Raw genomic sequence first — 54,664 nt, forward strand, 5'->3', positions numbered from 1 at the left:
CCGTCATCGACTTGGTGGACGACACGGCCAGATCCTTGGCGTGATCGCCGACCAGACGTTCGACCGCCTTCAGCTCGATCCAGTCGGCCATGGTCGAGGTGCCGTGGGTGTTGACATAGTCGAGGTCCGACGGCTGCATACCGGCGCGCTTCAGCGCCGCCTTCATGGCCCGCAGACCGCCGTCGCCATCTTCGGATGGTGCGGTGATGTGATAGGCGTCGCCGCTCATGCCGTAGCCGACGACCTCGGCGTAGATCTTGGCCCCACGCGCCTTGGCGTGTTCGTACTCTTCCAGCACCATGATCCCGGCGCCCTCGCCCATGACGAAGCCCGCATGGCCGCGGTCATAGGGGCGCGAGGCCTTCTCCGGCGTGTCGTTATAGGCGGTGCACAGCGCCTTGCAGGCCAGGAAGCCCGCGATGCCGATCGGCACGACCGAGCTTTCGGCACCGCCCGCCACCATGACGTCGGCGTCGCCCAGGGCGATCATCCGGGCCGCATCGCCGATGGCGTGGGCGCCGGTGGCGCAGGCGGTGACGACCGAGTGGTTCGGGCCCTTCAGGCCGTGGCGGATCGAGATCTGGCCAGACGCCAGGTTGATCAGGGCCGAGGGGATGAAGAAGGGGCTGACCCGGCGGACGCCCTGTTCCTTCAGCACGATGGCCGTGTCGGCGATGGGGCCCAGACCGCCGATGCCGGAGCCGACCATGACGCCGGTCGCTTCCTTGTCGTCTTCCGATTCCGGCTTCCAGTCCGCGTCCGCCAGCGCCTCGTCCGCCGCTGCGATGGCGTACAGGATGAAGTCGTCGACGCGTTTGCGGTCCTTGGCCGACATGACCTGATCGGGATCGAAGACGCCCGGTTGCCCGGCCTCGCCGCCGCCGCGCCCGTCGACGCTGGGGACTTCGCCCGCGATAGTGCAGCCGTAGCCTTCGGTGTCGAAAGCGGTGATCGGACGGATGCCCGAACGACCATCCAGGATGCCCTGCCAGACGTGCTCGACGCCCGAACCGAGCGGAGTGACCAGGCCAAGGCCCGTGATGACGACGCGGCGCATGGTTCGCGCTCCTTCTTGGTCAGAATCGTAGCCAGAAACACTAATGGCCGCCGGACGGTCCCGCTAGGGGTCCGTCACGGCGGCCATCAGCTGGTAAGTGCGACGAATCGCAGGCGGATCAGGCGGCCAGCTTCTCGTCGATGAACTTCACCGCGTCGCCGACGGTCTGGATGTGCTCAGCGGCGTCATCCGGGATTTCGACGTCGAATTCTTCTTCGAAGGCCATGACCAGTTCGACGTTGTCGAGCGAGTCGGCGCCCAGGTCGTCGATGAAGGAAGCCTTCTCGGTGACCTTGTCCGGATCGGCGTCCAGGTGGTCGATCACGATCTTGCGGACGCGTTCGAGGGTGTCGGACATGAGTGTCTCTCTGCCTGTTTGAAATCGCCGTGAAGGCGGGTCTTGGGTTGTTTCGCCGTGTCACGGCTGCCTGTCGGGATCAAGCCTCAATGAGACTCACCCCCGAAAGACGTCCGAGCCCTTTAGCACAGGGTGACGGCGTGGAAATAGTCTGTTGCGCGTCGTGATGGCGCCGCGCAACGGGTTCAGATCATCGCCATGCCGCCATTGACGTGCAGCGTCTGGCCGGTGACGTAGGCCGCTTCATCCGACGACAGATAGACGGCGGCCGAGGCGATTTCGTCGCCGGCGCCCAGACGTCCGGCCGGAATCTTCGACAGGATGGCCTCGCGCTGCTGATCGTTCAGCACGTCGGTCATCGGCGAGGCGATGAAGCCCGGCGCGATGCAGTTGACCGTGATCCCGCGCGAACCGACTTCCTGGGCCAGCGACTTGGAGAAGCCGATCATCCCGGCCTTTGAGGCGGAATAGTTGGTCTGGCCGGGGTTGCCGGTGACGCCGACCACCGAGGTGATGCCGATGATGCGGCCCGAACGGCGCTTCATCATCCCCTTCACCGCCGCGCGAGTCAGACGGAAATAGCTTTCCAGGTTGATCTGGATGACCGACTGGAAGTCCTCATCCTTCATCCGCATCAGCAGGCCGTCCTTGGTGATGCCCGCATTGGCGACCAGGATGTCCAGCGGCGCGCCCGCCGCCGTCTCGGCCGCGTTCACCAGATTATCGACCGACTCCGGATCCGAAAGGTTCGCCGTGGCGAAGTGGGCCCGCTCGCCCAGTTCCTTGGCCAGATCGGCCAGCACGGCTTCGCGCGTGCCGGACAGGACGACAGTGGCCCCTTGCGCGTGCAGGGCGCGGGCGATGGCCCCGCCGATGCCGCCGGTAGCGCCGGTCACGAGGGCGGTCTTGCCGGTAAGGTTGAACATCTCTGTCTCTCCTCTTCCTTCTCCCCTTGCGGGAGAAGGTGGCCCGTCAGGGCCGGATGAGGGGTCTTGCCGACCCCTGCCGTGTCTTCAATCTTGAGAGGCCGTAGCGACCCCTCATCCGTCTGATTGCGCCAGCCACCTTCTCCCGCAAGGGGAGAAGGATCAAAGGCTTTTCGCGAACGCTTCCAGCTCCTCGGCCGTGTTCAGCGCCAGGGCCTCGGCGTCGGGGGCGATGCGCTTGGCCATGCCGGTCAGCACCTTGCCCGAGCCGACCTCGACGAAGCGGGTCACGCCGCCTTCGCTCGCCATCCACTCCATGCTCTCGCGCCAGCGCACGCGGCCCGTGACCTGCTCGACCAGCAGGCGACGAATGACCTCGGCGTCGGTTTCCGGGCGGGCGGTGACGTTGGCGACCACCGGCACGACGGGCGCGATGATCTTGGCGTCCGCCAGAGCGGCGGCCATTTCATCGGCGGCGGATTGCATCAGCGGGCAGTGGAAGGGCGCCGAGACGTTCAGCGGAATGGCGCGCGCGCCCAGTTCCTTGGCCTTTTCGATGGCCAGATCCACGGCGGCCTTGTCGCCGGAGATGACGACGTTGCCCTTGTTGTTGTCGTTGGCGACGACGCAGACGCCCGCCGCCGAACCGGCCTTGGCCGCCTCTTCAGCCAGTGCCAGATCGGTCTTGGGGCCGATCAGCGAGGCCATCGCGCCCTTGCCCACCGGCACGGCGCGCTGCATGGCCTGACCGCGCAGCTTCAGCAGGCGGGCGGTGTCCGACAGGCTGATCGCGCCCGCCACAGCCAGGGCCGAATATTCGCCCAGGGAGTGACCGGCGACGAAGGCGGCGCGCGCCACGTCGACGCCGAACTCGACCTTCAGCACCCGCGCCGTGGCGACCGACACGGCCATCAGGGCCGGCTGGGCGTTCTCGGTCAGGGTCAGTTGATCTTCCGGCCCTTCGCGCATCAGCTCGAACAGCTTCTGGTTCAGGGCGTCGTCCACCTCGGCGAAGACCTCGCGCGCGCTGGCGAAGGCGTCCGACAGGGCGACGCCCATGCCGACCGACTGGCTGCCCTGACCGGGAAAGAGAAGCGCGAGGCTCATCCGGGATCGTCCGTCATCCGTTGAATCAAGCCGCGAGGGGTAGGCGAATCCCTCCCCTACGGCAAGAAGAACGCGACAGCGGACAGGCCTCGCGCCCGTCCTCAGTCCTTGATTTCCGCCGTGCAGGGACGGTCGTCCGGCCCCGCCGCGCCGTCGCAACGACGCAGAGCCAGCAGGGTGTCCTGGGTCTCGACCAGCCGTTTCGTGCCGTCCGCCTGCCGCTCCAGCGTGAAGGCGTCGTACAGCCCGCCCGTCGCCGTAAAGGCGCGGAACGACAGGCGGTCCGCCTCGACGTCGATCAACTGATACAGCTCCGTGTTCTCGGCCGCGCGCACCGGCTGCGTGTCCGCCCGGTCGTTCAGCCCGTACATCTTGGAGCCGGTGACGGAGACGACATAGACCGGCCCCTGCGGACGGCCCGCCGCGCTGTCGGCGCGCGACGCCTCGGCCCCGGCCGGGTTGGAGACGCGGCCGTAGCAATGGTCGTGCCCCTGCAGCACCAGATCGATGTTGCGGGCGTCGAAGATCGGCTTCCAGGCGGCCTTCAGCTCTTCGGTGTCTTCGGGCCGGGCGCAGGTGTAGATCGGCTGGTGGAACAGGGCGACGTTCCAGCGCGCCGGGCTTTCGGCCAGCACCTTGTCCAGCCAGCGCGTCTGGCTTTCCCCGGCGCCCAGATCGATGGCCGCCGTGCCGTCCAGCACGATGAAACGCACGCCCTGATAATCGACATAATAGCTGGTCGCCTTCGCCCCGTCTGCCCCGTTGTCCGGCAGGGCGAACTGCAGCGGCCAGTGCGGCCCTAGGACGCGCGATTCCTCGCCGTTCGGCAGGATGTGGTCGACGTATTCGTGGTTGCCGCTGGCGGGCAGCTGCGGCGTCATGGCGAAGGCGCGGCCGCCGGCCTCGGTCCATTCGCCCCACTCGTCGTCGTGAACCTTGACCTCGCGCTGGGCCACCAGATCGCCCGCATGGACGACCAGGGCCGCCGGTCCCGCCTCCTTGAAGGCCGAGCGGATCACGCGCGAGCCGATCTCCAGAATGTCGTTCTGCGTGTCGCCCAGATAGATGAAGCGGAAGGGCGCGAACTCGGCCTTCGCCGTGCGGAACGGCAGCCACTCGCTCCAGCCGTCGGCGGCGCGCACGCGATAGACATAGCGCGTGTCCGGCTTCAGCCCGTCAAAGCGCGCCTGATGATAGAAGGCGCGGCCGTTCTCGTTCTCGATCGGCGCCGTGGTCCCGGCCACGGTGCGGGCGGCGAAGCCCAGCAGGGGGCCGTCGATCTCCTCGGCGATCTGGGCCTCGGCGGCGGTCTGGCGCGCATCGGTGCGCCAGGCGACGGCGGCGCCGCGCGCGGCGTCTGCGGCGGGGCTCAGCACGATGCGGTCGGCCCAGCCCTTGGCGGCCCAGCGGCCGTTGGGCGCGTGCAGCGGCGGCGGCAGCGGATCGGGGTCCGGCGGCGCGACGACCTGGGCCATGGAGGGCGCGGCGGCTAGCAGAACAGACGCGGCCAAACAGGCGACGGACAGCTTCATGACGATGTTTCCCCGAACCTCACGTGGTCGAGGGCGACGCCTAGCGGCCCAATGCGACGGTTCGCCGGGGCTTTTGTGAAACTCCTGCGAGGAATAGGCCGACTACGACGGGATCAGGCCCAGCAGCTCCTTGCCCGCCAGCACCGCGAACAGCAGGGCCGCCGCCCCCAGCAACAGGTTGGAAATCCAGCCGCTGCGCCATTCCTGCGGCGTCCGGGCGCTGTTCAGCAGCCACAGAAGCGTCCCCGCCAGGAAGGGCATGAACAGGCTGCCCAGCACCCCATATGCGACAATCAGCCCGAACGGCCGGTCCATGAACAGCAGCAGCATCGGCGGGCACGTCAGCCACAGGGCGTAGGCGCGGAACGCCCGGCTCTTGTCGCCGCGCGCCTTCGGATTGTCGGAGCGGCCGCGCACATGGGCGGTGAAGTCGGCAAACATCAGGCTGACGCCCTGCCACACGCCCAGCAGGCTGGAGAAGCTGGTGGCCCAGAATCCGACCAGGAACAGAATAGAGATCGGCCGCCCGAACCGCTCGCGCAGCACCTGGTCCAGGTCCAGCAGCCCCCGGTCACCGCCCTGCAAGGCGATCCCGGCGCTATAGAGCAGCTCGGCCCCGACGATCAGCATGGCGACCACAAAGACGCCGGTGACGACATAGGCCACCCGGTTGTCCAGCCGCATGACCGCCATCCAGCCCGGCCCCTTCCAGCCCTTGGCGTTCAGCCAATAGCCATAGGCCGCCATGGTGATGGTGCCCCCCACCCCGCCGATCAAGCCCAGGGTATAGAAGGCCGACCCTTCCGGCAGACTCGGCCACAGACCGGTCAGCAGCTCCGGCAGATTGGGCGTGACGATCACGGCCAGGCCGACGACGGTGACGAACATCACCCCGACGCAGGCCGTCATCACCTTCTCGAACAGGCCGTAGCCGCCGAACCAGACGAAGATCAGCCCGGCGACCCCGCTCAGCATCCCCCAGGCCTTCAGGTCCAGCACGGGGAACAGCGCCGCCAGCGGCAGAGCCGTCGAGGTCATGGCCGCCGCCCCATAGACGAAGCCCCACACCACCACATAGACGCCGAAATAGAGCCCGGCCCAGTTCAGCCGCCCGTCCAGCCAGCCGCCGCCCAGACTGGACCAGCCCTCGAACATCGTCCGCTCGCTGGACAGGGTCCACCGCCCCACGGCCTCGGCCAGGGCGATCTTCAGCACGGTCCCGACGACGGCGGCCCACAGCAGGGCGTAGCCGAAGCGCGATCCGGCGATCAGGGTGGCGACCAGATCGCCGGCCCCCACCCCGGTCGCCGCCACCACGATTCCCGGCCCGATCAGCGACCAGCGGTTCCTTGGCGTCGGCGTTTGCGTCATGCTGAAGGCTCCGGTTGCGTGATGCCCAACCGTGCCGCGCTTCGCCGCCCCTGCCAATTGCCGGCGCAAAGGCCGCCGCGCCTTGCCCTGCCGGGGTTTTTCCCGTATAGGCGCGCCCTTTCCAGGGCTTCGGTCCTGCTGCGGAATGTCAAAGGGTCGGGAAACTCCCGTCCGCCGTGTCAGGAGCCATCGTGGACGAACTACCCGGTTCGCCCGCGCCGATGTCCGCCAAGGGAGAATGCCGCATGGCTCTTTACGAGCACACGGTCATGACGCGCCAGGATATCTCGGCGCAACAGGCCGAAGCGCTGAACGACACCATCAAGGCTCTGATCGAAGAAAACGGCGGCTCCGTCGCCAAGATCGAGTACTGGGGTCTGCGCAACCTGACCTACCGGGTCAAGAAGAACCGCAAGGCTCACTATTCGCTGATGGCCGTCGACTGCCCGCCGGCCGCCATGGCCGAAGTCGAGCGCCAGCTGTCGATCAACGAAGACGTGCTGCGCTGGCTGACCATCCGCGTCGAGGAACTCGACCTGGAGCTGTCGCCCCTGCTGGCCCGCCGTGAACGCGAGCGTGACCGCAGCGCCCCGCGCGGCGACGACGCCGCGGCTTCGGAATAAGGAACCGGATCATGACCGATACGACTGCCCCCATCCCGGGCGCTCCGGCCGGCTCCGGCCCGGCCCGTCGCCCCTTCTATCGTCGTCGCAAGGTGTGCCCGTTCTCGGGCGCCAACGCGCCGAAGATCGACTACAAGGACGTGAAGCTGCTGCAGCGTTACGTCTCCGAACGCGGCAAGATCGTGCCCTCGCGCATCACCGCCGTTTCCGCCAAGAAGCAACGCGAGCTGGCCAAGGCCATCAAGCGCGCCCGCTACCTGGCCCTGCTGCCGTACGTGGTGAAGTAAGATGAAGGTCGTTCTGCTGGAACGCGTCGAGAACCTCGGCGCCATCGGCGACGTCGTCACTGTCAAGGACGGCTTCGCCCGCAACTTCCTCCTGCCGCGCGACAAGGCGCGTCGGGCCACGGAAGCCAACCTGAAGGCCTTCGAAATCGAGCGCGCCGCCATTGAGGCCCGCAACGACAAGAACAAGGCCGAAGCTCAGAAGATCGCCGACAAGATCGACGGTCAGAGCTACGTCATGATCCGTCAGGCCGGCGAAACCGGCCAGCTGTACGGCTCGGTCGCCGGCCGCGACGTCGCTGAGGTCGTTCGCGCCGAAGGCGGCAAGGTCGAGCGCTCGCAGGTCGTCCTGAACACGGCGATCAAGACGCTGGGCGTCCACGAAGTGCTGGTTCGCCTGCACCCCGAGGTCTCGGCCACCGTCAAGATCAACATCGCCCGTTCGGCCGACGAAGCCGAGCGTCAAGCGAAGGGCGAGGACGTGATCCGCGCTCAGTTCGACGACGAGCGTAACGCCGCCGACCAGGCCGCTCAGGAGCTGCTGGAAGGCGGCGCCGGCCAACAGGAAGGCTTCGGCGACGAAGCCTGATCCTGTCGCTTCGGCGAGATGATCGAGGGGCGTTTCCGCAAGGAAGCGCCCCTTTTTCTTGGGCTGAACGCCCCCTGTTCCGCTCGCTCGGCGGACGCCGGGGCGAGCGGGTATTGAGCATATCGCTCACACTTTAGTTTCCCTAAACATCCCCGCACATAATCTCGATAGGCGTCGCCGTTTTCGCACCGCAATATCGCCATGGCTCGTCGCCGTTGACGGGCAGGAGATGACGATGCGCCCCGGCCTTTACGCCCGACTGCATCGCCCGGCAGTCCGACCGGCGCGATGTCTGTGCCCGCGACACTGAAACCGTCCCCCACGACCGGCCCGCCGCCGGTCTGCGGTTTCCGTCCGCTTTAAGAATTTCGCTTCCCGACGCGCCTGACGTCCGCCCTTCCGCGGCGGCGATCCCGGACGTGCGTCCAATCAGAAAAGACGACCTCTCGAGATGACCTCCCGCTTTCCCCGCCGCCCCGCCCTTCTGGCCGCCGTATCCGGCGCCGCCCTGCTGATCGCAGGCGCCGCCACCGCCCAAACTGTTCCTGACGACGCCACCTCGGTCGACGACATCGTGGTGACGGGCACCCGCGCCCCCGCCCGCTCGCGCCTGGACACCCTGGCCCCCGTCGACGTGGTGACGGCCGAGACCCTGCAGAACCGCGGCACGACCGAGTTCGCCGCCGCCCTGGCCCAGACGGTGCCGTCCCTGACCTTCCAGCGGCCCTCGGCCAACGACGGCACGGACTCGATCCGTCCCGCCACCCTGCGCGGCCTGTCGCCGGATCAGACCCTGGTGCTGGTCAACGGCACGCGCCGTCACGCCTCGGCCCTGGTCAACGTCAACGGCACGGTCGGCCGCGGCTCGGCCGCCGTCGACCTGAACGCCATCCCCAGCGGCGCCCTGGACCGGGTCGAGGTGCTGCGCGACGGCGCCTCGGCGCAATACGGCTCGGACGCCATCGCCGGCGTGGTCAACCTGCGCCTCAAGGAAGCCCGCGAGGGCGGCGGCGCCAGCGTCACCTACGGCCAGTACTTCACCAATGTGGAGACCGCGCGCGGCAAGCGCGACGAGCAGGACGGCCGCGCCGTCACCGTCTCGGCCTGGCAGGGCTTCGGCCTGGGCTCGGACGGCTTCCTGACCCTGTCGGCGGAGTATTCCGACCGCGACCCGACCAACCGTTCGGACTACGATCCGCGCCCCGCCGCCAACGGCGCGATCACCGCCCGCTTCGGCGACCCCAAGGTCGAGCAGTGGAGCGTCTTCGCCAATGCAGGCAAGCCGCTGAACGCCGACTGGGAAGCCTATGGCTGGGCCGGCTATCAGGAACGCGACAGCTCATCCGCCGCCTTCCCGCGCCTGTCGAACAACCCCAACAACGTGCCGTCCATCTATCCGAACGGCTTCCTGCCCAAGATCGCCATCAATTCCCAGGACGTTTCCGCCGCCGGCGGCGTGCGCGGGACGCTGGCCGGATGGGACGCGGACTTCAGCCTGGTCTACGGCCGCAACGCCCTGGACTTCCGCACCGAGGATTCGCTGAACGCCACCTATGGCGCCGCCTCCCCGACCAGCTTCGATTCCGGCGGCCTGACCTATGACCAGTTGGTCTTCGGCGCGGATTTCACGCGTCAGTTCGAGATCGGCCTGAACGGCGGTCCGCTGAACTTCGCCTGGGGCCTGGAGGCCCGCAAGGAGAACTACAAGATCGACGCCGGTCAGCCGGAATCGTGGAACCGCGGCCCGCTGGGGTCGAACACCGCCCTGGCCGGCGGCGCCCAGGGCTTCCCCGGCTTCCAGCCCTCGAACGCGGTCGATGAAGACCGCGACGCCGTGGCCCTGTACGCCGACGTCGAAATCCCGCTGACCGAAAAACTGACGGTCGAGGGCGCGCTGCGCGTCGAGGACTATTCCGACTTCGGCGACGCCCAGACGGGCAAGTTCGCCGCCCGCTACGACTTCACCCCGAACTTCGCCCTGCGCGGCTCGGCGTCGACCGGCTTCCGCGCCCCGTCGCTGCAGCAGAGCTTCTTCACCTCGACCTCCTCGGTCGTGCAGAACGGCGGCTTCGTCGAAACCGGCACCTTCCCCGCCACCAGCGAAGTCGCCTCGGTTCTGGGCGCCCGTCCGCTGAAGGCCGAGACCTCGACCAACTACACCCTGGGCGCCGTGATCCGGCTGGGTGATTTCGACCTGACCGTCGACGCCTATCGCATCGAGATCGAGAACCAGATCGTCCTGTCGGAGCTGATCAACCGCAGCTTCTCGTCCCAGGTCGCCAGCCTGCTGGACCCGTTGGGCGTCCAGGCCGCGCGCTTCTTCCTCAACGGGGTGTCGACCGAAACCGAAGGCGTCGACATCGTCGGCCGCTATCGCCTGCGCACCGAGACGGCGGGCGACTGGGACTTCACCGTCGCCGCCAACGTCAACGACGTCAGCGTGACCAAGACCCCGACCTCTTCCTCGGTGCTGAACCCGGTCCCGACCCTGTTCGCGCGCCAGCGCATCCTGACCATCGAGGAGGGCACGCCGGACACCAAGGTCTCCGCCTCGGCCGACTGGAGCCAGGGCCGCTGGGGCGCCACGGCGCGAGCGACCTATTACGCCAGCGTGCTGCAACCCGGCTCGACGTCCGCCAACGACTATTCGACCGGCGACAAGACCACCATCGACCTGGAAGGCCGCTTCCAGATCACCGACCGGGTCGGCCTGGCGATCGGCGTGGACAACGTCTTCGACGAATACCCGGACTTCGTGCCCGCCAACCTGAACAACAACGGCGTGCTGGGCTTCCCCTACTACTCGCCGTTCGGGTTCAACGGCCGCTACGGCTACGCCCGGTTGAACGTGAAGTGGTGATGGACTTGGAGCGCGCGCATCGGGGCTTCCTCCCTGTCCTTTGAGCGCACCTCCCTCGTCAGACGCGGCGGCCCGCGGGGAGCCGCCGCGTCTGACGAAAACTTAATGTGGGCCAACGTTCGTCGGTCATGGTTCGGTCGCGAACCGCGCGCTAGGCTTCACCGCCTCGCGGGAAGGAAGCCCATGAAAGCCGCCACATTCGCCGTCGCCGCCGCCCTGGCGCTGTCCGCCCTGCCCAGCGCGGCCGCCGCCATGACCGTGCAGGAGTTCCTCACCTCCGCCAACCGCATCCCTCGCAATCCCACGGCGCTGCTGCGGTCGGACACGCGGCGGCTGATGAATGAGATGAACGGAGCCTTCAAGGCAGTGCGCGACGATCAGGTCGCCGCCAAGGCTGCAGGACGGCGCTCCGCCACCTGCATTCCCGAAGGCGCCAAGATCAGCCTGTCGCCCGACATGATCCTGAACCGTTTCAACGCCATCCCGGCCCAGCGGCGCAGCATCAGCGTCAATCAGGCCGTGCGCGAGTGGATGGCCGAGGAATACCCCTGCCCCGCCTGACCGGCTCCTGAACCCTTGCACAGCGGCGCAGGCGAGCGCATCTAGCCCTCCATGCCGCGTTCCGTTCCCGTCCTCTTCGCCGCGTCCCTAGGCGCCCTGACTCTGCTCGCCTCCGCGCCCCTGGCCCAGGCCCAGTCGTCTGACATGACCGTCCAGCAGTTCCTGACGATCGGTCATGACATCCCGCGCAACCGCGCCGTGGCCATAATGCGCCCGGACACCCGCCGCCTGATCCGCGTCGTCACCGGCGCCGTCAGCACGGTCAAGGCCGAGCAGGCCTCGGCCGTTTCGGCGGGCCGCACGCCGGCGCACTGCATCCCCGCCTCCGGCACCGGCATCACGCCCGAGGCTCTGGTCGCACGCTTCGAGACCATGCCGGAATCGCGCCGTCGCATCACCGTGACCCAGGCCGTGCGCGATTGGATGGCCGAGCGCTACCCCTGCCGCGCCTGACGACCTCCTACTGATCCGACAGCGGTTTTCCGCGCCCGTCCACAGGCGTCGGCGACTGTCCACGACCACGACCCCGCCCGCGTCTGACGCAGGGCGCGCCTATGCGTATTGATGATGCCGATGAACGCCGCCTTCGCTCCGATGCCCTATGACGCCCCCGACGCCGTGCAGGTGTCGTCCATGCCCCACAACCTGGAGGCGGAGCAGGCCCTTCTGGGCTCGCTGATGTTCGACAACGCCGTGTTCGAGCGCCTGTCGGACCGTCTGCGCGGCAGCCATTTCTACGAGCCCTTCCACCAGCGCCTGTTCGATGCGGTCGAGGACCACATCCGTCAGGGCCTGCTGGCCGAGCCGACCATTCTGATGGAGCGGTTCAAACAGGATCCGGCGTTCCAGGAGTTCGGCGGCCTGCGCTACCTCGCCGATCTGGTGGACCGGGCGCCGCCCGCCGCCAACGCCCCCGACTACGCCCGCGTCGTCTATGACCTGGCCCTGCGCCGCGACCTGATCCGCATCGGCGGCGAGATCATCAAGGAGGCGCCCAACCCCGAGACGCCCGCCGACGAACAGATCGAACAGGCCGAACAGACCCTGTATTCACTGGCCGAGACGGGCAAGCCTTCGTCGGGCTTCGTCAGCTTCTCCCACGCCCTGTCCGGCGCCGTGGAGATGGCGGGCGAGGCCTATCAGCGCGAGGGCAAGCTGGCCGGTCTGGCCACCCGCCTGGACGACCTGGACCAGAAGCTGGGCGGCCTGCACCCGTCCGACCTTCTGATCCTCGCGGGCCGTCCCTCGATGGGCAAGACGGCGCTGGCGACCAACATCGCCTTCAACGTCGCGCGGAACTATCGCTGGGAGCCGACGCCGGACGGCGGACGCAAGACCGTCGACGGCGGCGTCGTCGCCTTCTACTCGCTGGAAATGAGCGCCGAACAGCTGGCCATGCGTATCCTGGCCGACGCCTCGGGCGTGTCCTCGGACAAGCTGCGCAAGGGCGAGATCGACGCCTCGGACTTCGGCAAGATCCGCGACGCCGCCATCGAGATCGGCGAAAGCCCCCTCTACATCGACGCCACCGGCGGCCTGTCCATCTCCAAGCTGGCGGCGCGCGCGCGACGGCTGAAGCGGATGGAGCACGGCCTTGATCTGATCGTGGTCGACTACCTGCAGCTCGTCACGACCGGCGAGAACAGCCAGAAGAACCGGGTGCAGGAAGTGTCGGAAATCACCGGCGGCCTGAAGGCGCTGGCCAAGGAGCTGAACGTCCCCATCATCGCCCTGTCGCAGCTGTCGCGTCAGGTCGAGCAGCGCGAGGACAAGCGGCCGCAACTGTCCGACCTGCGGGAATCCGGCTCGATCGAACAGGACGCCGACTGCGTCATGTTCGTCTATCGCGAAAGCTACTACCTGGGCCGGGCCGAGCCGCGCGAAGGCACTGAAGAACACCTGAAGTGGCAGGAAGACATGGACCGCCTGCAGCACCAGGCCGAGGTGGTCATCGGCAAGCAGCGTCACGGCCCCATCGGCATCGTCAAGCTGGCGTTCGATTCCAACACCACCCGCTTCGGCAACCTGGCCCACGACGGCCGCTACGGCGGCGCCTATGCGGATATTCCGGAGTAGGCCGCGCAAAGGCTGGCGCCGCCCGAACAGCGGCCTATAACCGTCGCCATGACCTCCCCCGTCTTCGCTCCCGCCGTCCTCAACGTCGATCTGGACGCGCTCGCCCGCAACTATCGCACCCTGGGCGCCGTCAGCGGCGCGCCGGTCAATCCAGTCGTGAAGGCCGACGGCTACGGCCTGGGCGCCGCCGCCGTGACCCAGCGCCTGATGGCCGAGGGCGCGCGCACCTTCTTCGTCGCCCGCGCGGCCGAGGGCGTGCGCCTGCGCGAGGCGATCGGGCCTGAGCCGGTCATCTATATTCTGGACGGCTGCCACGGCGACGGGGCCGCCATGCTCAAGGCCTCCAACCTGCGGCCCGTCATCAACCACCCGACCCAGCTTCAGACCTGGCAGACGTCGGGCGGCGGGGCCTGCGGGCTTCAGATCGACACCGGCATGAACCGGCTGGGCTTCCGCGTCGAGGACGCGCCCGAACCGTTCGAGGGTCTCGAACTGGTGATGACCCACCTGGCCTGCGCCGACGAACCGTCCAACCCGCTGAACCGCGCCCAGCGCGACGCCTATGCGGCGGCGGTCCAACGCTATCCGGGCGTGACGCGCTCCTTCGCCAACTCGGGCGGCTGCTTCCTGGGGCCGGATTTCGCCTTCGACGTGGTGCGTCCAGGCATCTGCCACTACGGCGGCGGGCCGGAAGGCCGCCCGCACGAGAAGATCGCTCCGGTCGCCAGCCTGATCGCCCAGGCGGTGCAGGTACGCGACGTGCCCGCAGGCGAAACCGTCGGCTATTCGCAAGGGTATAGGGCGGAGCGGCCGATGCGCGTGGCCACCGTTGGCGCGGGCTACGCCGACGGCGTGCTGCGCTCCTACAGCCCCAAGGGGCAGGTCTTCATCGCGGGCGAGATGCGGCCCATCATCGGCCGGGTGTCGATGGACGTGCTGGCGGTCGACGTGACCGGCCTCGACGTCAAGGCGGGCGATCCGGTGGAGATCTTCGGCGCCAATCGCCTGATCGACGACGCGGCCGCCGCAGCGGGCACCATCAGCTATGAACTGCTGACCTCGATCACGCCGCGCGTGCCGCGCGTCTATCAGGGCTGAACAGCAAAGGGCTGAGGCGCAAGGCCCCAGCCCTTCTTCAGACTTAGCTCAGGGCGAACGCCGTGGCGCCCGCGCCGACGATGACGAAGCTGGCGATCACCGCGCCGACGATGGCGAAGACGATGACGTTCAGGATGATGGCCGCGACCACCACCACGATGGTGTAGCCCAGCGCCTTGTCGGCGGCGGTCTTCATCAGCGTCGGCAGGCCCAGATACATCAGGTAGAAGCCGTACAGGCCCAGCAGGCCCGCCAGCCAGGCCAGCATCGGCAGGACGTTCAGCACGCCCGCCACCCAGGCGGCGGTCATGGAATAGACGGCGACCTGCATCGCCTTCACCGGGTTCTTTGTCCCGCCGAAGGTCGGCGCCAGGGCGTCGATGATCAGGCCCAGAATATAGACGCTGATCAGGCTCAGCACATAGCTGAGCGCGCCCGCCAGCACCGGACCGAACAGGCCGCGATGACCGAAGGCGATCTGGCCCACGATGGTCGCCACCGCCGGAATGGCCGCCAGGATGACGGCGTAGCTGGTGAACAGCCCCTTGATGCTGGCGCTTTCGGCGTCGATGACCGGCCATTCGAACTTGGGCCGTGTCAGGATGTATTTGACCCGCGAGACGAGCGAGGGATCGACGGCGGGGGGATTTTCCAGGGTCATTCGTTAGCCTTCTGGGCGGTTGAGTCGGATCACGGCCTTATCATGTCAGAATGACGGCTGTGTGGATGCCGACGCAACCCCGCACTCTCCCTATGACAGTTTCGGACGTAAGCCATTCCGACCCGCCTGTCCTGGCCCGTCTGATCTGCTAGGTCTGATCACATGGCGCGCGACTCTCTTCTCTTCGTCTGCAAATCCTGCGGGGCGGTTCATTCCAAATGGGCCGGGCAATGCTCGTCCTGCGGCGAGTGGAACGCCCTGGTCGAGGAATCCAAGGCGGCCCCGCCCGGCGCCATGAAGCCCGCCTCGACCGCGCGCGGGCGCGGGGTGCAGTTCGAGACTTTGCAGTCCGACACGCCTGAGCCGCCGCGCATCGTCACCGGCGTGACCGAGTTCGACCGCGTCTGCGGCGGCGGCGTGGTGCCCGGCTCGGCCATCCTGCTGGGCGGCGACCCCGGCGTCGGCAAGTCGACCCTGCTGCTGGAGGTCACGGCCAAGGCCGCCCGCAACGGCGCCAAGGTCGCCTATATCTCGGGCGAAGAGGCGATCGAGCAGATCCGCGCCCGCGCCAAACGCATGGGCGTGGCCGACGCGGACGTGGCGCTGGCCTCCGCCACCGCCCTGCGCGACATCCTGACGACGCTGAAGCGCGATCCGTTCGACATCGTCATCATCGACTCCATCCAGACCCTATGGAGCGACGCGCACGACGCCGGTCCCGGCTCCATCACCCAGGTACGCGCCTGCGCCGCCGAGCTGGTGCGGCTGGCCAAGAACGGCGGTCCGGCCATCGTCCTGGTCGGCCACGTCACCAAGGACGGTCAGATCGCCGGGCCGCGCGTGGTCGAGCACATGGTCGACGCCGTCCTCAGCTTCGAGGGCGAGCGCGGCTATCCCTTCCGCATCCTGCGCGCGGGCAAGAACCGTTTCGGCGCCACCGACGAGATAGGCGTGTTCGAGATGGGCGACGCAGGCCTGCGCGAAGTGCCCAACCCCTCGGCCTTGTTCCTGGGCGAAGGCAAGGACCGGGCGCCCGGCGCCGCCGTCTTCGCCGGGATCGAGGGATCGCGCCCTGTTCTGGTGGAAATACAGGCCCTTGTCGCGCCTTCTGCATACGGTACGCCAAGGCGAGCCGTCGTCGGCTGGGACTCCGGCCGTCTGGCCATGCTGCTGGCGGTGCTGGAGGCTCGCTGCGGTCTGGGGTTCGGCGACAAGGACGTCTATCTGAACGTCGCGGGCGGTATGCGGATCAACGAGCCCGCCGCCGACCTGGCCGCCGCCGCCGCCCTGATCTCGTCGGCGCTGGACATGCCCTTGCCGCAGGGCTGCGTCGTCTTCGGCGAGATCGGCCTGTCGGGCGAGGTCCGCGCCGTCGGCCGCGCCGAGGCCCGCCTGCGCGAGGCCAAGAAGCTGGGCTTCGAGCGCGCCCTCGCGCCGCCACAAGCCAATGGCAAGGTGAAGAAGGGCGATGTCGCCCTGACCGTCGTCACCCGCCTGACTGACGCGGTCGAGCGAATCTCCCAGAACCGCTACTAAGGCGCGTTCCCATCCCTTGAGGCCGCAGAGCGCGTGACCAGCTACGACGTCTTCGTGATCCTGGCCCTGCTGGCCTCGGGCGCCGCCGGATGGTTCCGGGGCGGCATGCGCGAGCTCACGGCCCTGTTCAGCTTCATGCTGGCGGCGCTGCTGGCGTTGATCACCCTGCCGTGGACGGCGCCGATCGGGCGCGATCTGGTCGATCCCGACTGGGCCGGCTCCGTGCTGGCCGTCGGGCTGGTCTTCGTTCTTCTCTATTTCGGCCTGCGTTTTCTCGGCTCGGCCATTTCGCAGGGCGCGCGCGGCCATGCGCTGGGCGTGCTGGACCAAACGCTAGGCCTGCTGGTGGGCCTGGTCCGCGCCCTAGGCCTGATCGGGGCGGTGCACCTGATCATCATGGGCGCCATGCAGGACAACCCGCCGCGCTGGCTGTCCGAAGCCGCCACCGCCCCGGTCAGCGAAGGCGCCGCCCGCGCCATCCAGATCGTGCTGCCCACGCTTGGAAAGGGCGCCGACGCCCTGACCCCCGTGGTCGGTTCTTCCGTTCGCGAAGGGTTTTCCGACCAATGAGGCTTGCCCCGGACGCCTGGGCGGCTTACGTGCGCGGCGCCGCCCTTTGAGTTATCCTTCCCCGGTCATCGGAGCCTGACGATGCGCCACCATATCGCCGAACCCGTCGTTCACCGTGAGCATTGGCGTGAGCCGGAAGACGATCAGCTGCGCCTCGAATGCGGCGTCTGCGGCGTCTGGGGCGCGCCCGAGAACGAGGCGTCCTCCATCGTCGCGCTGGGCCTGCACGCCCTGCAGCATCGCGGCCAGGAAGCCTGCGGCATCGCCAGCGTCCACGACGACCGCTTCTACACCGAACGCCATCAGGGCCTCGTCGGCGACGCCTTCGGCAACGCCGAACTGACGAAGCGCCTGCCGGGCCAGGCCTCCATCGGCCACACCCGCTACTCCACCGCCGGCGGCAGCTTCCTGCGCAACATCCAGCCCATGTTCGCCGATCTGGACCAGGGCGGCATCGCCATCGCCCACAACGGCAACCTGACCAATTTCAAATACCTGCACGCGCAACTTGTATCGGAAGGCGCGATCTTCCAGTCCACTTCGGACTCCGAGGCCATCCTTCACCTGATCGCTCGCAGCCGTAAGGCCAAGATCGTCGACCGCTTCATCGACGCCCTAAGCCGGATCGAGGGCGGCTACGCCCTGGTGGCCCAGACCCGCTACAAGATGATCGGCGCGCGCGACCCGCTGGGCATCCGTCCGCTGGTGCTGGGCAAGGTCGGCGAAGCCTGGGTGCTGGCGTCCGAGACCTGCGCCCTGGACACCATCGGCGCCACCTTCGTACGCGACGTCGAACACGGCGAGGTCGTGGTCATCGACGAGGAGGGCCTGACCTCGATCAAGCCCTTCGCCGCGCGGGCCGCTCGCCCCTGCCTGTTCGAATACGTCTACTTCGCCCGTCCCGATTCCGTCGTGAACGGCCTGTCGGTCTATGACGTCCGCAAGGAGATGGGCCGTCGCCTGGCACGCGAGCACAAGGTCGAGGCCGACATCGTAGTGCCGGTGCCCGACTCGGGCGTCCCCGCCGCCCTCGGCTACGCCCAGGAAAGCGGCCTGCCCTATGAAATGGGCATCATCCGCAGCCACTACCTGGGCCGCACCTTCATCCAGCCCAGCCAGGGCGCTCGTCAGAAGGGCGTGCGGATGAAGCACAGCCCCAACCGCGCCGCCCTGGAAGGCAAGCGCGTCGTGCTGATCGACGATTCCATCGTGCGCGGCACCACCTCGCTGAAGCTGGTCCGCGCCGTACGCGCGGCGGGCGCCAAGGAGGTGCACCTGCGCTCGGCCAGCCCGCAGATCCTCTTCCCAGACTTCTACGGCATCGACATGCCCGAGCGGTCGCAGCTGATGGCCGCCACCCACAGCATGGAAGAGATGCGCGCGGTGCTGGAGGTCGATTCCCTCGGCTTCCTGTCCATCGACGGCCTGTACGACGCTCTGGGCGCCGGGCCGCGCAACGCCGCCAGCCCGCAGTATACCGACCACTACTTCACCGGCGACTATCCGACCCGCCTGCTGGACCGTGAGATCGAGGAAGGCGGCCGTGATCCGCGCGGCAAGCAACTTTCTCTGCTGGTGACCGCTTAAGGCTGGATGATCCAGCTCGGCTACTTCACGCTCGACACCCCTGACGTCGACAAGGCCCGCGCCTTCTACGCGGGCCTGTTCGGCTGGCGCTTCGACGAGGCTTCGTCCAGCCCGACCTACGCCCATGTGGCCGGGTCCGACCCCGCCTTCGGCCTCACCAAGGGCGAGCACAAGACCTTCCCCAATCTCTATTTCCGCGTGGACGACATTCACGCCGCCTGCGCCCGCGTGACCGAACTGGGCGGCCGCTCGGCTGTGCCGGCCGAGAGCCCGTCCGGCCTGTCGGTCGTGGTCAGCGACGATCAGGGCGTCAGCTTCAGCCTGTGGCAGCCTGCGCCGGGCTACTGAGCCTTTCGCCCGGCGTCCGGCCGCGCTATCAGCGGCCCCATGTCCGAACACGCTTGCCTCCCTCTCGCCAACCGCGTCGCCCTGGTCGTCGGCGCCTCGCGCGGCATCGGCCGCGAATCTGCCCTGGCCCTGGCCAAGGCCGGCGCCCACGTCGTCGCCGCCGCGCGCACCCAGGGCGCCCTGGAGGAGCTGGACGACGAGATCTTCGCCGCCACCGGCCAGCACGCCAGCCTGGTCCCGTTCGACCTGGTGGACGGCGGCGCCATCGACCGCCTGGGCGGCGCCCTGTTCCAACGCTTCGGCAAGCTGGACATCTGGGTTCAGGCGGCGGCCACCATGGGCCCGTCGGGCCTGACCCCGGTCGCCCACGCCGAACCGCGCGAGTTCGCCAAGGTCGAGAAGATCAACTTCACCGGCGTCTACCGTTTGATCCGCTCGCTGGAGCCGCTGCTGCGCGCCTCGGACGCCGGGCGCGCCATCCACCTGACCAGCAGCGTCGCCAGCCAGCCGCGCGCCTTCTGGGGCATGTACGCTGCGACCAAGGCGGGCGCCGAGGCCCTGGTCAAATGCTGGGCCGACGAGATCGAGAGCACGCCGGTGCGCGCCAGCATCGTCGATCCCGGCCGGATGCGGACGCAGTTGCGCGCCCAGGCGTTCCCGGGCGAAGATCCCAGCGTTCTGCCGCATCCTTCGGAGATCGGTCCCCTGATCGTCGAACTGGCCCGCTCTGATCTCACTCCGCCTCTGACGGTCAGCTTCAAGGAATGGAAGCAAGGCCTGTCGGCGGACGCCCTGGTTTAAAGTCTTCATGCCGACAAGACCGGCGACGGACGAGCGAACCGCGACAAGCTCAACGCTGCGTCGTTCGCCCCTGCCGCTGGTCCGCGCCGCCCCGTTGGCCGACATCGTGGCGCTGATCGCTTCAGTCGGCCTGATCCTCACCTATGTCGGCTTCTGGAGCGCGCCGCTGACCGACTACGGCGCGCGCTCGGCCGACTTCCTTCGCAACTTCTACTATCCGGCCTATCTGCTGGCTGTGGTGCTGGTCTGCATGAGGCCCGAGCGCGCGATCAGGGGCATGGTCCGATCGCCGCTGCTGATCGCCTTGCTGCTGCTGACGGCAGCCACCTACTTCTGGTCCATCATGCCCGATCTGACGGCGCGGCGGATTCCGGCCCTGCTGTTCACCACCCTGGCGGGCGTGGCCCTGGCCTCGCGGTGGAGCTGGCGCAGCCTGACCGAGATCATAGCGGGAACCCTCGGCGCCCTGGCCGTCCTCTCCTTCCTGCTGGGCGCGCTGCTGCCCGATTTCGGCCGGATGCAGGAGCTCTTCCCCGGCGCCTGGCGCGGCCTGTGGCTTGAGAAGAACGGCCTGGGCCACGTCATGGTGAAGACCACCATCTTCCTGCTGGCCGCGGGCGTCATGGCTCCCGAGCGGCGCAAGCTGTGGTTCGGCCTGGCGGTCGTCTCTGTGGCGCTGGTCATCCTGTCGACCTCGAAGACGGCCTTGCTGGTGCTGCTGCTGTCGCTCAGCGCCATCGGCTTCGTCGCCGTGGTGAAGTCCGGCCCCCTGCGAGCCGTCGTCGCCACCTGGCTGGCCGTCGTGGTCGTCATCGGCGGCGCCCTGCTGATCTCCGCCGAAACCGACGTCGTGCTGGGGCTGTTGGGCAAGGACGCCACCCTGACCGGCCGCACAGAAATCTGGTCCGGCATCATGCAGCAGATGTCCGAGCATCCCTGGCGCGGCTTCGGCTACGGCGCGGTATGGGACGACCCCGGCTTCACCGGCCCTAAAGCCTGGATCGGGCACCAGGCCCACTTCATCCCGGCCAACGCCCACAGCGGCTGGCTGGAGATCTACATCGCCCTGGGACTGGGCGGCGTCATCCTGTTCGCCCTGTGGCTGGTGCAGATATGGGCGCAATCGCTATGGGCGGCCTACACCAGTCCCGGCGGCTGGGTGGCCCTGCCGATGATGGCCTCCTTCACCTTCACCATGCTCAGCGAGAGCATCGCCATGAACTGGCATGAGCTGCGCTGGGTCGTCATGGTCGCACTGGCCCTCAAGCTCGCGCTTGGCGACGAACCCGAACAGCCCAGTCGCCCACGCTGATCGCCGCGCAAGGCGGAGCGATCAGCGCAGATCTGAGCAATGGGCGAAAGACGTCCCGTTGGCCGGGACGACATCGTCAACGCTTGGCGCCGCCCTTCTGGCCCGTGCGGACGCGGCCCGAGCGGGACACCTGGCGTGCGCCGCCGCGCGCGCCCTTGCCGATGAAGGCGTTGGAGCCCGCCTTCTTGGACGCGCTGGCCTTCAATCCGCCCAGGGGCTTCACCTTGGGCTTGATGCCGGCCTTGGCCTTCTGCTCCAGCGCCTTGCCCGGCAGGTTGGACAGCTTCTCGGCCTTCTCAGCCTTGATCACCCGACGCGGGGCGGTCTTGGCGTCGCCCTTGAAGCGTTCCGGGCCGGACTTGGCGCCGCCCTCGGCATAGGGGTTGGCCGAACCCGACTTGACGTTCAGGCGGATCGGCGTGCCGTGCAGGTCGAAACTCTCTCGGATCGAGTTGATCAGATAGCGCTTGTAGTGTTCCGGCATGGACGCGGCGCGGCTGGCCATCAGCACGAACGTCGGAGGACGCGCCTTGGTCTGGGCCATGTATTTCGGCTTGATGCGCTTGCCGTCCACGGCGGGCGGCGGGTGTCTCTGGGTCGCCAGGGACAGCCAGTCGTTCAGATCCTTGGTCTTCACCTTGACCGACCAGGTGTCATAGGCCTGAAGCACGGCGGGCATCAGACGCTCGACGCCGCGGCCGTTGAAGGACGACAGGGCCACGAAGGGCGAACCGCGCAGCTGCGGCAGCTTGTCGTCCGCCAGGCGCTTCAGCTCGGCCAGGCGCGACTGCGGCTCTTCTTCCAGATCCCATTTGGAGGCGACATAGACCAGCGCCCGCCCTTCCCGCTCGACCAGATCGGCCAGTTGCAGGTCTTGGGTGTCGAAGGCGTCGTCCTTGTCCATCACCATGATCACCACCTCGGCGAAGGTGATGGCGCGGATGGTGTCGGCGACCGACAGCTTTTCCAGCTTCTCCTGGACGCGGGCCTTGCGGCGCATCCCGGCGGTGTCGATCAGGCGGATGTTCTTGCCTTCCCAGACCCAGTCCACCGAGATGGAGTCGCGCGTGATGCCGGCTTCCGGGCCGGTCAGCAGGCGGTCGTCGCCGATCAGGCGGTTGATCAGGGTCGACTTGCCCGCGTTCGGACGGCCGATGACGGCGATGCGGATCGGCTTTTCCGGCTCGTCGACTTCCTCGATGAAGATGTCTTCGGACGCGGCCAGGATCGCCTGATACAGGTCGGCCATGCCCTCGCCGTGCTCGGCCGAGATCGGCACCGGCTCGCCGAAGCCCAGGCCGTGAGCCTCGCCCACGCCGCCGCCGCTTTCGCGGCTTTCCGACTTGTTGGCCAGCAGGACGACGGGCTTGTGCACCTTGCGCAGGCGATCGGCGAAGATGCGGTCCAGCGAGGTCACGCCTTCGCGCGCGTCCATCATGAACAGGATCAGATCCGCGTCCTCGATCGCCGCCTCGGTCTGCTCGCGCATCCGGGCTTCCAGGCTTTCGTCGGTGACGTCCTCATACCCCGCCGTGTCGATCAGGGTCAGATCCATGTCGCCGATCACGCCGTCGGCGTAGCGGCGGTCGCGGGTCACGCCGGGGCGATCATCGACCAGCGCAAGGCGCTTGCCGACGAGGCGATTGAACAGTGTCGACTTGCCCACGTTGGGGCGGCCGACGATGGCGACCTTCAGAGCCATGTCGGCCTTCTAGCTTAAATCGGTGAAAAGGTCAGCGGATGCTGACCAGTTGGCCCTTGTCGGTCAGGACATAGAGGGCGCCGTTGTAGGCGGCCGGGGCGATATAGGCGGCCGCGCCCAGCTTCAGGCTGCCGGTCTGGGCGCCGGTCTTCGGATCGAAGGCCACGGCCTCGCCATCCGAATTGACCAGAACCAGACGGTTGGACGCCAGGATCGGACCGGACCAGACCGGACGCACGGTGCGCTTGCCGAAGCCCAGGAAACCGCCTTCCTTGCGGACGCGGCCCTCGTTCAGGTCGCGCGACCAATAGACCTGGCCCGTCTCGCGGTTGACCACGGTCAGTTCGCCCGCCTGAGACACCACATAGACCACGTCGCCGACCGGCAGGGGCTGGTTCACCCCGACGATGGGCAGGGACCATTTCGGCTGGCCGCTGCGCAGGTCCATCACCTGCATCACGCCCGACTGGCTGATGGCGTAGACCTGACCGCGGCTGACGACCGGACGACCGGCGATGTCGCGCAGTTCCGACAGGGCGCTGGTGCGGCTGGTGCGCGACAGCACCTGCTCCCACACCGGCTGGCCGTTGGTCGCCTGCAGAGCCACGATCTGACCCGAGGAGAAGGGCGCCACCACCGTGCCGCCGCTGACCGCCGGGCTGGAAGCGCGCATGATGCGGGCCGGCTCGGTGATGCCGCGATAGGACCAGTCCTGCTGGCCGTTGGCCACGTTGAAGGCCATCAACTGGTTGTCGATGTCGACGACATAGACGCGCTGGCCCGCCACCGTCGGCGCGCCGTGGATCGGCAGGTCGACTGCGGTGCGCCACAGCTCGGCGCCCGTATTGGCGTCAAACGCCGTCATGACGCGATAGCCCGACGAGACGAAGACCTTGCCGCCGCTGACGGCCACGCCGCCGCCGAAGCCGCCGCCGCCCGATCCGCCGCCCAGGCCGATGCCCATGAAGCGGCGGCCGCGATCAGCCTCCTCGACCTTGACGCTGGCCTTCCACAGGACGGCGCCGGTTCCGGCGTCCACGGCGGTCACGCCCGCTTCGCCGTCCAGCACGAAGATCTTGCCGTCCTCAGCCACCACCGGGGACATGACCTGGCGATCGTTCGCCGAGCCTGCGCCGATGTCGCGCCGCCAGGCGACGGTGAACTCAGGCGCAGCGATCACATGCTCGACGGCATTCTCGGCGTTGCCGCCGGGCTGGCTCCAGGCGGTCGCCGCCTGCGGGCCCGGCAGGAAGAAGTCACGCCCCGAAAGGGCCGCCGAGGGCGCGAGCTGCTGCTCGAACTCCAGGATGGAGACACGCTGTCCCTCGGTGGCCGTCGCAACCGGCTCCTTGTCTCCGCCCAGACCGAACGGCAGGGCGTTGCGGACCGTGCCGCATGACGCGACGGTCAGGGCCAGACCGCTCAACAGGGCGACTTTAAGGGTTTTGGTCATGGTTGGCGTCCCGAGGGAGTCAAATCAGGGGGCAGGCGTCGCGGCGGGCGCTTGAGCCGGGGCCGCAGCCTCGGCCGGAGCGGCGACGGCGGGAGCCGCCTGGCCCGGAGCGGGCGTCGGCAGCGCAGCGGCGGCCTTGACGATGGCGGCCAGGTTGGCGGCCGTGCCGGTGTCGACGGCCTGAACGGCGGCCTGGGCGCGCTGGCGCACCGGGTCCGGCACATCCTGGCCGAGTTGCAGCTGCACGAAGGTCTGACGCGCCTCGGCGGTCTTGCCGTGCTGCAGCTGGGCCATGGCCAGGGCTTCCTGGGCGAAGGCCTGCATCGGGCGCTTGTCGCCGGTCAGCGGCTCCAGGCGCTTCTGCACGTCTTCCAGCGAGGCCGTGTCCATGACCAGGAAGACCGCCTTCAGGGCGGCGATGTCGGACAGAATCGGATCCTTGGCGGCCTTGGCGGCTTCATCCAGCAGAGCCACGGCCTCGGTCGTCTTGTTCTCGGCCTGGGCCAGACCCGCCTGCTGCATCAAAGCCAGGGCCTTGTAGCCGCCGCCCGCCTTGGCCGACTCGGCGAAGGCGGTCTTGGCTTCGGCGGGCTTGCCCGCCTGCAGCGCCTGAACGCCCTGCTCATAGGCGGCCGAGGCCTTGTCGGCCTGCGAGCTCACATAGGATTGCCAGCCCCACCAGGCCAGCGCGGCGACCAGGGCGACCGCCAGCAGGCCGCCCAGAATCGGCAGCCAGGTGCGAGCCAGACGCTTATAGCGTTCGGAGCGAAGCTCCTCCTCGACCTGTTCGAAGACATCAACCACGAAACGTCGCCCCAAAAATGCAGCCAAGGCCGATCATAAAAACGCCGCGACCCTAGAGGTTCGGCGTCACGGCCGCAACGCAGGCGTTGGGCGCGAAACGGCTTTTTCCAGCCCTAAGCCGGGACTGGGGCGGGAAAACGGCGCTCAGATCTGTTGCGACAGCTTCACCACGCCCGCCGCCAGCAAGGCGACCAACACCCCGGCCGTGGCCCAGAACATCTGCATCCCGCCCATGGAGCCAATGGAGCCGAGGGCCGCATCGCCCAGCCCGCTCCGCTCCAGCAGCGACTGAAGCGCCAGCCCGCCCTGAATCCCGGCCTGGGAGCTGGCCGAATCGATCACGCCGCCCGCCTGGGCGGAGAATCCATCCGGTCCCACATGGAAGTTGACGCCCAGCAGTTCGTGCATCGCGATCAGGCCCCCGATCACCCCCGCCGCCGACAGGGCCACGGACCGCACGCGCGAGGCCTTGTTCAGCCGCGCGGCCACGTCCGCTTCAAAGAAGACCGAATCGGGAAAGTGCGGCGTCTGCGCGAACAGGCGCTCGATCGTCGGGTCGAATTCATCAGCCGACATGGGATGCGCTCCCGATTGCAACCGGCCCCGGCTGGAGCCGGGCCCGAAGTTTATCCAGACCACGCTTGACATGAGATTTCACCGTTCCAAGCGGCAAATTCATGGCCGCGGCGATTTCCGGGTGCGACAGCCCCGCGCCGTGACACAGGGAGACGCACAGGCGTTCGACCTCGCTGAGCCCCTTCAAGGCCTCGTCCAGGTCCACGCGGCCGATGCTGTCGACGGCGGGCGCGACATTTTCCGTTTCGGTTTCCGCCACATAACGCGCCTCCTTCGAAATGCGCTTCAGATACATGCGGGCGGCGATGCGCTTGACCCAGGCGGCGAAGGTGCCCTCGCCCCGGAACTCGGCGCATTTCTCGAACGCCAGCAGAAAGGCGTCCTGGGCCAGGTCGTCGGCCAGCGCAGGCTGGGCGCCCATGCGGCGCAGAAGGCCCCGCACCGCCGAGCCGTGCCGACGGACCAGTTCGCCGAACTCGCGGCGGCCGCCGCCGGCCGCAAGCCCAGCAAGCTCGACGTCGTGCAGATCACGTAAGGCTTGGGCCATGACGGCTTCCCTGCTCCGACCCGCCTCAGCCTTTGTTCTTGTTGAAGAAGCTCAGGATGATGAAGGCCAGACCGATCATGCCCGGAATCGCGGCGATGCCGACGATGGGATAGTAGGCGTCCATCTCGGCGAAGCTGACCGCATACCCGAAGATGCCGATGCCGAAGGCCACCGCCAGCAGAATGACGCCGGTGCGCAGGTCGCGCGCAGCCGTCGCCGGCGGCTTCACATTCTCCTTGCTGATGGTCTCGATGACCTCGGGCGGCAGAGGCTGACCCTTCTCGATGGCCGTCCGCAGCGTAGCCTGCATCTCGCGCCGCTCGCGGCTCTTCAGCCAGGCAGGGATGACCACGATCGCCACCACCATCAGGAATGGCGCCAGCGGGATAAGGATTTCAAAGCCGTCCATGGGTTGTCGCCCCTTCGTGAAACTCTGTTCGGCCGAGCCTGATGCGGCGGCCTTCTGATCACAAGAGGCGGCGATGATCGCCTATGGATGCAGTTGCGCGCATGAACTCTTCGTAATGCGTCACCACAGCGTGACTCGACACGCCCGAAACGGCGTTCAACGCTGTCGCCGATCCCTTCGGAGCGGCGCATGACCATCACCTATCGCATCGTCCAGCACGACGGCGGCTGGGCCTACCAACTGGGCGACAGCTATTCCGAGACCTTCCCCAGCCACGCAGCGGCGCTGGCGGCGGCCACGGCCGCGGCGCGCGAACAGCGCGTGCCGGACCGCACGTTCTGGATCGAATATGAAGACGCCTCGGGCCAATGGGTCACCGAGCGCGCCGACGGCCACGACCGCCCGACGACCGCCGTCGAGGACTGAACCTCAGCCCTTCAGAGCGGCGGCGTAGACGTCCGGCTTGAAGCCCAACAGGGTGCGCCCGTCGCCCAGGTCCAGCACCGGCCGCTTGATCATCGACGGCTGGGCCAGCATCAGATCCACCGCCTTGGCGGCGTCGATGTCGGCCTTGTCGGCGTCCGACAGCTTGCGGAAGGTCGTGCCCGCCCGGTTCAGCACCTTCTCCCAGCCATGCTCGGCGACCCAGCGCTCCACATCGGCGCGATCCGCGCCTGCGGCCTTGTAGTCATGAAAATCATAGGCCACGCCGTTCTGATCCAGCCAGACGCGCGCCTTCTTCATCGTGTCGCAGGCCTTGATGCCATACAGGGTGCGGGTCATGGGCGAACTCCAAGCGTGACGGACAGCCGGGGTCTGACATCGAAGCGCGGAGGGGTCAATTTTCTCGTCGCATGAAGAAATCTTCACTCGACGAACCAACCTTCACTTGAAAGAGTCATGTTATCAAACGGAGGCGAACATGAAGCGTGCAGCAGCCTTAACGACCCTGGCGCTCATATCAGCCTGCTCCGAGCCCCGTCATGAAGTCAGTGCAAAGGTGACGACGCCTGTTGAGACGGGCAAGATCGCAGGCGTCCAACAATCTGTTGAAGCCCGCGTCGAAGTCCCCGCAGAGGCGGCAGAGGCCATTGAAGCCCATATTCGAGCGCAGGAGGCTGAAGCTCGGAAAACCAAGAGCCCCTAAAGAACTTCCAGCACCGCCTCGACCGGCCGACCGATCGCCGCGCCCTTGGGCGTCTCGACGATCGGGCGCTCGACCAGGACCGGGTTCTCGATCATCGCGGCACGGACCGTCGCGTCATCCGCGTCGGCGGCCAACAGCTCGGCGGCCTTCGTCTCCTTCTTGCGCAGCAGGCCCTTCAGCCCGCCGCCCGTCTCGCGCGCCAGACGGTTCAGGGTCTCGGCGTCCCAGCCGGTCTTCAGATACTCGACCACCGTCGGCTCGGTCCCGCGCTCGCGCAGCAGCTCCAGCGCCTTGCGCGAGGTCGAGCATTTCGGGTTGTGGTAAAGGGTGACGGTCATGGTCAGGCTCCTGTCTGCGCCCTCACCTAGGCCTTGAGGCCGTCTTGCGCCAGCTTCCCCGCCCCGCGCAGGCCGCCGATGTGCAGCAACAGGCACAGCACCATGCCGGCTCCCGCCACGCCGACGCTCCAGCCCGGCAGCCCCGGCGCGGCCGGCGACGCCCCGACCATCAGGCTGACCGACATCGCGCTCAGTTCATAAAGCGCCCAGGCCAGGCCGAAGACCGGCAGGATGCGGTTGGGACGGCGCCACTGCACCAGGCCCAGCACGGCGGCGACGGCCGAGAAGACCACCGCGAAACCCGTTGTCGCCCCGCGGAACTCCGCCTGTTCGGGCGCGCTCAGGAACCAGACCAGCCCGGCCTGCATCAGGCCCACGCCCGCCCAGATCCAGAAGGCCCAGGCGCTGCCGCGCGCCAGCGCCCTCGCCGTCTCGGTCGAATCGACCGGGGCGAACGGTTGGGGCGGTGCGATCCGTCGGTTCATGCGCGACTCCCTGACTGAGGCGGCGAAACTATCCCGCTCCGCGCCGAAATCCCAAGTGCGTGAAAGAGATATCGCCCCACCTTCACCTTTGGCGCCCGCCCGTCTAGGGTCGCCGCCATGCGGATCGAACCTCAAGATCAGGCCGTGCTCGATCACGTCGCGGCCCAAGGCGACGCCATTGTCCAGCGCGCCGTCGACTGGTCCAACATCAACTCAGGCAGCCGCCACGCCGAAGGGCTGGCGCGGATTCTCGACGTTCTGGACGCCACGGCGCGCGCCGCCTTCGCCCAGGCCACGGTCGAGCGCGTGCCGACGCAAGGCTCCACCACCGTCGCCGACAGCGGCGCGGTCATCGCCGAGAGCTACGCCGACTGCCTGAAGATCGTCGCCCGGCCCGAAGCCCCGCTTCAGGTCGTGCTGACCGGCCATTACGACACCGTCTTCCCCGCCGACAGCGCCTTCCAACGCGTCGTCACCCGCGACGACGGCGCCCTGAACGGCCCCGGCATCGCCGACATGAAAGGCGGAATCAGCGTCATGCTGGCCGCCCTGGAAGCCTTCGAGATGCACCCCGACAAGGCCCGCGTCGGCTGGACCGTGCTGCTGTCTCCCGATGAAGAGATCGGCTCGCCCGCCTCGGCCCCCCTGCTGGCGGAGCTGGGCGCGCGCGGCCACGTCGGCCTGACCTATGAACCCGCCCTGTCCGATGGGACGCTCGCGGGCGAACGCAAAGGCAGCGGCAACTTCCACCTGATCGTCACCGGCAAGGCCGCCCACGCGGGCCGCGCCTTCCATGAGGGCGCCAACGCCGTCGCGGGCGCCGCCATCATCGCCGCCCGCCTGCACGGCCTGAACGGCCAGCGCGAGGGCGTCACCGTCAATGTGGCCAAGATCGCGGGCGGCGGCCCCCTGAACGTCGTGGCCGACAACGCCGTGGTCCGCTTCAACGTCCGCGTGCCGGACGCACAGAGCGCGACCTGGATCGACGAAACGGTGCGCGCCCTCGCCGCCGAGCCGCCCTTCCCCGGCCTGACGCTGGACCTGCACGGCGGCATGACCCGCGCGCCCAAGCCGATGGACGCCAGCCAGACCGCCCTATTCCACGCCGTCCGCGACGCCGGCGACCTGCTGGGCCAGACCATCGCCTGGAAGCCGTCCGGCGGCGTCTGCGAGGGCAACAACCTGCACGCCGCGGGCCTGCCCAACGTCGACACCCTGGGCGTCGTCGGCGGCGAGATCCATTCGGACCAGGAGTTCGCCTGGCCCGCCAGCTTCGTCGAACGGGCGCAATTGTCCGCCCTGATCCTGTGCAAGATCGCCTCGGGTGAGATCGACGCCCTCAAACTGAAACAGCTCCGACTGGAGACGATGTAACCGCATGCTCGTTGTTCGCCCCGCCGGCCCCGCCGACCTTCATCACCTGCTCGAACTGGCCATCCTGTCCGGCCCCGGCTTCACCAGCCTGCCCGAGGACGCCGACGTCCTCAGCGAGCGCCTGGAACTGAGCCAGGCCAGCTTCGAAGGCCGCATCCCGCCGCAGGAAGCCTGGTATACCCTGATGCTGGAAGACGGCGACACGGGCGACATCGACGGCGTCGGCTCGGTCAAGGCGACGGTGGGGCTGAAGCGCCCCTTCTTCAGCTTCCGCGTGGTCAACAACACGGTCCAGTCGCCCTCGCTGGGCATCAAGCTGAACCATCAGACCCTGGTGTTGGTGAACGAGTGCACCGGCTGGACCGAGGTCGGCTCCCTGTTCCTCAAGGCCGATCGTCGCAAGGGCGGCGCCGGGCGCCTGCTCAGCCAGTCACGCTACATGCTGATCGGCGCCCAGCCGGACCTGTTCGCGGACAACGTCCTGGCCGAACTGCGCGGCGTCTTCACGCCCGACGGCTACTGCCCCTTCTGGGACCATGTGGCGCACAAGTTCTTCCCGATGGACTTCGACGACGCCGACCGCATGAGCGGGTCGACCGACAAGCAGTTCATTCTCGACCTGGCGCCGCGTCACCCCATCTATATCGACCTGCTGCCCGAACCGGCCCGCGCCGTGATCGGCAAGGTCCACCCGCAGGGCGTGCCCGCCATGGCCCTGCTGGAAAGCGAGGGCTTCCGCCCCAACGGCCTGGTCGACATCTTCGACGCCGGCCCGACCGTGGCCTGCGGCCGCGACAACATCCGCACCGTCCGCGACGCCCGCGTCCTGAGCGCCCGCATCGAGAAGGAAGTCGAGGTCGAACTGCCCAGCCTCGTCTCGACCGACAGCGTCTCGGCCTTCCGCGCCGTGCGCGCCCGCGTCCTGGTGGACGGCGAAACCGTTCACATGACCCCCGACGTCGCCGCCGCCCTGAAGATCAAGGACGGCGCCACGGTGCGGGTGAAGTCGTGATACCCGCGCTCAAACAGCCGAAGGCGGTAGCGCACAAAAACGCCCTTCTCCCCTTGTGGGAGAAGGCAGCCTGCGAAGCAGGTCGGATGAGGGGTGTCGCCGCGACGTCCGCCTCTTATCTTAACTACAGCACCGCCCCGTCAGACGTCGCCGCAACCCCTCATCCGGTCGCTGCCGCGACCACCTTCTCCCACAAGGGGAGAAGGGGAGAACTCAAATGACCCGTTTCACCTCCACCAACCCCGCCACCAGCGAAACCGTCTGGGAAGGCGAAGCCGCCACGACCGAACAGGTCGGCGCCGCCGTCGAGGCCGCCCGCGCCGCCTTCCCCGACTGGGCCGACCGTCCGCGCCAGGACCGCATTGACGCGGTGAAGCGCTATCAGGCCATCCTGAAAGACCGCGCCCCCGAAATGGCCGAGGCCATCAGTCGCGAGACTGGCAAGGCCCTGTGGGAGACCAAGACCGAACTGGCCTCGATGGCGGGCAAGGTCGATATCTCGATCCGCGCCTATGACGAGCGCACCGGCGAGCGCAGCAGCGACACCGCCTTCGGTCGCGCGACCCTGCGTCACCGCCCGCACGGCGTCTCGGCGGTGCTCGGCCCGTTCAACTTCCCCGGCCACCTGCCCAACGGCCACATCGTCCCGGCCCTGCTGGCGGGCGATACCGTCGTGTTCAAACCGTCCGAGGAAACGCCCCTGACCGGCCAGCTAATGGCCGAATGCCTGGACGCCGCCGACCTGCCCAAGGGCGTGTTCAACATGGTGCAAGGCGGGCGCGAGACCGGCGCGGCCCTGCTGGACCAGCCCATCGACGCCCTGATGTTCACCGGCTCGGGCGCGGCGGGCGCGCACTTCCGGCGCAAGTTCGCCGATGATCCGCACGTCATCCTGGCGCTGGAGCTGGGCGGCAATAACCCCCTGGTCGTCTGGGACGCCGCCGACGCCGAAGCCGTCGCGGGCATCGTGGTCCAGTCCGCCTTCGTCACCACCGGCCAGCGCTGCTCCTGCGCGCGCCGCCTGATCGTGCCGGAAGGCGCGCAGGGCGACGCCATCGTCGAGGCCGTGGCCGCCATGTCGGACCGCCTGAACTTCGCCCCGTGGGACAGCGACCCCGAACCCTACGCCGGGCCGCTGATCTCCGAGAAGGCCGCCGGCAACGCGCTGGCCGCCCTGCAACAGCGCATCGACGCGGGCGCGCGCGTGATCCGCGCCTCGGGTCCGGTCGACAACCTGCCGGGCGCCTTCGTCAAGCCTGCGATCATCGACGTCACCGGCGTCGCGGTCGAGGATGAGGAGATGTTCGCTCCCTTCCTCCAGGTCATCCGCGTCCCGACCTTCGACGCCGCCATCGCCGCCGCCAACGCCACCAAATACGGCCTGTCCGCCGGTCTGGTCAGCGACGATGCGAAGCACTGGGACCGCTTCATCAACCGCATCCGCGCGGGCGTGGTGAACTTCAACCGCCCGACCACGGGCGCGGCGGGCGACATGCCCTTCGGCGGCCTGGGCGCCAGCGGCAACCACCGCCCCAGCGCCTATTACGCCGCCGACTACTGCGCCTATCCGGTCGCCAGCTTCGAGGCGGGATCGGTCAAGAACATCGAAAACGAGATCAAGGGCTTGCGCGCATGACTTCTGCTGTCGAGGCCAATGCCGACGGCCTGATCGGGCCGACCCACTCCTACGCCGGGCTGTCGCCGGGCAATCTGGCGTCCAGCCTGAACAAGGGCGAGGCGTCGAACCCCCGCGCGGCCGTGCTGCAGGGCCTCGACAAGATGAAGACCCTGGCCGACCTGGGCCTGCCCCAGTTCGTCCTGCCTCCGCATGAGCGGCCGAACATCCCCTTCCTGCGCGACCTCGGCTTCTCGGGCTCCGACGCTCAAGTGCTGGAGCGCGCATGGAAGGACGCGCCCTCCTTCGCCGCCGCCGCCTGTTCGGCCTCGCCCATGTGGGCCGCCAACGCCGCGACGGTGACGCCCAGCGCCGACGCACGTGACGGCCGGGTCCACTTCACCCCCGCCAATCTGATCACCAACCTGCACCGCAGCCTTGAGCACGATCAGACGAAGCGCGCGCTGGACGCCCTCTTCCCCGACGCCAGCCGTTTCGCCGTCCACGACGCCCTGCCCTCGGTCGCCCATCTGGCGGACGAAGGGGCGGCCAACCACGTCCGCCTATGCCGCGATCACGGCGAGGCGGGCGTCAATCTGATGGTCTGGGGCCGCGAGGCCTGGGAGCATTGGGACGGTCCCTACCCCGCCCGCCAGACGCGCGAGGCGTCCGAGGCGATCATGCGCCGCCACGAAGCGTCCGGCGCCGTCCTGGCGCGTCAGGGCAAGGCCGCCATCGCCGGCGGCACCTTCCACAACGACGTGGTCTGCGTCGGGGCCCTGGACACCCTTTTCTTCCATGAGCTGGCCTTCGAGGACACGGACGCGACCAAGGCCGCCATCCGCGCCGCCGCCGACGGGTTCGAGCCGCAGTTCGTCGAGGTCTCGGCCGCCGACCTGCCGCTGGCCGACGCCATCAGCTCCTATCTGTTCAACTCCATGCTGATCCGGGTTCCGGGGCAGGACCGCCTGACCCTGATCTGCCCGACCGAGACGCGCGACAACCCGCGCAGCCATGCGGTCGCGCAAGGGCTCGCCGCCTCCAACGGCCCGATCGGCCATGTCGAATACGTCGACGTGCGCCAGTCGATGCGCAACGGCGGCGGCCCGGCCTGCCTGCGCCTGCGCGTCGTCCTGACCGAGGCCGAGCTGGCGGCGACCAATCCGGCCATGCGCCTGACCGACGCCCTTCACGCCCGCCTGTCGGACTGGGGCCGTCGCTGGTATCGCGACAGCCTGACGGCGCACGACCTGGCCGATCCCGCCCTGCTGGACGAGACGCGCGGCGCGCTGGACGAGCTGACGCAGATCCTGAACCTCGGCGGCGGCTTCTATCCGTTCCAGCGGATCTGACCCTCAGACAGGACCATCGGCCGCAGCCCTCGTCACGCTGCGGTCAAGCCGCCGTCATCGGACCGTAATGCACCGCTCGTAAGCACGGCGCATGATCGCTTCACGCCGCGCCTTCATGGCCTCCGCCGCCGCCCTCGCCCTGTCGGGCTACGCCAAACGCGCCCACGCCGTCGCCGCCGAACCGGGCGGCTTCGTCGACGGCCCCTCTCGCAACGAGGTGTTCGGCTACGGCCCGATGAAGGCCGACCCCTACGGCCTGCTGGACCTGCCCGAGGGCTTCTCCTACCGCGTGGCGTCCCAGGCGGGCGAGACCATGGCCGACGGCCTGCTGACCCCCGACAAGTTCGACGGCATGGGCTGTTTCGGGCTGGATGAGGACCGGGTGATCCTGGTCCGCAACCACGAGGTCAATCCGCTGGAGTTCAACGCCAGCGCCTGGGGCGCCAATCACCGACTGGTCGGCGATCTGGACCGCGCCCGCGTCTACGGCGTCTATCCCGATGAGAACGGCGCGGTCGCTCCGCTGGGCGGCGGCACCACCACCGTCGTCTACAACCTCAGGACCGGCCGCACCGAGCGCCAGCACCTCAGCCTGGGCGGCACGGCGGTCAACTGCGCCGGGGGCGTCACCCCCTGGGGCTCGTGGCTGAGCTGCGAAGAGATCGTCGCCGGGACCAAGGACGGCCTGCCTCAGGACCACGGCTGGGTGTTCGAGGTGCCGTCGCGCGCCACCGGCCTGGTCGATCCGACCCCGATCCGCGCCATGGGCCGCTTCAAGCACGAGGCCGCCTGCATCGATCCGCGCACCGGCGTCGTCTACATGACCGAGGACACGGCCGAGAGCCTCTTCTACCGCTACCTGCCGACCGACCCGCGCCGTCTGCAGGCGGGCGGCCGCCTTCAGGCCCTGGCGCTGGTCGATCAGGCGCGCGGCGACACCCGCAACTGGAACGACGTCCTGTGGCGCCAGGGCCAGCGCCTGGCCGTGCGCTGGGTCGACCTGGATCATGTCGAAAGCCCCGACGGCGACCTGTCCCTGCGCGGCCACGCCTCGGGCGCGGCCCTGTTCGCGCGCGGCGAAGGCGTCCACTGGGCGGGCGATCACCTCTACTTCACCTGCACCTCCGGCGGCGTCGGCCGCCACGGCCAGATCATGCGCTACGTCCCCAGCCCGCGCGAGGGCCAATCGGACGAGGCCAGCCAGCCGGGCGTGCTGGAGCTGTTCGTCGAGGCGGGCGACCGCGCCGTGCTGGACTATGTCGACAACATCGCCATCGCCCCGAACGGCCACGTCATCGGCTGCGAAGACAAGCAGGTCGGCACCCAGCATGTAAAGGGCGTCACCCCCGACGGCCGCGTCTACGCCATCGCCCGCAACGCCATGCGCCACGACGCCGATGAATCGAACACCGAGTTCGCCGGCGTCTGCTGGGCGCCGGACGGCCGGACCATGTTCGTGAACCTGTATTCCCCCGGCATGACGCTGGCCGTCACCGGCCCGTGGGAGCGATTCAGGGCCTGAGGCCCTTCCCCCATACCGTCCCCCTCGGGCCTGTCCCGAGGGGGACGGACAGAGGGCTGTCAGCGCACCCTCGCCGTCCAACCGCAGAGAATTTCCGGCGTCGGCGCGCGTAGACCCGCGCTTTCACACTGTCGCCTGCGCCCATGCGATGATCTCTCCCCCGCGCCGCCGCAGAGGAGAGGTTCAGACGATTCAGACGAATTGGACTCTGTTTTTTCTTCCTCCCCTTCATGGGGAGGGAGAAGATGCGCCGCCTTATGCCGCGAACCGCCCGCCCTTGGCGGCGTAGGCCTGGGTGCCGTGCGTGAACACCTTGTCGGTCGGCAGCACGGCCTCGATCGGCAGAGCCTCGGCGCCTTGCAGACGGTCGTAGATCGGGCCGAAGTCCTGAAGCGTCTCTCGCTTCAGCTGTTCGATGCTGTCGATGACGAAATAGACCTGCTGGAAGTCGTCGATCCGATAGAGGGTCTTCATCACCCGCTCCAGGTCGAAGCCCAGACGGTTCGGCGAGGGGTCTTCCAGGCTGAAGACGCTCTCGGTCGCCGACGACACGATGCCCGCGCCATAGATGCGAAGCTCGCCCGCTTCCTGCATCAGGCCGAACTCGACCGTGTACCAGTAGAGGCGCGCCAGGTTCGGCAGCATGCCCAGCGACGCCGCCCGCTGCCCGCCCTTGCCGTAGGCCTCCATATAGGAGGCGAAGTCGGGGTCGGTCAGCATCGGCACATGGCCGAACACATCGTGGAAGATGTCCGGCTCCTGCAGGTAGTCCAGTTGGTCCGGCTTGCGGATGAACTGGCCCGAGACGAAGCGGCGGTTGGCCAGGTGATCGAAGAAGACCTCGTCCGGCACCAGCCCCGGCACGCAGACCACGGTCCAGCCGGTCAGGGCCTGAAGCTTGGGGTTGATGACCTCGAAGTCGGGAATGCCGCCTGCGTTCAGGTCCAACGCGTCCAGGCCGCGCAGGAAGGCCTCGCTGGCGCGACCCGGCAGGATCTTCATCTGCCGCTCGTACAGGGTGTTCCAGGTCTGATGCTCGACCTCGGTATAGGCCGACCAGTTCTGAGGGATGGTCCAGTCGGCGGCGGCGCCTTCCGGCGGCTGCTCGAAAACGTGCTCGAAGTCGGACATGGGGACGCTCCTCACGGCTCTGATGGCCTTTCGGGGCAGATTAGCGCGCGTTTTCGTCCACGTCACGCACGGCTGTTGCAGCGCTTTCGTGGCGCGGCGCGGCGCAAAAGAAAACGGGCCGGAGGTTTCCCTCCGACCCGCTTCGCTTTGAAAGCTGTCTCTGGCGAACCAGAGGCCAGTTCCGAAATCTTACTTGATTTCGACCTTGGCGCCGGCTTCTTCCAGCTTCTTCTTCAGCTCTTCAGCAGCTTGCTTCGAGACGTTCTCGACGACCGGCTGCGGAGCGCCTTCGACCAGGTCCTTGGCTTCCTTCAGACCCAGGTCGGTGCGGACGCCGCGGACTTCCTTGATGACGTTGATCTTCTTGTCGCCGCCGTCAACCAGGACAACGGTGAACTCGGTTTGCTCTTCGCCAGCCGGAGCGGCTTCAGCAGCGCCGGCGACGGCGGCGACGGCGACCGGAGCGGCGGCCGAAACGCCCCACTTCTCTTCCAGCAGCTTCGACAGTTCAGCGGCTTCCAGGACGGTCAGAGCCGACAGTTCTTCAACGATTTTGGCGAGATCAGCCATTTTAGTCTTCCTTCGGTAGGATGAGGTTCAGAGAGATATGCAGAGATGACGGGGCTTAGGCGGCGTCTTTGGTCGCGTACGCGTTGAAGACGCGCGCCAGTTGGCCGGCCGGCGCCTGCAGGACGCCAGCGACCTTGGTCGCCGGGGCTTGCAGCAGGCCGATGAGCTTGCCGCGCAGTTGGTCCAGCGACGGCAGCTTGGACAGGGCCTCGACGCCCTTGGCGTCCAGAACCTTGTCGCCCATGAAACCGCCCTGGATGACGAACTTGTCGTTGCCCTTGGCGAATTCGGCCGTGACCTTGGCGGCAGTGACGGGATCGGCGGCGTATGCGATGCCCACGGGGCCCTTGAACAGGCTGTGGTACTCGCTGCCTTCCTCGACGCCCAGCGCCTTGAGCGCCAGACGGTTCTTCACCACCTTGAACGCGCCGCCTTCTTTACGAAGGCGACCACGCAGGTCTTCCATCTCCACAACGGTCAGACCCAGGTTGTGGGTCACGACCACGGCGCCCGCGTCGGCGAACACGCTCTTCAGCGATTCGATCGACTCGGCTTTTTGTGCGCGGTCCATTGTGGTCTCCAGTTTTGGTATTCGCCGCCGGGCTTATTCCCGACGACGGATTTGGCTTAAGCGCCATGCATCGCTGCACAGCGTTCAGGCCGGTCTTATTGTCCGAAGGAAGCGTAGCCCGCCCGCCGGATGCCGGCAGGCAAAAGGTCTTTGCATCCCCATCTCCCCACGGCGCCAGAGGGCTCTCTGGACGTTTACGACGCGGGCGACCCCCGCATCCCGAAGTTCTCGGACAGGCATCGTCAGAACCGAGGCCCTGACGAGATGCGGGCTCTATACACGGCCCGGCGAGAAAATCAACGCTTGGTGGGCTTGGCTCCGCCCGCCGCCTGTCGGGTCATGGCCTCACAGTCAAAGGCGCCGCAAAACTTGGTCATCAAATCTTGCAGATAGGCCATCTGGAAGCCCTGCATGGCCTGGTTCAAGGCGCCGCCCATCTCCATCTGCTTGGCGGCGATCGCGCGCCCCTGCGGCGTGTCGTAGAAGCCGACCAAAGCCTCCAGTTCAGCCTCGGTGAAGCGCGTCTGGATGTCGTCGCTCAAGCTCTGGATCAGTCCATCCATATGAGGCCGCAGGATGATGACGGTATTGGCGCGGAACCACTCCAACTGTTCGGCCGGCATCTCGTCGGCCATGCCCGTGAGTTCATCGCTGACCAGTTGCTGTACGAGCTTGTCGATACCGCCCGTGGTCAACTCCAGATAGCGACGGGTCAAGGCCGCGCGATTGTCCGGAGCCTGCACAGAGGCCTTGGCCTGTTCCTCGAGCGACGCATGAGCATGGACGGGCGCCGCAAAGGTCGCTCCCGTCACGACAAGGGTGAAACAGACAGCGGACAGAACGGGCGACACCGGATTCTCCATAGCGAGGCCACACCCATAACGAACGCCGTTCGTCATTGAAAGCGCGCGCCCTACTCCGTCCCGCGCCCCGGATCGAAGTCGCGGATCAGTTCGGCCAGTTCGTCCTCGTCCACCACTGCGGCGGCGTCTTCGGTCGACATCCAGCGGCGCTCGCGCTGGGCGTCTTCGGGCCAGGCGCCCAGCTGGATGAAGACCTCCAGCGGATAGACGCTGGCGATGGTGGCCTGGACCCGCCCGGACTTCAGCCGCTTGCCGTATCGGAACCAGCCGATCGGCGCGCCCATGACGTCGCCCTGGACGCCCGCCTCTTCATAGGCCTCGATCACGGCGGCCTCGGCGTCGGTCTTGCCGGCCATGCGGTTGCCCTTGGGGATGACCCAGCGCCGCGTCTCGCGCGAGGTGATCATCATGATCTCCACGCCGTTCGAGCCATGCCGCCAAGGCAAGGCCGCGATCTGGCGCGTTTCCGAAGACAAGGTGCGGGGCTTGCTGGACATCAGGTCAGGAACAGCCCGCCCAGGACGTAGAACAGGGCGCCGATGGCCGCGGCGGCCGGCATGGTGATGAACCAGGCGGTGACGATGCTGCGCGCCACGCTCCAGCGTACGGCCGAAACGCGCTTGGCCGCGCCCACGCCGACGATGGCGCCGGTGATGGTATGGGTGGTCGACACCGGAATGCCCATGCTGGTCGCCGCGAACAGGGTGATGGCCCCGCCCGTCTCAGCGCAGAAACCCTGCTGGGGGCTAAGCCGCGTAATGCGCGATCCCATGGTGTGAACGATCTTCCAGCCGCCGAACAGGGTGCCCAGGGCGATGGCCGCCTGACAGGTGATGACCACCCAGAAGGGCACGTGAAACTCGCCGCCCAGCATGCCGCGCGAATAGAGCAGGATGGCGATGATCCCCATCGTCTTCTGGGCGTCATTGCCCCCGTGGCCCAGGGAATAGGCCGAGGCCGACACGAACTGCAAACCTCGAAAGACCCGGTCGGCGAAGTTGGGATTGGCCTTGGCGAACAGCCAGGACACGATCAGCACCAGCAGCAGGGCCAGCAGGAAGCCGATGGCCGGCGACATGAAGATGGCGCCCACCGTCTTCAGCACCCCGGCGATGACCACGGCGCTGGCCCCCGCCTTGGCGATGCCCGCTCCCAGCAGGCCGCCGATCAGAGCGTGCGAACTGGACGACGGGATCCCGCCCAGCCAGGTGATGACGTTCCAGCTGATGGCCCCCATCAGGGCGCCGAAGATCACCTGATCCGAGATCACGTCCGGCGAGATGATGCCCCGCCCGATGGTGTCGGCGACGTGCAGGCCGAAGAACAGGAAGGCGATGAAGTTGAAAAAGGCCGCCCACCCCACCGCATAGATCGGCGGCAGGACGCGCGTGGCGACGATGGTGGCGATCGAGTTGGCGGCGTCGTGCAGGCCGTTCAGAAAATCGAACAGCAGGGCGACGCCGATCAGGAAGACCAGGATCAGGAGGGCGTGATCCATGGCGCCCTACAGGTGCTCGACCAAGACGCCGTTGATGCGATTGGCCACGTCCTCGAAGCGATCGATCACCTTCTCCAGGTGATCCAGCAGCTGGCTGCCGATGATGAAGCCCAGGGTGTTGCCGCCCGTCATGTCGTGACGGTGCGCCTCATAAAGCGCCTTCATGCCCGCATCATAGAGGTCGTCGCTGCGGGCTTCCAGGTTGGTGATCTGCTCCGTCAGGATCGCCAGCCGCTCATGGTTCTTGCGCATCGCCGGCAGCAGGCCGAAGGCCTCCTGCGTCAGGGCCGCGCATTCGACCGCGATGTCGGCCAACTCCTGCATCTTGGGCGAGAAATCGCGCATCTCGTACAGGGTGACGATCTTGGCCGCCTTCTGCATCTGGTCGATGGTGTCGTCCAGCGAGTTGGTCAGGCCGCGGATGTCCGAACGGTCAAACGGAGTGATGAAGCTGCGACGCACGGCGAACAGCACCTCGCGCGCGATCTCGTCGGCTTCTTCCTCGTGGGCGACCACCTTGGCGCACCATTCCCCGGTCTCGGGTCCGCCGTTCATCATCTGACGCAGGGCGCCCGCGCCATGAACCAGCGACTGAGCGTGGGCGTCGAACAGCCGGAAGAAGTTGTCTTCCTTCGGCAACAGCGCCTGGAACCAGTTGAGCATGGGTCGTCTCCGCAAGGCCGCCTCGCGCATACCGAGGACCGAGCCGGCGCCCCAAGTCCCGGCTTCCGGCCTCTTCGTCAAGTCATCCGCATACGGATTCTCGGATTTCTCCCCCAGCCATTGACGCCGTTCCAGCCGAGGCGCATGAAGAAAATGTCATCTTTGTGTTCAAATAGCGCCTGAAAATGTCACGACCTACCCTGCGGAGCAGGAGCGCCTGCTTGTCGAAGCTGGCCAGGCTCTAGCGCGTCGCGACCCCCAGTCCGCCTTGCGGTTGCTGGATCAGGCGGATCAGTTCGGTAAAACGCACAACGCCATCCTGAACCGCGCCGTCGCCCTGCGCCTTATGGGGGACTACCACGCCTCCCTTCGTGTTCTGGACGACGCGCTCGACATACGGCCCTACGACTTCATGGCGCTGCTGGCCAAGGGCGCCATGCTGGAGAAGGTCAACCAGACCAAGGCGGCGGTCGAAGTCTATCGCAACGCCCCGAAGATCGCCCCGCCGCGCGCCTCCTGCCCGCCCGGCGTCGTCAGCCAGATGGACTACGCCAGCAACCTGATCGACCGACACGCCAAGGCGCTGGCCGAGTTCATGAAAGATCGCATCGCGCCGCTGAAGACCGACCTGGGCGAAGCCAGCCGGGATCGCTTTGAAGAAGGCCTGGAGATCTACGCCGGTCTGAAACAGCCGCCCAAGCAACAGCCGCTCCTGCTCAACTATCCGCGTCTGCCGGTCATCCCCTTCTATGACCGCACCCTGTTTCCCTGGCTGGCGCAGTTGGAAGAGGCGACCCCTGTTATCCAGGCCGAACTGGCGACCCTGCTCGAAACCGCCTTCGACGAGTTTTCGCCCTACATCGCCTATTCCAAGGGCGCGCCGGTCAATCAGTGGGGCGAACTGAACCACTCGCGCAAATGGAGCTCCCTCTTCCTATGGAAGGACGGCCGCCGCCAAGATGAAGTCTGCGCCCGCGCGCCTCAGACCGCCGCCTTGCTGGAAAGCCTGCCCATGGCGGATCAGGACGGTTTCGCGCCCACCGCCATGTTCTCGGCGCTTCAGCCGAAGACGCATATTCCGCCGCACACCGGCTCCTCGAACGTGCGCCTGCTGACGCACCTGCCGCTGGTCCTGCCGGGACCGGCGCGCTTCCGCGTGGGCAATACAGTGCGCGAATGGGAGATGGGCCGCGCCTGGGTCTTTGACGACACCATCGAGCATGAAGCGTGGAATGAGGCGGAGGCCATGCGCGTCATCCTGATCTTCGACGTCTGGAACCCTTACCTCGACGACGGCGAGAAACGGCTGATCACCGAGATGATGAAGGCGCAGCGAGAGTTCACGGGAGGCTGAATCCCCGACTGGCCTCTCAAGCCCGCCCAACAGAAAACGGCCCCGGAAGATCGCTCTTCCGGGACCGTCGTCATTCTTAGCCGTGAAGCCGGATCAGGCGCCCAGCGAAGCCGGGTCGATCTTGAAGCCCGGGCCCATCGTCGAGGACAGGGCGATGCGCTTCACATAGGTGCCCTTGGCGCCCGACGGCTTGGCGCGGACGAGGGCGTCCACGATGGCCTTGACGTTGGCTTCCAGGGCGTCCTGGGTGAAGGAGGCCTTGCCGATGCCGGCGTGGACGATGCCCGCCTTCTCGACGCGGAACTCGACGGCGCCGCCCTTGGCGTCCTTGACGGCCTGAGCGACGTTCGGGGTCACGGTGCCGACCTTCGGGTTCGGCATCAGGCCGCGCGGGCCCAGCACCTTACCCAGACGACCGACCAGGGCCATCATGTCCGGCGACGCGATCACGCGGTCGAAGTCCATGAAACCGCCGGCGATCTTCTCGTACAGGTCTTCAGCGCCGACGTGCTCGGCGCCGGCCGCCTTGGCTTCATCAGCCTTGGCGTCCTTGGCGAAGACGGCGACGCGGACGTCACGGCCGGTGCCCGAGGGCAGGTTCACCACGCCGCGGACCTGTTGGTCGGCGTGACGCGGGTCGACGCCCAGGTTGATGGCGATTTCGATCGACTCGTCGAACTTGGCCTTGGCGTTGTCTTTCACCAGCTTAATGGCGTCCGAGAAGGCCAGCAGGTCTTCGGTGACGCCCGTGCGGGCCTTATGGGCTTTGGTCAGCTTAGCCATGTCTTAGCCCTCCACCACTTGAATGCCGATGGCGCGGGCCGAGCCCTCGATGATGCGCGACGCGGCGTCCAGGTCGTTCGCGTTCAGGTCTTTCATCTTCTTCTCGGCGATTTCGCGCAGTTGCGTCTGCGTGATCTTGCCGGCGAACTCGCGGCCGACGAGCTTGGCGCCCGACTTGATGCCAGCGGCTTGCTTCAGATACCAGGTCGCCGGCGGCGTCTTGGTGATGAAGGTGAACGACTTGTCCTGATAGACGGTGATGACGGTCGGAAGCGGGGTGCCCTTGGCTTCCTTCTCGGTCCGCGCGTTGAACTCCTTGCAGAAGCCCATGATGTTCACGCCGCGCTGACCCAGAGCCGGGCCGATCGGGGGCGAAGGCGTGGCCGAACCGGCCGGCACTTGCAGCTTGATATAGCCGAGAATCTTCTTGGCCATTGGTCTCTCCTATGAATGACCCGGCGACGATGCGCCCGGCCGGTGAGCCGTGGTGCGGCATGGCTGCCTTCCACGGATTTGACGCCGGGCGACTCGAAGGCCGTCCAGCGAAGGCGCGCGTTTAGCAGGCAGACCCTGAAAACGCAAACGGGACCGCCCGAAGACGGTCCCGATCTCTGCGTGGCGTCAGCAGCCGATCAGGCGCTGACCTTCTCCACCTGATTGTACTCCAGTTCGACCGGGGTCGGGCGGCCGAAGATGGAGACGGCCACGCGCAGGCGGGCGTTCTCTTCGTCGACGCTTTCGACCTGACCGTCGAAGCTGGCGAACGGGCCGTCGATGACCTTGACGTTCTCGCCGATGTCGAAGCGGATGGTGGGCTTCGGACGCTCGACGCCCTCTTCCACCTGGCCGATGATGTTCTGAACTTCACGCTCCGACACCGGCAGGGGCTTGGTGCCGCCCGCGGCGCCCAGGAAGCCCGTGACCTTCGGCGTGTTCTTGACCAGGTGATAGGCCTCGTCGGTCATCTCCATCTTCACCAGCACATAGCCGGGGAAGAATTTGCGCTCGGCGTTGACCTTCTTGCCGCGGCGGATCTCGATGACGTCCTCGGTCGGAACCAGGATTTCAGAGAAGGCGTCTTCCAGGCCCTGTTGCTTGGCCTGGTCGCGCAGTTGCTCGGCGACCTTCTTCTCGAAGTTCGAATAGGCGTGGACGATGTACCACTTGTGGCGGGGATTGGCCGCCGGCTTGGGCGCTGCATCGGTCATGTGCGCGTCTCCTTTATTGGCCAAGGCTGAGGATGATGCGGGACGCGAAGCCGAGACCCGTGTCGACGATCCAGAAGAAGGCGGCCGCGATCAGCACCATGATGAAGACCATCACCGAGGTGATCCAGGTCTCCTTGCGGCTGGGCCACACGATTTTGCGGGCTTCAGCGCGAACTTCGCTGATGAACTGCGGAATGGACGTCTTCTTCTTCGGCGCGGGCGCGTCGACGGCCACGGTCGCTGCGCCTTGCGCGGCTGCTGCGGTCTTGGTCCCCGTGGTGCGGCGGCCGCCCGGGGTCTTCGCCTTGGCCATTTGACGTCTCTTCAACCTCTGGATCCTGCTGCTCCACATGGGAAGTCCCAGGCGATCACAACAGGGGGAATGGCAGGAGTGGAGGGACTCGAACCCCCGGCCCTCGGTTTTGGAGACCGATGCTCTACCAGCTGAGCTACACTCCTAGTGTCCCGGACAAAGATCAGCGCGCCGTGGATAACCACCCAGCGGCGCGACCCTCGCCAGAGGGGGGCGTATGCCCGAGCCCCACGGTCATTTCAAGGGCCATCTGCGCCGCAGACGCGCGAAGTCGCGGATTTTCCTCAGAACAGACGCGCCACGGCGCTGGGCTCATAGCTCAGCCCTTTCACCAGGGCGTCGGAATCGCCGATCGAAAAGGTCTGGGCCCGGCTGCGGCCTTCCACCACCGCCACCGCCTCGATCTCTTCGGGAATCACCTTGACCACCGCCACGGCGTCGCCGCCGGGCGCCCAGGGGCTGAGGTCAGGCGAGCGGGCGATGATCAGGTCGTTCAGCCGCTTCACCTCGTCGCCGTCCGTAACCTCCTCGGCGCGGCCGTCGATGGAGACGCCGACCGCCTCCCCTTCCTCGCCCACGCCGCGCACGGCCACGCCGACGCGCGGGTCGGCGGTCATGTTCTTCAGTTTCTCGCTGTCGCGGGCGGTGACGAAATAGAGGTTCAGCCCGTCGTTCAGATAGCCCAGCGTCGCCGCTTGCGGCCGTCCGTCGGCCCGGTTCACGGCCAGGGTCATCAGCTTCTGGCTATCCAGCAGCTTCAGGATGGCGGCCACCGCGCCGCCGTGGATCGGGGTGATGCGCGAGGTCGAGCTCATGGCGTTTCTCCAGAAGATGACGAGGCAGATTGGCTGAACAGCTTCGACGCAGCCTTGACGCAGATCAAGGCGACTGGACGCCGCTTCGGTTCCAATGCCCCTATGACAGAGTCCCGCTTCGCGTCCGATGCGCCTCGCTTGGAGGTGGCCCCCCTCAGCGAAGCCGAGGCGCCGGCCGCCTTCGCCCTGGCGCGGTTGTGGCGGCCCAATCTGGAGCCGGCGCAGTGGGACGCCTTCCTGTCCGCCTGGCGCGCCGCGCCGGAAAGCCGGGGCATCCTCAGCGCCCGCAATCAGCGCGGCGGGGTGCTGGGCTTCGTCAGTTGGTGGCGCCAGCCCGATCTGGAGTACGGCGAGACCCTGTGGGCCGGTCCCTTCGTGGTGCGCGAAATGGGGGTGCGGCCCCTGGTGCGGCAGAGCCTGGCCGTCGAACTGACCGCCCTGGCCTGTCAGTTGGGCGCTCGGCTACGCTACGCGGAGGAAGCCGCCGCACCGGACTGCGCCGCCGAACTGACGGCTAGGACAGGCTGACCTATTCGGAATCGGCCGCTTATCGCCTAGACTGCCGCGCTATCCGGGAGACGACGTTCGTGAACACCGCTGCGGCCCAGGCCGAAATCGAAGAGGTGCGTCTGGAAGACGTCCATCCGTGCTCCACCTGCGGCGCCCGCCCGCTGGGCGTCTGCGCGGACCTGAAGGGCCATGAATTGCAGAGCATGGCCTGCGCCAGCGAAAGCGTCGCCGCCCAGCCCGGCCAGGCCCTGTTCCACGAGGGCGACCCGAACCCCTATGTCTTCAACGTCGTAGACGGCGCGGTGAAGCTGTATCGCCTGCTGCCCGACGGACGACGCCAGATCACCGGCTTCCTGTTCCAGGGCGACTTCCTGGGCCTGGGCGGACGCGGTCCGTCCAGTTTCACGGCCGAGGCTTTGACGCCGCTGAACGCCTGCCGTTTCCGGCGTGGCGACTTCGATCAACTGCTGAACGCCCTGCCCGCGCTGGAGCACCGCCTGGTGGCCCTGGCCGGGGACGAACTGATGGCTGCGCAGGAGCAGATCGTGCTGCTGGGCCGCAAGACCGCGCGCGAGCGGCTGGCCAGCTTCCTGACCCGCCTGTCCGAGCGACAGGTGCAGCTGGGCGGCGCCGTGGGCCACGTCCACCTGCCGATGACGCGGCTGGACATCGCCGACTATCTGGGCCTGACAATCGAGACGGTCAGCCGGGTCTTCACCCAGTTCAAGACCTCGGGCCTGATCCAGCTGCTGCCGGGCAATGACGTCGCCCTGCCCGATCCGGCCGCCCTCAAGGCCCTGGGCGAAGGCGCCGCCTGATCTCATTTCAGAAAAAAGGTGAAGGGGACGCGGCCTGACGTTCCGCGCCCCTCCCTGCATCGGCTTTAGAACTTGCGGCCGACGCCCACCGACACGACCCAGGGATCCAGGCTGACGCTGCTCTTCAGCGCGCCGCCGTTGATCTTGGCGTCCGTGTCGAACCACACCTTCTTGGCGTCCAGGTTCAGCGTCCACGGGCCGGAGAGGTTCCAGTCCGCCCCGGCCTGAAGCGCGACGCCGAAGCCGTCGTCCAGATCGACCTCGAAGCCGTTCTTATCCTTGCCGCTGAAGAAGGCCATGTAGCTGACCCCCGCCCCGACATAGGGGCTGACCGTCGCGTTCGGCGTCGGTCGGTATTGCAGCGTCACAACCGGCGGCAGCACCCAGGTCTCATGCACGGCCACGTCGGTCGCGCCGCCCTTGGCCCGGACTTCGTGCTGAGTCGCGCCCAGGATGGCCTCGACGGCCCAGTGGTCGGCGACGAAATAGGTGAAGCCCAGCGTCGGCATCCAGTCATCGCCGACATCGACCTTCAGGCCGCTGTCGGCCCCGGCGGCGGTGACGATGGCGTCATCGGCCTGCGGCAGGACGCCCGTCATGCGGGCCGTGACGATCAACGAGCCCTTGCCTACCTGTTCAGGCGCGGCGTTCTGGGCCGAGGCGGCGCCCGCGACGGCCAGCAGGCTAACGGAAGCGATCAATGCGGCGGCGGTTTTCATTAGTTTAATCCCCGACATTCGCCGGATCGAAAAACGCCCGGCTTCGATGTCTTGCCGATCATGCGCCTGCAACCGCCGCACAGCCTTGATCCATCGCAAGCCATGGATATTTCTTCGGTTTCGGCCAAGAAAAATCCCCTCCGACAAGCGCCGAAGGGGATCTTTCAGTCGGCATCAGCGGCCGAAGCGTCAGGGCTCTGAATGGCCCTCGTCTCCGGCGTCCGACAGTTGGAACTCATGCCACAGGCCGTTCAGCACCCCGAAGAGCACCGCAAGGCCCAGGCCAAGGATCCAGGCGAAATACCACATGGAATGATCTCCTTTCGCGGGATCAGTAGAGGTCGGGGTTGCTGCGCAGCGCCTGGGTCGTGGAACGACCCCACAGCACCTTGTAGACCCAGGCCGTGTAGAGAAGGATCAGCGGCAGGAAGATCAGCGTCACCAGCAGCATGATGAACAGCGTCAAGTGGCTGGACGATGCGTTCCACACCGTCAGGCTAGACTGCGGGTCGATCGTGCTGGGCAGGATGAAGGGGAACATCGACAGGCCGACGGTCGAGATGACGCCCACCGCCGACAGCGACGAACCGCCGAAGGCCAGGGGCTCGCTGCGCCGCCACAGGCCCAGGACCGCCGCCGCCGCGCCGAGGAAACCGAGCGCCGGAGCGATCATCATCCACGGATAGCGGCCGTAGTTGTCCATCCAGGCGCCGGAGACCGCCTCGACCGTGGTGCGCAGCGGGTTGGACGGGCCGTTGACGTCCAGGGCGCCGGTGATGCGGAAGCCCATGTCGCCATAGGCCACCATCAGGCCGCCGATCGCGAACAGGGCGATGCTCAGCACGCCGGCGACGGTGCCGATCATGCGTGCGCGGTCGGCCACGGGCCCGCGTTCGGCCTTCAGCCCCAGCCAGGCGGCGCCGTGCAACACCAACATGGCCACGGACAGCAGACCCGCGATCAGAGTGAACGGCGTGAACAGGCCCAGCAGCGAACCGTCATAGAAGGCGCGCAGTTCGCTGGTCAGGCGGAAGGGCGCGCCCAGCAGGACGTTGCCCATGGCCACGCCGAACACCAGCGCCGGCACAAAGCCGCCGATGAACAGCGCCCAGTCCCACATCGAGCGCCACTTCGCTTCGGGCCGCTTGGAGCGATACTTGAACGCGACCGGGCGCAGTATGAGCGCCGACAGCACCAGGAACATCGCCAGATAGAAGCCGGAGAAGCTGACGGCGTAGACGAAGGGCCAGGCGGCGAAGATCGCGCCGCCGCCCAGGATGAACCACACCTGGTTGCCTTCCCAGGTGGCGCCGACGGTGTTGATCACCATGCGGCGCTCTTCGTCCGTCTTGGCGACGAAGGGCAGAAGGGCGCCGACGCCCAGGTCGAATCCGTCCGTCAGGGCGAAGGCGATCAGCAGAATGCCGACCAGTCCCCACCAGATCAGGCGAAGCGTGGCGAAGTCGAGAGGAAGTTCCATCTTCGATTATCCTTGATCTGAAGCGTCAGGCCACGGCCGGTTCGGCGTCTGCCGCCGACTCGTCCTGGGCTTCCTGTTCGTGGAAGGGGCCCTTCTTGATGGCCTTGAGGATCAGGCCCACTTCAATCACGGCCAGGGCGCCGTAAAGCACGGTGAAGCCGATGATCGTCGTCCACAACTGCGTCACCGTCAGGCTGGATGCGCCCAGGAAGGTCGGCAGGACGCCTTCCACGGCCCAGGGCTGGCGGCCGACCTCGGCCAGAATCCAGCCGAACTCGATCGCGATCCACGGCAGCGGAATGGCCAGAACGGCCAGACGCAGGAACCACCGGGTTTCGTGCTTGCGCAGGGTGCACAGAATGAAGGCCGTGGCGAACAGGCCGATCATCAGGAAACCGATCCCCGCCATGACGCGGAAGGTCCAGAACATCACCGGCACGTTCGGCACCGTGCTCCAGGCCGCCAGTTGGATCTGTTCGGGCGTGGCCAGACGCGGATCCTCGACATAGCGTCTCAGCAGCAGACCGTGGCCCAGGTCGTTGCGGACCGTCTCGAACTGGCCGCGCGCAGCCATGTCGGTCGGATCAGCCTTGATCTTCTCCAGGGCGTCATAGGCCACGACGCCGCGCTCGATGCGGTCCTCGGCGATAGCCACCAGGTTCAGAATGCCTTCGACGGGCTTGTCGACGCTGCGCGTGGCGATCAGACCCAGAACATAGGGAATCTTCACCTCATAGTGGGTCTTGCGATCTTCCAGGCTGGGGAAGCCGATGGCCGTCAGGCCCGCCGGGGCCTCTTCGGTGTGCCACATGGCCTCCAGAGCAGCGAGCTTCATCTTCTGGTTGTCGGTCAGGGCGTAGCCCGACTCATCGCCCAGAACCACGACCGACAGCGACGAGGCCAGACCGAAGGCTGCGGCCACCGTCATCGACCGCTTGGCGAAGCCCTTGTGCTTGCCCTTCAGCAGATAGAAGGCCGACACGCCCAGCACGAAGACCGAGGCGCAGACATAACCGGCCGAAACGGTATGGACGAACTTGGCCTGGGCCACCGGGTTGAACAGCACGGCCATGAAGTCCGTGACCTCCATACGCATGGTGTCCGGATTGAAGGCCGCGCCGACCGGGTTCTGCATCCAGCCGTTCGCGATCAGGATCCACAGGGCCGACAGGTTGGTGCCCAACGCCGTCAGGAAGGTGACGAACAGGTGAGTCACCGGCTTCAGCTTGTCCCAGCCGAAGAACATGAGGCCCACGAAGGTCGCTTCCAGGAAGAAGGCCATCAGGCCCTCGATCGCCAGCGGCGCCCCGAAGATGTCCCCGACGTAGTGCGAGTAGTAGCTCCAGTTCATGCCGAACTGGAACTCCATGGTGATGCCGGTGGCGACGCCCAGCACGAAGTTAATGCCGAACAGCGTGGCCCAGAAGCGGGTGATCGTCCGCCAGATGGGCCTGCGGGTCATCACATAGATGCTCTCCATGATGACCAGCATGAAGGAGAGGCCCAATGTGAGGGGCACGAATAGAAAGTGGTATAGCGCCGTCAGTGCGAACTGAAGGCGTGACAGGTCTACGACCGCCAGGTCGATCATGGGTTCAGGCTCCTGACCGCCAGCCCCCATCGACCGGCGTTCTACTATAACCTAAAGTCGCACCGTTTGGCGCGCCTTGATCCTGATCAAAGCTGGCGACAGCGACTTGAACTAGAGGGCGTTTCGCCCAAAGACCTTTCGCCCCATAGGCTTTTTGCCCCATCCTCTATCGTGGCCGGTTGCATTGGATGAAGCCGGATCAGGCCCACATTCCCAGAATGGCGCACCAGGAGACGTGATGACGGCCCAGCCGGTCGACCCTCAACAGGCGGATTCGCGACGAATCGCAGAGACGACGGCGCCTGCGGCTTGGTTGAAATCCGCCCTGTCGCCCTGGCGTCGCCTGATGAGCCTGGGCGGCGCCCTGGTGATCGCGGACACGGTTCCCGCCATCGGCTTCGCCGCCGGACTGGCCCTGGCCGTCGGCGCCCTGCCGCAGGGTCTGGCCGAAGCCGTTCCCGGCCTGATTCTGGCGACGGTCGCCCTGATCGCGCGCGCCGCGCTCAACCAGGGCGCGGTCTTCGTCAACACCCGCGCCGCCCGCGCCGCCAAGAACGGCCTGCGACGTCACGCGCTGAAAGGCGCCTTGAGCGGCCGCCTGTCGGACGCCGCCGCCATGACCGCCGCCGCCGAGGGCGTAGAGGCCCTGGACGGCCACGTCGCCCGCTTCGCCCCCGCCCGAACGGCGGCGGCCGTCTCCCCCCTGATCCTGATCCTGGCGGCGGGGATCGTCAGCCCCTTCACCGCCGGCATCCTGATCTTCACCCTGCTGCCCTTCGTGCTGGGCATGGCCCTGACCGGCATGGCGGCCGGCGCCGAGAGCCGCCGTCAGTTCCAGGCGCTGGAACGGCTGTCGGGCCTGTTCCTGGACCGGGTGCGCGCCCTGCCCGCCATCCTGTCCTTCCAGGCCGAAGCCCAACAGACCCGCGTCATCGCCCGCGCCTCGGACGACCTGGCCCGCCGCACCGGCAAGGTGTTGAAGGTCGCCTTCCTGTCCTCGGCGGTGCTGGAGTTCTTCTCAGCCCTGGCTGTAGCCCTGGTCGCCGTCTACTGCGGCTTCAACCTGCTGAAGCTGCTGCCCTTCCCAGCGCCGGACGAACTGAGCCTGACGCAGGCCTTCTTCGTCCTGGCCCTGGCGCCCGAAGTCTATCAGCCCATGCGCCGTCTCGCCGCCGCCTATCACGACCGTCAGGCCGCCGAGTCCGCCGTCCCCAGCCTCAGCCGCCTGGATCAAACTGACGAGACGCCCCGCGCCCGTCCCTCCCCGCCCGTCGCAGCGCCCGCCGTACGTTTCAAGGACGTGGCGATCGCTTATGACGGCGCGCCGGTCCTCAGCGGCTTCGATCTGACGGTCGCGCCCGGCTCCATCGTGGCCCTGACCGGCCTCAGCGGGGCGGGCAAGACCAGCCTGCTGAACCTCTTCCTGGGCCTGGCGCCCCTGTCAGGCGGCGAGGTCGAAGTCGGCGACGCGCGCCTGTCGGACCATCCCGACCTGGCCGCCTGGATCGCCTGGGCCGGTCAGGCCCCGGTCGTGATCCGCGGAACCCTGGCCGAGAACATCGCCCTGGCCCGGCGCGGGGCTACGCCCGAAGAGATCGAACAGGCCGCCCGCAAGGCGGGGCTCGACGGCGCGCTGGACCGCCGGATCGACGAGCGCGGCGGCGGCCTGTCGGGCGGCGAGCGGCGGCGTCTGGGCCTGGCCCGCGCCTTTCTCAAGCCCTCGCCCCTGCTTTTGCTGGACGAGCCGACCGCCAATCTGGACGCCGCGGCCGAGGCCGCCCTGCTGCCGCTCATCCGCGAAGCGGCGCGCGGGCGCACGACCCTGATCGCGACCCATTCCGACGCCGTGGCCGAACTGGCCGATATGGTGGTGCGCCTGTGAAGCCTCAGTCCTCTCCCGGCGTCGCTCGCCTCAAGGCCATGATCCGCGCCCAGGAGCGCGCCCAGTTTCCGCGCCTGCTGGCCGCTTCGGTCACGGGGGCGCTGGTCTCGGCCGGGGCCGTGGCCCTGCTGGGGGTGTCAGGCTGGTTCATCACCGCATCCGCCCTGGCCGGCGCCGTCGGACCGGCCGCGGCCCAGGCGTTCAACTATCTGGTGCCCAGCGCGGTCATCCGCTTTCTGGCCATCGTGCGCACCGCGTCCCGCTATGGCGAGCGCGTCACCGGACACGAGGCGGCGCTGAAGGCGCTAGCCGCCCTGCGCCCCCAGCTGTTCGACGGCCTGGCGCGCGGCCCCGCGACCCGCGCCCTGTCGCTGGCGGGCGGCGAAGCCTCGGCCCGTCTGGTGCAGGACGTCGACGCCGTTCAGGACCGTTTCGTGCGCCTGTCCGCCCCGTGGAGCGCGGGCGCAGGCCTGTTGACCGGCATGGTGATGGCCTCGCTGGCCGGATGGCGGGCGGCCGTTGCGGTGGCGCTGGCCGCCGTAGTCAGCGTGGCGCTGGGCGTCCTCATGGGCCGTCGTCTGGCCGAACCTGCGGGCCGCCGCTTGCAGGAGGCCATGGGCGACTTCAAGACCGACTTCGCCGCCATGGCCGCCGCCGCGCCTGAGCTTCAGGCCTATGGCATGAAGGACTGGGCCGTGGACCGCCTGGCCCGTCAGGGCGGCGCCGTCGAGGCCGCCGCAGAGGCCCTGGCCCGCGCCGGAGGCTGGCTGATGGCGGGCCAGACCCTGGCCATGGCGCTAGGCGTCACGGGCGCGGCGCTGGCCGCAGGCGCCGCCCCTCCCGCCCTGACGGCGCTGGCCATGCTGGCCGCCGTCGCCACGATCGAGAGCGCGGGCAATCTGCTCAACGCCCTGCGCCAGAACGGCGCCGTCGCGGTCGCCGTCCAGCGTCTGGGCGAACTGTTGGATGGGGAAGCGCCCGTCGCGGCGCCTGCCGCCGCAGCGCCGACGCTTCGCCTGTCATCCGCCGATCTGCGTCTCACGCCGCCTCAACGCCTGGCCGTCGTGGGCCGCTCAGGCGCGGGCAAGACCACCCTGATCGAGCGGATGATGCATCTGCGCGCGCCCATTCCAGGCGAGGTCGCCTTCGCCGATATGGACGGCGCCGCCCTGTCCCCGGATGCGGTGCGGCCGCTGTTCGCCTATGCGCCGCAGCAGGCGGTGCTGATGGCCGGAACGGTGCGCGAGAACCTGCGCCTAGCCGCCCCCACGGCGGATGACGACCAGCTCTGGGCCGTGCTCGAAGACGCCGGACTGGCTGATCGCATCCGCGCCGCGCCCGGCGGCCTGGACGCGCCTCTGGGCGAAAACGGCGCACGGCTGTCAGGCGGCGAGCGGCGGCGCCTGGGCCTGGCCCGCGCCTATCTGCGCCCCGCCCCCTGGCTGGTGCTGGACGAGCCGACCGAAGGCCTGGACGCCGCCACTGAAGCCAAGGTGCTGGACCGGCTGTCGCAACGCCTCCAACGCACGGGCCAGGGCCTGATCCTGGTCAGCCACCGCTCGGCCCCCCTGACCCTTTGCGATCAGGCTCTGACGGTCAGCGGCATTAGCCAGAACGGCCATATCCAGGCCGACGTCGGACCGCTTCGGGCCGCCGCCTGATCTGCGAGACCTTTGATCTCCATCAAGGCGAAGAGGGCCGAGATAGGCTCTGCTGTCGGCATAGGAGAACTGTCATGCCTTCAGAAATCGTCGCCCCCGTCGCCGCCATGGGCGCCTTCTTCCTCACCTTCATGGCCGCCATGGCCTATGGCGTGATCAGCAGCAACCTGGCCGACCGCAAGGCGCGCTGACCATGACGCTGCACCATATCCGGCTGGAGTTGGCCCGCGAGGCCGATGCGCCGCACGGCGATCCGCGCGACGGCTATGATCTGGTCATGACGCTGGACCAGCAATCACGGCTGGACGCGGCGGCTCTGCTCGCTGCGCCTGAGCGCACGCGCGTCCGCCGTTTCCGCGACGGCGAAACCCTGGCGGTCGGCCAACTGTCTCAGGGCGCCGACGGCCGTTGGGTGCTGGACTTCCCCGGCGAAGAGTCCGACGCCGTCGGCTTCCGCCTCGAAAGCGAACGCTTCGTGCCGGGGGAATACGTCTCCCTGGCCGAGCCGGGCGGCCCCATGCGCCCCTATCGGGTCGCCTTGGTCCAGCCGCTGGATCGCGACTGAACCGTCATGATCGACGCCGCCTGGATCAGGCGGCGTCGTCTTCCTGTCCGTGAATCACGGGGCGGAACAACAGCTT

At 67.6% G+C, this 54,664-nt stretch carries 59 protein-coding genes, 1 tRNA gene and 1 pseudogene (2 of these 61 only partly in view); 27 read left to right on the forward strand and 34 right to left on the reverse strand.

The features are described 5' to 3' along the window. The 6 genes from fabF to BJP32_RS02750 all read right to left on the reverse strand — a co-directional run. Positions 1-1,057 carry the 5' portion of a beta-ketoacyl-ACP synthase II gene (fabF, locus tag BJP32_RS02725; RefSeq protein WP_046654271.1) on the reverse strand. Its footprint begins 224 nt before the window's first position, so the window shows 1,057 of its 1,281 coding nt (coding positions 1-1,057); the start codon lies at positions 1,055-1,057; its stop codon lies beyond the left edge, outside the window. A gap of 118 nt (positions 1,058-1,175) precedes the next feature. Further along, a complete protein-coding gene (locus tag BJP32_RS02730; RefSeq protein ID WP_003165440.1) occupies positions 1,176-1,415 on the reverse strand; it encodes an acyl carrier protein in 240 nt (79 codons plus the stop codon). 185 nt (positions 1,416-1,600) lie between these two features. Continuing rightward, complete coding sequence (gene fabG, locus BJP32_RS02735; RefSeq protein WP_046654273.1) at positions 1,601-2,341, reverse strand: 3-oxoacyl-[acyl-carrier-protein] reductase; 741 nt, start codon at positions 2,339-2,341, stop codon at positions 1,601-1,603. A gap of 162 nt (positions 2,342-2,503) precedes the next feature. Then, positions 2,504-3,448, reverse strand: a complete 945-nt coding sequence (gene fabD, locus BJP32_RS02740; RefSeq protein WP_046654275.1) for an ACP S-malonyltransferase — start codon at positions 3,446-3,448, stop codon at positions 2,504-2,506. A 101-nt stretch (positions 3,449-3,549) separates the two neighbouring features. Next, a complete protein-coding gene (locus BJP32_RS02745) occupies positions 3,550-4,980 on the reverse strand; it encodes a metallophosphoesterase family protein (RefSeq protein WP_046654277.1) in 1,431 nt (476 codons plus the stop codon). A 102-nt stretch (positions 4,981-5,082) separates the two neighbouring features. Next, entirely contained in the window at positions 5,083-6,351 is a 1,269-nt protein-coding gene (locus BJP32_RS02750) for an Nramp family divalent metal transporter (RefSeq protein ID WP_076222739.1), read from the reverse strand. Positions 6,352-6,596: 245 nt separating this feature from the next. On the opposite strand from BJP32_RS02750, the gene rpsF reads away from it, so the two are divergent. The 8 genes from rpsF to alr all read left to right on the forward strand — a co-directional run bounded on the left by rpsF (position 6,597) and on the right by alr (position 14,442). Then, positions 6,597-6,974, forward strand: coding sequence for a 30S ribosomal protein S6 (rpsF, locus tag BJP32_RS02755; RefSeq protein WP_003165448.1), 378 nt, complete (start codon positions 6,597-6,599; stop codon positions 6,972-6,974). An 11-nt stretch (positions 6,975-6,985) separates the two neighbouring features. Next, positions 6,986-7,261 (forward strand): 30S ribosomal protein S18, encoded by a 276-nt coding sequence (gene rpsR, locus BJP32_RS02760; RefSeq protein WP_003167100.1) that lies wholly within the window; start codon positions 6,986-6,988, stop codon positions 7,259-7,261. Between the two features lies 1 nt (position 7,262). Then, entirely contained in the window at positions 7,263-7,847 is a 585-nt protein-coding gene (gene rplI / locus BJP32_RS02765) for a 50S ribosomal protein L9 (protein ID WP_003165450.1), read from the forward strand. A gap of 451 nt (positions 7,848-8,298) precedes the next feature. After that, a complete protein-coding gene (locus BJP32_RS02770; protein WP_076222741.1) occupies positions 8,299-10,707 on the forward strand; it encodes a TonB-dependent siderophore receptor in 2,409 nt (802 codons plus the stop codon). 183 nt (positions 10,708-10,890) lie between these two features. After that, positions 10,891-11,268, forward strand: coding sequence for a hypothetical protein (locus BJP32_RS02775; RefSeq protein WP_076222743.1), 378 nt, complete (start codon positions 10,891-10,893; stop codon positions 11,266-11,268). 51 nt (positions 11,269-11,319) lie between these two features. Next, positions 11,320-11,721: a hypothetical protein gene (locus BJP32_RS02780; protein WP_076222745.1), complete on the forward strand. Its 402-nt coding sequence runs from the start codon at positions 11,320-11,322 to the stop codon at positions 11,719-11,721. A 120-nt stretch (positions 11,722-11,841) separates the two neighbouring features. Next, positions 11,842-13,344, forward strand: coding sequence for a replicative DNA helicase (locus BJP32_RS02785; RefSeq protein WP_046654370.1), 1,503 nt, complete (start codon positions 11,842-11,844; stop codon positions 13,342-13,344). A gap of 48 nt (positions 13,345-13,392) precedes the next feature. Further along, entirely contained in the window at positions 13,393-14,442 is a 1,050-nt protein-coding gene (gene alr / locus BJP32_RS02790; protein ID WP_076222747.1) for an alanine racemase, read from the forward strand. A 43-nt stretch (positions 14,443-14,485) separates the two neighbouring features. On the opposite strand, the gene BJP32_RS02795 is transcribed toward alr, so the two are convergent. Continuing rightward, positions 14,486-15,103, reverse strand: coding sequence for a Yip1 family protein (locus BJP32_RS02795; protein ID WP_076222749.1), 618 nt, complete (start codon positions 15,101-15,103; stop codon positions 14,486-14,488). Between the two features lie 162 nt (positions 15,104-15,265). Here BJP32_RS02795 and radA point away from each other — a divergent pair, with 162 nt between their 5' ends. From radA to BJP32_RS02825, 6 genes are all read left to right on the forward strand, one after another. Then, positions 15,266-16,639: a DNA repair protein RadA gene (gene radA, locus BJP32_RS02800; protein WP_076222751.1), complete on the forward strand. Its 1,374-nt coding sequence runs from the start codon at positions 15,266-15,268 to the stop codon at positions 16,637-16,639. 33 nt (positions 16,640-16,672) lie between these two features. Further along, positions 16,673-17,209, forward strand: coding sequence for a CvpA family protein (locus BJP32_RS02805; protein ID WP_003165459.1), 537 nt, complete (start codon positions 16,673-16,675; stop codon positions 17,207-17,209). 81 nt (positions 17,210-17,290) lie between these two features. After that, complete coding sequence (purF, locus tag BJP32_RS02810) at positions 17,291-18,796, forward strand: amidophosphoribosyltransferase (protein WP_040345675.1); 1,506 nt, start codon at positions 17,291-17,293, stop codon at positions 18,794-18,796. A gap of 6 nt (positions 18,797-18,802) precedes the next feature. Continuing rightward, entirely contained in the window at positions 18,803-19,144 is a 342-nt protein-coding gene (locus BJP32_RS02815; protein ID WP_040345677.1) for a VOC family protein, read from the forward strand. Between the two features lie 39 nt (positions 19,145-19,183). Continuing rightward, a complete protein-coding gene (locus BJP32_RS02820) occupies positions 19,184-19,945 on the forward strand; it encodes an SDR family NAD(P)-dependent oxidoreductase (protein WP_076222753.1) in 762 nt (253 codons plus the stop codon). Positions 19,946-19,952: 7 nt separating this feature from the next. Continuing rightward, on the forward strand, positions 19,953-21,257 hold the full coding sequence (locus BJP32_RS02825; protein WP_046654294.1) for an O-antigen ligase: 1,305 nt from the start codon (positions 19,953-19,955) through the stop codon (positions 21,255-21,257). 76 nt (positions 21,258-21,333) lie between these two features. On the opposite strand, the gene der is transcribed toward BJP32_RS02825, so the two are convergent. From der to BJP32_RS02855, 6 genes are all read right to left on the reverse strand, one after another. Beyond that, positions 21,334-22,959: a ribosome biogenesis GTPase Der gene (der, locus tag BJP32_RS02830; RefSeq protein ID WP_046654295.1), complete on the reverse strand. Its 1,626-nt coding sequence runs from the start codon at positions 22,957-22,959 to the stop codon at positions 21,334-21,336. A gap of 31 nt (positions 22,960-22,990) precedes the next feature. Continuing rightward, positions 22,991-24,412 carry a PQQ-like beta-propeller repeat protein gene (locus tag BJP32_RS02835; RefSeq protein WP_046654296.1) on the reverse strand — a complete coding sequence of 474 codons (1,422 nt, stop codon included), beginning with the start codon at positions 24,410-24,412 and terminating at the stop codon, positions 22,991-22,993. 24 nt (positions 24,413-24,436) lie between these two features. Further along, the gene (locus tag BJP32_RS02840) at positions 24,437-25,216 is read right to left on the reverse strand and encodes a tetratricopeptide repeat protein (protein WP_046654298.1); all 780 of its coding nucleotides are present in this window, start codon (positions 25,214-25,216) and stop codon (positions 24,437-24,439) included. 144 nt (positions 25,217-25,360) lie between these two features. Then, a complete protein-coding gene (locus BJP32_RS02845) occupies positions 25,361-25,792 on the reverse strand; it encodes a hypothetical protein (protein ID WP_046654300.1) in 432 nt (143 codons plus the stop codon). Then, positions 25,782-26,339 carry an RNA polymerase sigma factor gene (locus BJP32_RS02850; RefSeq protein WP_046654302.1) on the reverse strand — a complete coding sequence of 186 codons (558 nt, stop codon included), beginning with the start codon at positions 26,337-26,339 and terminating at the stop codon, positions 25,782-25,784. Before BJP32_RS02850 ends, BJP32_RS02845 begins: the two co-directional genes overlap by 11 nt. Positions 26,340-26,364: 25 nt before the next feature. Beyond that, a complete protein-coding gene (locus BJP32_RS02855; RefSeq protein ID WP_046654304.1) occupies positions 26,365-26,748 on the reverse strand; it encodes a DUF6249 domain-containing protein in 384 nt (127 codons plus the stop codon). A gap of 189 nt (positions 26,749-26,937) precedes the next feature. Here BJP32_RS02855 and BJP32_RS02860 point away from each other — a divergent pair, with 189 nt between their 5' ends. Next, complete coding sequence (locus BJP32_RS02860) at positions 26,938-27,174, forward strand: DUF2188 domain-containing protein (RefSeq protein ID WP_003165466.1); 237 nt, start codon at positions 26,938-26,940, stop codon at positions 27,172-27,174. Between the two features lie 3 nt (positions 27,175-27,177). On the opposite strand, the gene BJP32_RS02865 is transcribed toward BJP32_RS02860, so the two are convergent. Continuing rightward, positions 27,178-27,531, reverse strand: coding sequence for an ArsC family reductase (locus BJP32_RS02865; RefSeq protein WP_046654305.1), 354 nt, complete (start codon positions 27,529-27,531; stop codon positions 27,178-27,180). Between the two features lie 139 nt (positions 27,532-27,670). Between BJP32_RS02865 and BJP32_RS17030 the strand changes: the two genes are divergently transcribed. Further along, on the forward strand, positions 27,671-27,895 hold the full coding sequence (locus BJP32_RS17030) for a hypothetical protein (protein ID WP_128720271.1): 225 nt from the start codon (positions 27,671-27,673) through the stop codon (positions 27,893-27,895). On the opposite strand, the gene BJP32_RS02870 is transcribed toward BJP32_RS17030, so the two are convergent. Next, entirely contained in the window at positions 27,892-28,233 is a 342-nt protein-coding gene (locus BJP32_RS02870; RefSeq protein WP_003165468.1) for an ArsC/Spx/MgsR family protein, read from the reverse strand. The genes BJP32_RS17030 and BJP32_RS02870 overlap by 4 nt on opposite strands. Before the next feature lie 26 nt (positions 28,234-28,259). Further along, the gene (locus tag BJP32_RS02875) at positions 28,260-28,718 is read right to left on the reverse strand and encodes a hypothetical protein (RefSeq protein ID WP_003165469.1); all 459 of its coding nucleotides are present in this window, start codon (positions 28,716-28,718) and stop codon (positions 28,260-28,262) included. A 117-nt stretch (positions 28,719-28,835) separates the two neighbouring features. Between BJP32_RS02875 and BJP32_RS02880 the strand changes: the two genes are divergently transcribed. The 5 genes and pseudogenes from BJP32_RS02880 to BJP32_RS02900 all read left to right on the forward strand — a co-directional run bounded on the left by BJP32_RS02880 (position 28,836) and on the right by BJP32_RS02900 (position 35,593). Then, a complete protein-coding gene (locus BJP32_RS02880) occupies positions 28,836-30,092 on the forward strand; it encodes a hydrolase (protein ID WP_076222755.1) in 1,257 nt (418 codons plus the stop codon). A 4-nt stretch (positions 30,093-30,096) separates the two neighbouring features. Continuing rightward, on the forward strand, positions 30,097-31,104 hold the full coding sequence (locus tag BJP32_RS02885) for an arginine N-succinyltransferase (protein ID WP_003165472.1): 1,008 nt from the start codon (positions 30,097-30,099) through the stop codon (positions 31,102-31,104). Between the two features lie 208 nt (positions 31,105-31,312). Continuing rightward, positions 31,313-32,740 (forward strand): annotated as a pseudogene (gene astD / locus BJP32_RS02890) (succinylglutamate-semialdehyde dehydrogenase); the annotation flags it as partial. Continuing rightward, a complete protein-coding gene (astB, locus tag BJP32_RS02895) occupies positions 32,737-34,071 on the forward strand; it encodes an N-succinylarginine dihydrolase (RefSeq protein ID WP_003165474.1) in 1,335 nt (444 codons plus the stop codon). The pseudogene astD and the gene astB, both read left to right, overlap by 4 nt. A 91-nt stretch (positions 34,072-34,162) precedes the next feature. Then, positions 34,163-35,593, forward strand: coding sequence for an alkaline phosphatase PhoX (locus BJP32_RS02900; protein ID WP_046654316.1), 1,431 nt, complete (start codon positions 34,163-34,165; stop codon positions 35,591-35,593). 255 nt (positions 35,594-35,848) lie between these two features. Here the strand turns inward: BJP32_RS02900 and phhA are convergent, their stop codons facing one another. From phhA to BJP32_RS02935, 7 genes are all read right to left on the reverse strand, one after another. Next, positions 35,849-36,724 (reverse strand): phenylalanine 4-monooxygenase, encoded by an 876-nt coding sequence (phhA, locus tag BJP32_RS02905; RefSeq protein ID WP_046654317.1) that lies wholly within the window; start codon positions 36,722-36,724, stop codon positions 35,849-35,851. Positions 36,725-36,913: 189 nt separating this feature from the next. Then, positions 36,914-37,294: a 50S ribosomal protein L7/L12 gene (rplL, locus tag BJP32_RS02910; RefSeq protein ID WP_046654319.1), complete on the reverse strand. Its 381-nt coding sequence runs from the start codon at positions 37,292-37,294 to the stop codon at positions 36,914-36,916. Positions 37,295-37,349: 55 nt separating this feature from the next. Next, positions 37,350-37,865 (reverse strand): 50S ribosomal protein L10, encoded by a 516-nt coding sequence (gene rplJ, locus BJP32_RS02915; protein WP_003165479.1) that lies wholly within the window; start codon positions 37,863-37,865, stop codon positions 37,350-37,352. A gap of 296 nt (positions 37,866-38,161) precedes the next feature. Continuing rightward, positions 38,162-38,716: a DUF2059 domain-containing protein gene (locus BJP32_RS02920; RefSeq protein WP_157683909.1), complete on the reverse strand. Its 555-nt coding sequence runs from the start codon at positions 38,714-38,716 to the stop codon at positions 38,162-38,164. Positions 38,717-38,778: 62 nt separating this feature from the next. After that, complete coding sequence (locus BJP32_RS02925; RefSeq protein WP_003165481.1) at positions 38,779-39,225, reverse strand: NUDIX hydrolase; 447 nt, start codon at positions 39,223-39,225, stop codon at positions 38,779-38,781. Next, positions 39,225-40,226 carry an inorganic phosphate transporter gene (locus BJP32_RS02930; protein WP_046654322.1) on the reverse strand — a complete coding sequence of 334 codons (1,002 nt, stop codon included), beginning with the start codon at positions 40,224-40,226 and terminating at the stop codon, positions 39,225-39,227. Before BJP32_RS02930 ends, BJP32_RS02925 begins: the two co-directional genes overlap by 1 nt. A gap of 6 nt (positions 40,227-40,232) precedes the next feature. After that, on the reverse strand, positions 40,233-40,889 hold the full coding sequence (locus BJP32_RS02935) for a DUF47 domain-containing protein (RefSeq protein WP_046654324.1): 657 nt from the start codon (positions 40,887-40,889) through the stop codon (positions 40,233-40,235). Positions 40,890-41,157: 268 nt separating this feature from the next. On the opposite strand from BJP32_RS02935, the gene BJP32_RS02940 reads away from it, so the two are divergent. Continuing rightward, positions 41,158-42,243 (forward strand): aspartyl/asparaginyl beta-hydroxylase domain-containing protein, encoded by a 1,086-nt coding sequence (locus BJP32_RS02940; protein ID WP_233126683.1) that lies wholly within the window; start codon positions 41,158-41,160, stop codon positions 42,241-42,243. Positions 42,244-42,336: 93 nt separating this feature from the next. On the opposite strand, the gene rplA is transcribed toward BJP32_RS02940, so the two are convergent. From rplA to BJP32_RS02970, 6 genes are all read right to left on the reverse strand, one after another. Beyond that, complete coding sequence (gene rplA, locus BJP32_RS02945; RefSeq protein WP_003165486.1) at positions 42,337-43,026, reverse strand: 50S ribosomal protein L1; 690 nt, start codon at positions 43,024-43,026, stop codon at positions 42,337-42,339. A gap of 3 nt (positions 43,027-43,029) precedes the next feature. After that, a complete protein-coding gene (gene rplK, locus BJP32_RS02950; protein ID WP_003165488.1) occupies positions 43,030-43,461 on the reverse strand; it encodes a 50S ribosomal protein L11 in 432 nt (143 codons plus the stop codon). 197 nt (positions 43,462-43,658) lie between these two features. After that, entirely contained in the window at positions 43,659-44,234 is a 576-nt protein-coding gene (gene nusG, locus BJP32_RS02955) for a transcription termination/antitermination protein NusG (RefSeq protein WP_003165489.1), read from the reverse strand. Positions 44,235-44,247: 13 nt separating this feature from the next. Beyond that, positions 44,248-44,547, reverse strand: a complete 300-nt coding sequence (gene secE / locus BJP32_RS02960; RefSeq protein WP_003165490.1) for a preprotein translocase subunit SecE — start codon at positions 44,545-44,547, stop codon at positions 44,248-44,250. Between the two features lie 70 nt (positions 44,548-44,617). Further along, positions 44,618-44,693, reverse strand: a tRNA-Trp gene (locus BJP32_RS02965). 138 nt (positions 44,694-44,831) lie between these two features. Beyond that, a complete protein-coding gene (locus BJP32_RS02970; protein ID WP_003165491.1) occupies positions 44,832-45,362 on the reverse strand; it encodes a pyridoxamine 5'-phosphate oxidase family protein in 531 nt (176 codons plus the stop codon). A 138-nt stretch (positions 45,363-45,500) separates the two neighbouring features. Here BJP32_RS02970 and BJP32_RS02975 point away from each other — a divergent pair, with 138 nt between their 5' ends. Further along, positions 45,501-45,890: a hypothetical protein gene (locus tag BJP32_RS02975; protein WP_143255403.1), complete on the forward strand. Its 390-nt coding sequence runs from the start codon at positions 45,501-45,503 to the stop codon at positions 45,888-45,890. A gap of 59 nt (positions 45,891-45,949) precedes the next feature. Then, positions 45,950-46,690, forward strand: a complete 741-nt coding sequence (locus tag BJP32_RS02980) for a Crp/Fnr family transcriptional regulator (protein ID WP_003165494.1) — start codon at positions 45,950-45,952, stop codon at positions 46,688-46,690. A 65-nt stretch (positions 46,691-46,755) separates the two neighbouring features. Here BJP32_RS02980 and BJP32_RS02985 read toward each other — a convergent pair whose 3' ends face one another. The 4 genes from BJP32_RS02985 to BJP32_RS03000 all read right to left on the reverse strand — a co-directional run bounded on the left by BJP32_RS02985 (position 46,756) and on the right by BJP32_RS03000 (position 50,477). Continuing rightward, positions 46,756-47,409: an OmpW family protein gene (locus BJP32_RS02985; RefSeq protein ID WP_223851000.1), complete on the reverse strand. Its 654-nt coding sequence runs from the start codon at positions 47,407-47,409 to the stop codon at positions 46,756-46,758. A gap of 189 nt (positions 47,410-47,598) precedes the next feature. Next, entirely contained in the window at positions 47,599-47,718 is a 120-nt protein-coding gene (cydX, locus tag BJP32_RS02990; RefSeq protein WP_003165496.1) for a cytochrome bd-I oxidase subunit CydX, read from the reverse strand. A 22-nt stretch (positions 47,719-47,740) separates the two neighbouring features. Then, on the reverse strand, positions 47,741-48,889 hold the full coding sequence (gene cydB / locus BJP32_RS02995) for a cytochrome d ubiquinol oxidase subunit II (protein WP_076222763.1): 1,149 nt from the start codon (positions 48,887-48,889) through the stop codon (positions 47,741-47,743). A 25-nt stretch (positions 48,890-48,914) separates the two neighbouring features. Further along, entirely contained in the window at positions 48,915-50,477 is a 1,563-nt protein-coding gene (locus tag BJP32_RS03000) for a cytochrome ubiquinol oxidase subunit I (RefSeq protein ID WP_076222822.1), read from the reverse strand. A gap of 241 nt (positions 50,478-50,718) precedes the next feature. Here BJP32_RS03000 and cydD point away from each other — a divergent pair, with 241 nt between their 5' ends. The 3 genes from cydD to BJP32_RS03015 all read left to right on the forward strand — a co-directional run bounded on the left by cydD (position 50,719) and on the right by BJP32_RS03015 (position 54,588). Next, the gene (gene cydD / locus BJP32_RS03005) at positions 50,719-52,362 is read left to right on the forward strand and encodes a thiol reductant ABC exporter subunit CydD (protein ID WP_076222765.1); all 1,644 of its coding nucleotides are present in this window, start codon (positions 50,719-50,721) and stop codon (positions 52,360-52,362) included. Next, the gene (locus BJP32_RS03010; protein ID WP_233126684.1) at positions 52,359-54,023 is read left to right on the forward strand and encodes an amino acid ABC transporter ATP-binding/permease protein; all 1,665 of its coding nucleotides are present in this window, start codon (positions 52,359-52,361) and stop codon (positions 54,021-54,023) included. The genes cydD and BJP32_RS03010 overlap by 4 nt, the downstream gene beginning before the upstream one ends. A gap of 193 nt (positions 54,024-54,216) precedes the next feature. Then, positions 54,217-54,588 carry a hypothetical protein gene (locus tag BJP32_RS03015; RefSeq protein WP_003165501.1) on the forward strand — a complete coding sequence of 124 codons (372 nt, stop codon included), beginning with the start codon at positions 54,217-54,219 and terminating at the stop codon, positions 54,586-54,588. Between the two features lie 25 nt (positions 54,589-54,613). Here BJP32_RS03015 and BJP32_RS03020 read toward each other — a convergent pair whose 3' ends face one another. Further along, on the reverse strand, positions 54,614-54,664 hold the 3' portion of the coding sequence (locus tag BJP32_RS03020; protein ID WP_198398681.1) for a hemolysin family protein. 1,263 nt of this gene lie beyond the right edge of the window; only the last 51 of its 1,314 coding nucleotides appear in the window; the start codon falls outside the window, past its right edge; it ends in the stop codon at positions 54,614-54,616.

The sequence above is a fragment of the Brevundimonas sp. ZS04 genome (assembly GCF_001956865.1).
In the GTDB taxonomy this organism is placed as follows: domain Bacteria; phylum Pseudomonadota; class Alphaproteobacteria; order Caulobacterales; family Caulobacteraceae; genus Brevundimonas; species Brevundimonas diminuta.

What these genes read in the sequence shown, in the direction of transcription:
- BJP32_RS02730 (WP_003165440.1), bottom strand. Translation starts at nt 1,415, where the DNA reads ATGTCCGACACCCTCGAACGCGTCCGCAAGATCGTGATCGACCACCTG.
- fabG (WP_046654273.1), bottom strand. Translation starts at nt 2,341, where the DNA reads ATGTTCAACCTTACCGGCAAGACCGCCCTCGTGACCGGCGCTACCGGC.
- fabD (WP_046654275.1), bottom strand. Translation starts at nt 3,448, where the DNA reads ATGAGCCTCGCGCTTCTCTTTCCCGGTCAGGGCAGCCAGTCGGTCGGC.
- BJP32_RS02745 (WP_046654277.1), bottom strand. Translation starts at nt 4,980, where the DNA reads ATGAAGCTGTCCGTCGCCTGTTTGGCCGCGTCTGTTCTGCTAGCCGCC.
- BJP32_RS02750 (WP_076222739.1), bottom strand. Translation starts at nt 6,351, where the DNA reads ATGACGCAAACGCCGACGCCAAGGAACCGCTGGTCGCTGATCGGGCCG.
- rpsF (WP_003165448.1), top strand. Translation starts at nt 6,597, where the DNA reads ATGGCTCTTTACGAGCACACGGTCATGACGCGCCAGGATATCTCGGCG.
- rpsR (WP_003167100.1), top strand. Translation starts at nt 6,986, where the DNA reads ATGACCGATACGACTGCCCCCATCCCGGGCGCTCCGGCCGGCTCCGGC.
- rplI (WP_003165450.1), top strand. Translation starts at nt 7,263, where the DNA reads ATGAAGGTCGTTCTGCTGGAACGCGTCGAGAACCTCGGCGCCATCGGC.
- BJP32_RS02770 (WP_076222741.1), top strand. Translation starts at nt 8,299, where the DNA reads ATGACCTCCCGCTTTCCCCGCCGCCCCGCCCTTCTGGCCGCCGTATCC.
- BJP32_RS02775 (WP_076222743.1), top strand. Translation starts at nt 10,891, where the DNA reads ATGAAAGCCGCCACATTCGCCGTCGCCGCCGCCCTGGCGCTGTCCGCC.
- BJP32_RS02780 (WP_076222745.1), top strand. Translation starts at nt 11,320, where the DNA reads ATGCCGCGTTCCGTTCCCGTCCTCTTCGCCGCGTCCCTAGGCGCCCTG.
- BJP32_RS02785 (WP_046654370.1), top strand. Translation starts at nt 11,842, where the DNA reads ATGAACGCCGCCTTCGCTCCGATGCCCTATGACGCCCCCGACGCCGTG.
- alr (WP_076222747.1), top strand. Translation starts at nt 13,393, where the DNA reads ATGACCTCCCCCGTCTTCGCTCCCGCCGTCCTCAACGTCGATCTGGAC.
- BJP32_RS02795 (WP_076222749.1), bottom strand. Translation starts at nt 15,103, where the DNA reads ATGACCCTGGAAAATCCCCCCGCCGTCGATCCCTCGCTCGTCTCGCGG.
- radA (WP_076222751.1), top strand. Translation starts at nt 15,266, where the DNA reads ATGGCGCGCGACTCTCTTCTCTTCGTCTGCAAATCCTGCGGGGCGGTT.
- purF (WP_040345675.1), top strand. Translation starts at nt 17,291, where the DNA reads ATGCGCCACCATATCGCCGAACCCGTCGTTCACCGTGAGCATTGGCGT.
- BJP32_RS02815 (WP_040345677.1), top strand. Translation starts at nt 18,803, where the DNA reads ATGATCCAGCTCGGCTACTTCACGCTCGACACCCCTGACGTCGACAAG.
- BJP32_RS02820 (WP_076222753.1), top strand. Translation starts at nt 19,184, where the DNA reads ATGTCCGAACACGCTTGCCTCCCTCTCGCCAACCGCGTCGCCCTGGTC.
- BJP32_RS02825 (WP_046654294.1), top strand. Translation starts at nt 19,953, where the DNA reads ATGCCGACAAGACCGGCGACGGACGAGCGAACCGCGACAAGCTCAACG.
- der (WP_046654295.1), bottom strand. Translation starts at nt 22,959, where the DNA reads ATGGCTCTGAAGGTCGCCATCGTCGGCCGCCCCAACGTGGGCAAGTCG.
- BJP32_RS02835 (WP_046654296.1), bottom strand. Translation starts at nt 24,412, where the DNA reads ATGACCAAAACCCTTAAAGTCGCCCTGTTGAGCGGTCTGGCCCTGACC.
- BJP32_RS02845 (WP_046654300.1), bottom strand. Translation starts at nt 25,792, where the DNA reads ATGTCGGCTGATGAATTCGACCCGACGATCGAGCGCCTGTTCGCGCAG.
- BJP32_RS02850 (WP_046654302.1), bottom strand. Translation starts at nt 26,339, where the DNA reads ATGGCCCAAGCCTTACGTGATCTGCACGACGTCGAGCTTGCTGGGCTT.
- BJP32_RS02855 (WP_046654304.1), bottom strand. Translation starts at nt 26,748, where the DNA reads ATGGACGGCTTTGAAATCCTTATCCCGCTGGCGCCATTCCTGATGGTG.
- BJP32_RS02860 (WP_003165466.1), top strand. Translation starts at nt 26,938, where the DNA reads ATGACCATCACCTATCGCATCGTCCAGCACGACGGCGGCTGGGCCTAC.
- BJP32_RS02865 (WP_046654305.1), bottom strand. Translation starts at nt 27,531, where the DNA reads ATGACCCGCACCCTGTATGGCATCAAGGCCTGCGACACGATGAAGAAG.
- BJP32_RS17030 (WP_128720271.1), top strand. Translation starts at nt 27,671, where the DNA reads ATGAAGCGTGCAGCAGCCTTAACGACCCTGGCGCTCATATCAGCCTGC.
- BJP32_RS02870 (WP_003165468.1), bottom strand. Translation starts at nt 28,233, where the DNA reads ATGACCGTCACCCTTTACCACAACCCGAAATGCTCGACCTCGCGCAAG.
- BJP32_RS02875 (WP_003165469.1), bottom strand. Translation starts at nt 28,718, where the DNA reads ATGAACCGACGGATCGCACCGCCCCAACCGTTCGCCCCGGTCGATTCG.
- BJP32_RS02880 (WP_076222755.1), top strand. Translation starts at nt 28,836, where the DNA reads ATGCGGATCGAACCTCAAGATCAGGCCGTGCTCGATCACGTCGCGGCC.
- BJP32_RS02885 (WP_003165472.1), top strand. Translation starts at nt 30,097, where the DNA reads ATGCTCGTTGTTCGCCCCGCCGGCCCCGCCGACCTTCATCACCTGCTC.
- astB (WP_003165474.1), top strand. Translation starts at nt 32,737, where the DNA reads ATGACTTCTGCTGTCGAGGCCAATGCCGACGGCCTGATCGGGCCGACC.
- BJP32_RS02900 (WP_046654316.1), top strand. Translation starts at nt 34,163, where the DNA reads ATGATCGCTTCACGCCGCGCCTTCATGGCCTCCGCCGCCGCCCTCGCC.
- phhA (WP_046654317.1), bottom strand. Translation starts at nt 36,724, where the DNA reads ATGTCCGACTTCGAGCACGTTTTCGAGCAGCCGCCGGAAGGCGCCGCC.
- rplL (WP_046654319.1), bottom strand. Translation starts at nt 37,294, where the DNA reads ATGGCTGATCTCGCCAAAATCGTTGAAGAACTGTCGGCTCTGACCGTC.
- rplJ (WP_003165479.1), bottom strand. Translation starts at nt 37,865, where the DNA reads ATGGACCGCGCACAAAAAGCCGAGTCGATCGAATCGCTGAAGAGCGTG.
- BJP32_RS02925 (WP_003165481.1), bottom strand. Translation starts at nt 39,225, where the DNA reads ATGTCCAGCAAGCCCCGCACCTTGTCTTCGGAAACGCGCCAGATCGCG.
- BJP32_RS02930 (WP_046654322.1), bottom strand. Translation starts at nt 40,226, where the DNA reads ATGGATCACGCCCTCCTGATCCTGGTCTTCCTGATCGGCGTCGCCCTG.
- BJP32_RS02935 (WP_046654324.1), bottom strand. Translation starts at nt 40,889, where the DNA reads ATGCTCAACTGGTTCCAGGCGCTGTTGCCGAAGGAAGACAACTTCTTC.
- rplA (WP_003165486.1), bottom strand. Translation starts at nt 43,026, where the DNA reads ATGGCTAAGCTGACCAAAGCCCATAAGGCCCGCACGGGCGTCACCGAA.
- rplK (WP_003165488.1), bottom strand. Translation starts at nt 43,461, where the DNA reads ATGGCCAAGAAGATTCTCGGCTATATCAAGCTGCAAGTGCCGGCCGGT.
- nusG (WP_003165489.1), bottom strand. Translation starts at nt 44,234, where the DNA reads ATGACCGATGCAGCGCCCAAGCCGGCGGCCAATCCCCGCCACAAGTGG.
- secE (WP_003165490.1), bottom strand. Translation starts at nt 44,547, where the DNA reads ATGGCCAAGGCGAAGACCCCGGGCGGCCGCCGCACCACGGGGACCAAG.
- BJP32_RS02970 (WP_003165491.1), bottom strand. Translation starts at nt 45,362, where the DNA reads ATGAGCTCGACCTCGCGCATCACCCCGATCCACGGCGGCGCGGTGGCC.
- BJP32_RS02985 (WP_223851000.1), bottom strand. Translation starts at nt 47,409, where the DNA reads ATGAAAACCGCCGCCGCATTGATCGCTTCCGTTAGCCTGCTGGCCGTC.
- cydX (WP_003165496.1), bottom strand. Translation starts at nt 47,718, where the DNA reads ATGTGGTATTTCGCCTGGATCCTTGGCCTGGGCCTTGCGGTGCTCTTC.
- cydB (WP_076222763.1), bottom strand. Translation starts at nt 48,889, where the DNA reads ATGGAACTTCCTCTCGACTTCGCCACGCTTCGCCTGATCTGGTGGGGA.
- cydD (WP_076222765.1), top strand. Translation starts at nt 50,719, where the DNA reads ATGACGGCCCAGCCGGTCGACCCTCAACAGGCGGATTCGCGACGAATC.
- BJP32_RS03015 (WP_003165501.1), top strand. Translation starts at nt 54,217, where the DNA reads ATGACGCTGCACCATATCCGGCTGGAGTTGGCCCGCGAGGCCGATGCG.